51 protein-coding genes and 1 pseudogene (2 of these 52 cut by a window edge) are annotated in these 57671 nt (G+C 63.1%); 19 read left to right on the forward strand and 33 right to left on the reverse strand.

Annotated features, from left to right (window positions below; all coding sequences use genetic code 11):
• Both JEQ47_RS15000 and JEQ47_RS15005 read right to left on the reverse strand, forming a co-directional pair.
• Positions 1–373: pseudogene (locus JEQ47_RS15000) on the reverse strand (replication initiator protein A) (its annotated part extends 443 nt beyond the left edge of the window); the annotation flags it as partial.
• Complete coding sequence (locus tag JEQ47_RS15005) at positions 374–643, reverse strand: helix-turn-helix transcriptional regulator (RefSeq protein WP_018426335.1); 270 nt, start codon at positions 641–643, stop codon at positions 374–376.
• A 462-nt stretch (positions 644–1105) separates the two neighbouring features.
• Between JEQ47_RS15005 and JEQ47_RS15010 the strand changes: the two genes are divergently transcribed.
• Positions 1106–1393 (forward strand): DNA -binding domain-containing protein, encoded by a 288-nt coding sequence (locus tag JEQ47_RS15010; protein WP_198877220.1) that lies wholly within the window; start codon positions 1106–1108, stop codon positions 1391–1393.
• A 16-nt stretch (positions 1394–1409) separates the two neighbouring features.
• Here JEQ47_RS15010 and JEQ47_RS15015 read toward each other — a convergent pair whose 3' ends face one another.
• The 9 genes from JEQ47_RS15015 to JEQ47_RS15055 form a co-directional block, all read right to left on the reverse strand.
• Positions 1410–1931: a DUF2285 domain-containing protein gene (locus JEQ47_RS15015; RefSeq protein WP_198877221.1), complete on the reverse strand. Its 522-nt coding sequence runs from the start codon at positions 1929–1931 to the stop codon at positions 1410–1412.
• 46 nt (positions 1932–1977) lie between these two features.
• A complete protein-coding gene (locus JEQ47_RS15020; protein ID WP_194531981.1) occupies positions 1978–2193 on the reverse strand; it encodes a transcriptional regulator domain-containing protein in 216 nt (71 codons plus the stop codon).
• Between the two features lie 194 nt (positions 2194–2387).
• Entirely contained in the window at positions 2388–2915 is a 528-nt protein-coding gene (locus JEQ47_RS15025) for an antirestriction protein ArdA (RefSeq protein ID WP_194531982.1), read from the reverse strand.
• Between the two features lie 211 nt (positions 2916–3126).
• Positions 3127–5049 carry an ATP-binding protein gene (locus tag JEQ47_RS15030; RefSeq protein WP_198877222.1) on the reverse strand — a complete coding sequence of 641 codons (1923 nt, stop codon included), beginning with the start codon at positions 5047–5049 and terminating at the stop codon, positions 3127–3129.
• Between the two features lie 39 nt (positions 5050–5088).
• Positions 5089–7587, reverse strand: coding sequence for an AAA family ATPase (locus tag JEQ47_RS15035; RefSeq protein ID WP_198877223.1), 2499 nt, complete (start codon positions 7585–7587; stop codon positions 5089–5091).
• Complete coding sequence (locus JEQ47_RS15040; RefSeq protein WP_145396296.1) at positions 7584–7799, reverse strand: hypothetical protein; 216 nt, start codon at positions 7797–7799, stop codon at positions 7584–7586. The genes JEQ47_RS15035 and JEQ47_RS15040 overlap by 4 nt, the downstream gene beginning before the upstream one ends.
• Before the next feature lie 21 nt (positions 7800–7820).
• Entirely contained in the window at positions 7821–10412 is a 2592-nt protein-coding gene (locus JEQ47_RS15045) for a DEAD/DEAH box helicase (protein ID WP_198877224.1), read from the reverse strand.
• A 4-nt stretch (positions 10413–10416) separates the two neighbouring features.
• Positions 10417–12216, reverse strand: coding sequence for a site-specific DNA-methyltransferase (locus tag JEQ47_RS20785; RefSeq protein ID WP_236020888.1), 1800 nt, complete (start codon positions 12214–12216; stop codon positions 10417–10419).
• On the reverse strand, positions 12213–12536 hold the full coding sequence (locus tag JEQ47_RS15055; RefSeq protein WP_198877225.1) for a HigA family addiction module antitoxin: 324 nt from the start codon (positions 12534–12536) through the stop codon (positions 12213–12215). Before JEQ47_RS15055 ends, JEQ47_RS20785 begins: the two co-directional genes overlap by 4 nt.
• Before the next feature lie 283 nt (positions 12537–12819).
• Between JEQ47_RS15055 and JEQ47_RS15060 the strand changes: the two genes are divergently transcribed.
• Positions 12820–14445 (forward strand): hypothetical protein, encoded by a 1626-nt coding sequence (locus tag JEQ47_RS15060; RefSeq protein ID WP_198877226.1) that lies wholly within the window; start codon positions 12820–12822, stop codon positions 14443–14445.
• 345 nt (positions 14446–14790) lie between these two features.
• On the opposite strand, the gene JEQ47_RS15065 is transcribed toward JEQ47_RS15060, so the two are convergent.
• Entirely contained in the window at positions 14791–15993 is a 1203-nt protein-coding gene (locus tag JEQ47_RS15065; RefSeq protein ID WP_198877227.1) for a glycoside hydrolase family 172 protein, read from the reverse strand.
• A 50-nt stretch (positions 15994–16043) separates the two neighbouring features.
• On the reverse strand, positions 16044–17048 hold the full coding sequence (locus JEQ47_RS15070; RefSeq protein WP_198877228.1) for a LacI family DNA-binding transcriptional regulator: 1005 nt from the start codon (positions 17046–17048) through the stop codon (positions 16044–16046).
• A 253-nt stretch (positions 17049–17301) separates the two neighbouring features.
• On the opposite strand from JEQ47_RS15070, the gene JEQ47_RS15075 reads away from it, so the two are divergent.
• From JEQ47_RS15075 to JEQ47_RS15100, 6 genes are all read left to right on the forward strand, one after another.
• Entirely contained in the window at positions 17302–18573 is a 1272-nt protein-coding gene (locus tag JEQ47_RS15075) for an ABC transporter substrate-binding protein (protein WP_236020889.1), read from the forward strand.
• A 61-nt stretch (positions 18574–18634) separates the two neighbouring features.
• Positions 18635–19531: a carbohydrate ABC transporter permease gene (locus JEQ47_RS15080; RefSeq protein WP_198877230.1), complete on the forward strand. Its 897-nt coding sequence runs from the start codon at positions 18635–18637 to the stop codon at positions 19529–19531.
• Positions 19532–19542: 11 nt separating this feature from the next.
• Positions 19543–20382, forward strand: a complete 840-nt coding sequence (locus tag JEQ47_RS15085; RefSeq protein ID WP_198877231.1) for a carbohydrate ABC transporter permease — start codon at positions 19543–19545, stop codon at positions 20380–20382.
• A 3-nt stretch (positions 20383–20385) separates the two neighbouring features.
• Positions 20386–22998, forward strand: coding sequence for a GH116 family glycosyl-hydrolase (locus JEQ47_RS15090; RefSeq protein ID WP_198877232.1), 2613 nt, complete (start codon positions 20386–20388; stop codon positions 22996–22998).
• Positions 22985–24106 (forward strand): ABC transporter ATP-binding protein, encoded by a 1122-nt coding sequence (locus tag JEQ47_RS15095; RefSeq protein ID WP_198877233.1) that lies wholly within the window; start codon positions 22985–22987, stop codon positions 24104–24106. The genes JEQ47_RS15090 and JEQ47_RS15095 overlap by 14 nt, the downstream gene beginning before the upstream one ends.
• A gap of 13 nt (positions 24107–24119) precedes the next feature.
• Entirely contained in the window at positions 24120–25220 is a 1101-nt protein-coding gene (locus JEQ47_RS15100) for a glycoside hydrolase family 183 protein (RefSeq protein ID WP_198877234.1), read from the forward strand.
• A 38-nt stretch (positions 25221–25258) separates the two neighbouring features.
• Here the strand turns inward: JEQ47_RS15100 and JEQ47_RS15105 are convergent, their stop codons facing one another.
• The 10 genes from JEQ47_RS15105 to JEQ47_RS15150 form a co-directional block, all read right to left on the reverse strand.
• A complete protein-coding gene (locus JEQ47_RS15105) occupies positions 25259–26293 on the reverse strand; it encodes a sulfate/molybdate ABC transporter ATP-binding protein (protein ID WP_198877235.1) in 1035 nt (344 codons plus the stop codon).
• Between the two features lie 11 nt (positions 26294–26304).
• Complete coding sequence (gene cysW, locus JEQ47_RS15110; protein WP_198877372.1) at positions 26305–27174, reverse strand: sulfate ABC transporter permease subunit CysW; 870 nt, start codon at positions 27172–27174, stop codon at positions 26305–26307.
• Positions 27164–28009, reverse strand: a complete 846-nt coding sequence (gene cysT / locus JEQ47_RS15115) for a sulfate ABC transporter permease subunit CysT (RefSeq protein WP_198877236.1) — start codon at positions 28007–28009, stop codon at positions 27164–27166. Before cysT ends, cysW begins: the two co-directional genes overlap by 11 nt.
• Positions 28010–28273: 264 nt before the next feature.
• Positions 28274–28696, reverse strand: a complete 423-nt coding sequence (locus JEQ47_RS15120; protein WP_198877237.1) for a GNAT family N-acetyltransferase — start codon at positions 28694–28696, stop codon at positions 28274–28276.
• A gap of 2 nt (positions 28697–28698) precedes the next feature.
• Positions 28699–29817: an anhydro-N-acetylmuramic acid kinase gene (locus JEQ47_RS15125; RefSeq protein WP_198877238.1), complete on the reverse strand. Its 1119-nt coding sequence runs from the start codon at positions 29815–29817 to the stop codon at positions 28699–28701.
• A gap of 10 nt (positions 29818–29827) precedes the next feature.
• Positions 29828–30820, reverse strand: a complete 993-nt coding sequence (locus JEQ47_RS15130) for a serine hydrolase domain-containing protein (protein ID WP_198877239.1) — start codon at positions 30818–30820, stop codon at positions 29828–29830.
• Positions 30817–32547, reverse strand: coding sequence for an ABC transporter ATP-binding protein (locus JEQ47_RS15135; RefSeq protein ID WP_198877240.1), 1731 nt, complete (start codon positions 32545–32547; stop codon positions 30817–30819). Before JEQ47_RS15135 ends, JEQ47_RS15130 begins: the two co-directional genes overlap by 4 nt.
• On the reverse strand, positions 32544–33386 hold the full coding sequence (locus JEQ47_RS15140) for an ABC transporter permease (protein WP_198877241.1): 843 nt from the start codon (positions 33384–33386) through the stop codon (positions 32544–32546). The genes JEQ47_RS15135 and JEQ47_RS15140 overlap by 4 nt, the downstream gene beginning before the upstream one ends.
• A complete protein-coding gene (locus JEQ47_RS15145) occupies positions 33386–34345 on the reverse strand; it encodes an ABC transporter permease (protein ID WP_198877242.1) in 960 nt (319 codons plus the stop codon). Before JEQ47_RS15145 ends, JEQ47_RS15140 begins: the two co-directional genes overlap by 1 nt.
• Positions 34346–34397: 52 nt before the next feature.
• Positions 34398–35912, reverse strand: coding sequence for an ABC transporter substrate-binding protein (locus JEQ47_RS15150; RefSeq protein WP_198877243.1), 1515 nt, complete (start codon positions 35910–35912; stop codon positions 34398–34400).
• 262 nt (positions 35913–36174) lie between these two features.
• Between JEQ47_RS15150 and JEQ47_RS15155 the strand changes: the two genes are divergently transcribed.
• Complete coding sequence (locus tag JEQ47_RS15155) at positions 36175–37026, forward strand: MurR/RpiR family transcriptional regulator (protein WP_198877244.1); 852 nt, start codon at positions 36175–36177, stop codon at positions 37024–37026.
• A gap of 136 nt (positions 37027–37162) precedes the next feature.
• Here the strand turns inward: JEQ47_RS15155 and dgcA are convergent, their stop codons facing one another.
• The 9 genes from dgcA to murQ form a co-directional block, all read right to left on the reverse strand.
• Complete coding sequence (dgcA, locus tag JEQ47_RS15160) at positions 37163–38149, reverse strand: N-acetyl-D-Glu racemase DgcA (protein WP_198877245.1); 987 nt, start codon at positions 38147–38149, stop codon at positions 37163–37165.
• Positions 38150–38152: 3 nt separating this feature from the next.
• On the reverse strand, positions 38153–39058 hold the full coding sequence (locus JEQ47_RS15165) for an ABC transporter ATP-binding protein (protein ID WP_198877246.1): 906 nt from the start codon (positions 39056–39058) through the stop codon (positions 38153–38155).
• A complete protein-coding gene (locus JEQ47_RS15170) occupies positions 39055–39873 on the reverse strand; it encodes an ABC transporter ATP-binding protein (protein ID WP_198877247.1) in 819 nt (272 codons plus the stop codon). Before JEQ47_RS15170 ends, JEQ47_RS15165 begins: the two co-directional genes overlap by 4 nt.
• Positions 39870–40748, reverse strand: a complete 879-nt coding sequence (locus JEQ47_RS15175; protein WP_198877373.1) for an ABC transporter permease — start codon at positions 40746–40748, stop codon at positions 39870–39872. Before JEQ47_RS15175 ends, JEQ47_RS15170 begins: the two co-directional genes overlap by 4 nt.
• A gap of 13 nt (positions 40749–40761) precedes the next feature.
• A complete protein-coding gene (locus JEQ47_RS15180; RefSeq protein ID WP_198877248.1) occupies positions 40762–41739 on the reverse strand; it encodes an ABC transporter permease in 978 nt (325 codons plus the stop codon).
• Between the two features lie 198 nt (positions 41740–41937).
• The gene (locus JEQ47_RS15185; protein ID WP_198877374.1) at positions 41938–43608 is read right to left on the reverse strand and encodes an ABC transporter substrate-binding protein; all 1671 of its coding nucleotides are present in this window, start codon (positions 43606–43608) and stop codon (positions 41938–41940) included.
• Positions 43609–43644: 36 nt separating this feature from the next.
• Complete coding sequence (locus JEQ47_RS15190) at positions 43645–44667, reverse strand: glycoside hydrolase family 3 N-terminal domain-containing protein (RefSeq protein WP_198877249.1); 1023 nt, start codon at positions 44665–44667, stop codon at positions 43645–43647.
• 4 nt (positions 44668–44671) lie between these two features.
• The gene (locus tag JEQ47_RS15195; RefSeq protein ID WP_198877250.1) at positions 44672–45160 is read right to left on the reverse strand and encodes a GNAT family N-acetyltransferase; all 489 of its coding nucleotides are present in this window, start codon (positions 45158–45160) and stop codon (positions 44672–44674) included.
• Positions 45161–45163: 3 nt separating this feature from the next.
• The gene (murQ, locus tag JEQ47_RS15200; RefSeq protein ID WP_198877251.1) at positions 45164–46099 is read right to left on the reverse strand and encodes an N-acetylmuramic acid 6-phosphate etherase; all 936 of its coding nucleotides are present in this window, start codon (positions 46097–46099) and stop codon (positions 45164–45166) included.
• Between the two features lie 214 nt (positions 46100–46313).
• Between murQ and JEQ47_RS15205 the strand changes: the two genes are divergently transcribed.
• The 7 genes from JEQ47_RS15205 to JEQ47_RS15235 all read left to right on the forward strand — a co-directional run bounded on the left by JEQ47_RS15205 (position 46314) and on the right by JEQ47_RS15235 (position 53381).
• The gene (locus JEQ47_RS15205; protein WP_198877252.1) at positions 46314–47165 is read left to right on the forward strand and encodes a MurR/RpiR family transcriptional regulator; all 852 of its coding nucleotides are present in this window, start codon (positions 46314–46316) and stop codon (positions 47163–47165) included.
• Between the two features lie 185 nt (positions 47166–47350).
• Complete coding sequence (locus JEQ47_RS15210) at positions 47351–48415, forward strand: ABC transporter ATP-binding protein (RefSeq protein WP_198877253.1); 1065 nt, start codon at positions 47351–47353, stop codon at positions 48413–48415.
• 50 nt (positions 48416–48465) lie between these two features.
• A complete protein-coding gene (locus tag JEQ47_RS15215; protein WP_198877254.1) occupies positions 48466–49707 on the forward strand; it encodes an extracellular solute-binding protein in 1242 nt (413 codons plus the stop codon).
• 290 nt (positions 49708–49997) lie between these two features.
• Complete coding sequence (locus tag JEQ47_RS15220) at positions 49998–50918, forward strand: carbohydrate ABC transporter permease (RefSeq protein ID WP_198877255.1); 921 nt, start codon at positions 49998–50000, stop codon at positions 50916–50918.
• Complete coding sequence (locus JEQ47_RS15225; RefSeq protein WP_198877256.1) at positions 50915–51778, forward strand: carbohydrate ABC transporter permease; 864 nt, start codon at positions 50915–50917, stop codon at positions 51776–51778. The genes JEQ47_RS15220 and JEQ47_RS15225 overlap by 4 nt, the downstream gene beginning before the upstream one ends.
• Positions 51775–52440 carry an N-acetylmannosamine-6-phosphate 2-epimerase gene (locus JEQ47_RS15230; protein WP_198877257.1) on the forward strand — a complete coding sequence of 222 codons (666 nt, stop codon included), beginning with the start codon at positions 51775–51777 and terminating at the stop codon, positions 52438–52440. Before JEQ47_RS15225 ends, JEQ47_RS15230 begins: the two co-directional genes overlap by 4 nt.
• Positions 52437–53381: an N-acetylglucosamine kinase gene (locus JEQ47_RS15235; protein WP_198877258.1), complete on the forward strand. Its 945-nt coding sequence runs from the start codon at positions 52437–52439 to the stop codon at positions 53379–53381. Before JEQ47_RS15230 ends, JEQ47_RS15235 begins: the two co-directional genes overlap by 4 nt.
• On the opposite strand, the gene JEQ47_RS15240 is transcribed toward JEQ47_RS15235, so the two are convergent.
• Positions 53371–54147 (reverse strand): TetR/AcrR family transcriptional regulator, encoded by a 777-nt coding sequence (locus JEQ47_RS15240; protein WP_198877259.1) that lies wholly within the window; start codon positions 54145–54147, stop codon positions 53371–53373. The two genes, JEQ47_RS15235 and JEQ47_RS15240, sit on opposite strands and share 11 nt — an antisense overlap.
• A 173-nt stretch (positions 54148–54320) precedes the next feature.
• Between JEQ47_RS15240 and JEQ47_RS15245 the strand changes: the two genes are divergently transcribed.
• The 3 genes from JEQ47_RS15245 to JEQ47_RS15255 form a co-directional block, all read left to right on the forward strand.
• A complete protein-coding gene (locus JEQ47_RS15245) occupies positions 54321–55283 on the forward strand; it encodes an ATP-binding cassette domain-containing protein (protein ID WP_198877260.1) in 963 nt (320 codons plus the stop codon).
• Positions 55284–55296: 13 nt separating this feature from the next.
• Positions 55297–56049, forward strand: a complete 753-nt coding sequence (locus tag JEQ47_RS15250; protein WP_198877261.1) for an ABC transporter permease — start codon at positions 55297–55299, stop codon at positions 56047–56049.
• 138 nt (positions 56050–56187) lie between these two features.
• Positions 56188–57671 carry the 5' portion of an ATP-binding cassette domain-containing protein gene (locus JEQ47_RS15255; protein WP_236020890.1) on the forward strand. 796 nt of this gene lie beyond the right edge of the window, so the window shows 1484 of its 2280 coding nt (coding positions 1–1484); the start codon lies at positions 56188–56190; the stop codon falls past the right edge of the window.

The following is a 57671-nucleotide window of genomic DNA, read 5'->3' on the forward strand; positions in this document are numbered from 1 at the left end:
ATTGCTGATTGCCGGTCGGTCGTCCGATGGCGCGCAACAGATGGTAAGGCGTAAACCGGACAAAGCGCGACGTGGTGAGGCCGTTGTTCTCGGCCGCGACGATCTGCGAGGCAGCCCATATCAGCACATCGGCGTCCCAAATGGTCGCCATCCCATGCTCGGGCATCCCGAACACCTGCACCTCTATGTCGGCGGCCTTGTAGAGAATCGGCTTGATGCGCGGGGTCTTCGCCAGCGAGAAGAACGGCCGTTCCATCAAGTCGCGCTGGTCGCGCGGCGGCGCGTCGCCCGTTGCGACCACGAAGGGGTCCAGGCGGCTGCGCTCGCTGTCCTCGGCCGGCTGCGCAGGGGCGTGATCGTCCTCGCGCAGCATCTAGCAGTCGCCCCGTTCTTCGGGCGTGAGCGGACGCGCGGGAAAGACCGTGCCGGCGGTCTTGTCGCGGGTGGATTTGCGCTCGCCGGCCGCGCTCCAGTCTTCCAGATCGCGGACGGTGTAGAGGACGCGCCCGCCGACCTTGCGATAGGTCGGCCCGGTGCCGTAGGTGCGATGTTTCTCAAGGGTTCGGATGGATATGCCGAGGAAGCGTGCAGCTTCCTTGGTGCGCAGCAGGCGCGGCGGCAGGCCCGCAAGCGGGTTGGGCATGGATCACCTCCAGTCGGGATTGGGCTGCCGGGGGCGGCAGCGGACTGTGGCGAACCATGGCGAGAGACCGGCGGCGCGTAGCGTGCCGCATTTGCGCCCATGCGCTGGCGGCACCCCCCTTCGGGGCGGTGCGTTGCTAATAGTTGAGGGATTTCAGCGGCTCGCTGCCTGCTGCGCCGAATAGGCGAAGACATTCACGGCCGGTTCGGATAGAAACGTAGACGGAGCAGACGCGCTGCTCTGGGGCGTAGTAACCCCTGACTAGCGGTTGGTGCCGGCCGTGACGGCGCCACCATCCTCGAACCTTATGGTCGGGGAGCCCATGGCGTATGTCCAGGGCTTCTCGCCTAAAGGTCATGGGGCCGTCTAGTCACGGTTACTAACTCCCCGATCACCAGGTAGAGGGGCCAATTGCGGGGGCGTACCGCAAGCAAGGCTCTCTGGAACCTAGGGGGAATGGCTATGCGGGTTCCCGTCGAACTCGATCCCGATGTGGATGACGAAGCGCCGACTGGCGACACCATAACCGTCTATGACGAACGGCATTACGTCATCTATCTGCGTTTGCTGGATGCGAAGGCCGACGGCGCGGACTGGAAGGAAGTCGCGCGGATCGTGCTGCACCGCGATCCGGCAGCCGAGGAACTTCGGACCTATCGTTGCTGGCAAAGCCACCTCGAACGCGCGCAATGGCTATCGCGTGAGGGCTATCGCAAGATTCTGGAGCAGGCGGCAGCCAACAAGGCGTGAGGGCCACGTCTCCCGGTTAACGCTTGCCGGGCTTGATCGGGTAGTGAAGCAGCAAGCGATAGCCGCCGCGCATCATCTTGATACCGTGCGCGACCAGGCGGCGGGCCTTGTTCTTGCGCGGATCGTTCTCAAAGTCTTCCTTGGTGCCGCGAAAGCCGAGCAGGACTTCGGCGATGGTGCGATAGCTCTCGCCGCGCAGCCGGGCGTCGAGCGCGCGCAGGGACAGGATATGCCACTGCCGGAGCTGCACGGGAACAGCCCGGAAGTCGGGACCGGGCGAGCGGCCATTGAGGGACCGCCAAAGACGGCGGGCGGCGTGAGCGCGTAGCTCTAGAAAAGCATCCATCGGCAGCGTGACGGTATAAAACGCGGCGGCGTCCGGCACCGCCTCGGGCAGCCAGAATTGATGCGCGACGCCATCCACATGCCAGATGCCGTGCCAGCCATCGGCAGCGCGGCGCAGGTCAAGGCGGTCGAGATGCGCCAACGTCAATACCGGTTCGGTATCGTCGTCTTTCTGATTGACTGGCGACAACATAACGGCTTGCGGTTGAAGGCGCGGACTCCAGATCGGCGATTGCCGATCATGCGGCGCGTCGGGATCGCACGGGAAATCGCAAACCCCAGCGATGCGCGAACTCTTCGAGGTCGCGGGCAGCCGTCCCTCCGGTCAATGCGATGGTCTGGCAGTCCCGACGATATTCGTCGTTGCGGCGCAAATATTCCCAAGCGAAACCAGCGGCAGGGATGTGCTTTGTATGCCCGTATGCCGCAGGAGATCGCCAATCGATGCTGAGCATGGCGTCACCTCCCCAAGCCGGGATGCTGGGCAGCGCCCGGCAAAAAGAGGTTCAAGGATCACCGAAAATATAGAACCCGCTCAAAGCAGATACCTTGAGCGGCTAACCCGATCATTCTTTGGTGTTTTTAGCTTGGCAACAGCCGGTGCTTTGGAGCTGCCTGCCCGTATGAGCACGGACAGGCAGTCATGTATTCACCTGTTGGAAAACACATGGACCTCGCCGTGCGCGGTCTCGATAGTAAACAGGTCGCCGCCCGTCTCGGCGTCGCGCGCCATCCCCTCCCAATCGACATAGTAGCGCAGCGCCTCGGGGATCGTGACGTTCTCGGTCGTCAATTCCTCCATGTAGTCGGCGAGGCTGGCGAACTGACCATGATAGCAATCCTCCAACGTGGATTCGGCTTGGTCCATGTCGCCGCTGAACTGCTCCAGCAGGCCCGTGCCAAGTGCGCCATGCTCTGCGATGAAAGCGGCCATCCGCGCCACCCTGTCGATGTCGGCATATTCCGAGATGTCGACGCCCTCGAAGCCCTCATAGTCGTGAATGGCATATTCCTCCGCGTCCTTGACAGGGGAACGGGCAAGCATCGCGGCAATCTCGTCCCTGATCTGGTCGGCGTCCTGATCCGCGTCGATCCAAGCTCCATGCAGAAAGCCGTTATTGTAAGCTGCAAGGCAAGCAACATAAATGCGGGGGCTGCTGTCGGATACGTTAGTCATGTCTCTGATCCTCGGGTCTGAAGGTCAGCGAAGCGGAACGCCGCGCCTGACCTTCTGGCCGTCGCCGAGACCGGGTGTGCAAACGGAGGGAGGCTTCGCGGGGAACCGGCTGCACGGAGCGCGTCACGCGCGGAGGAAGCTGGGCGGAAGCCTTTCGAAGTGCGCCGAGGGCAGAGCCCTAAGTTACCGAACTTTTTTCCTGCCAGATCAACTACACGTCGAAACCACCTTGGCGTGCGATTGGCTCTTTCACGAAGCTGTCGGCATCCAAGCCAGCTTGGCGCAGGAATGGTGCCTCGGAAAGCCGTGCATACAGATTAAGCATCCGAGTTTCGGCACGTCGGATAAATGTTTCATAGGCCATGGGGATAATCTTGGTCCGCCCTTCCTCACGGACGCCTTCACGGGGCGTTAGTCGCGATCCCAGGACAAAACAGGTCACACGCGTAGAATCGTCAATCAATCCGTGAGTCTGCAATTCAACGACATACTTCCATGCTTGGTTCTTCTGATCCATGCCGATAGGAATGCCGGGCCGCTTCAACTCGACAACAATCAAGTGCTCCACGCCAATAACTTCGTGCTGCTCATCGAACGCGGGGCGGGCAAACAGTCCTACACTGCCATCGGGTAGAATAACGAAGTCGGGCCGGTTCAGGCTGCCCTGCGCGGTTCCGCCAAGCAACCGTCTGATAACCTCCGACATGCCGCGATTGGACGTGAACTCGATGCTTTCGAACTCAGGACCGAATACCCATAGACTCCGCTCAATAAGAGGCTGAAGCTCGCGGACTTCATCGGCGCGTTCATCGCGAAGCTTTTCGTGCAGTTCGCCGATCAGCCTCAGTCGATTCTGGATTTCATCTAGCGCCAGCTTAGCGGTCGCGACGCTCCAATCTGCGAGAATGCCGTCCAATTGGTCCAGCTCGCCTGGTTGAAGGCCATGCAGTCGCGCCAGCAAGCTGTATTGGGACGACGACGCCTCCAAATTAGCAAGAATGCCAGCCACTTGATCAATCTGTTCGGGAGAGATGCCGGGACAGGTATCGATGACTTGATCGACAAAGCTGTTCCACCGCTCACGCGCGCTCGGAGCTATCCTGACGACGGTCGAAGCATAGCGTTCGCGAACCGCCTCCTTGGCTTCCGAACGCCGCTCGAAACTGAACGCAGCAATTTCTTCGCGAATTTTGTCCTGCACGGCGATCTGGGTCTTCTTCCAGATTTCATTGTTGGGCTGGAACCCCGACCAGTCTGGCAGCACGGCATCGCTGTCCGCCAAGAAGTCGGCAAAGACGATGAACGTGAAGCGCTTGGCTTCGCTCGTCCGCCCGTCGAGCACGCGTTCATAGTCGGTGCCGCGCCAGCCGCAATCACCGACCAGCCGGTTGTTGACATGCCAAGCGATGCCGTGCTGCCGCGTTGTCCGGTCGGCCCGCTGCGAGTCGATCATGAGGATTGTCGCACGACCGATATCGGGGATATCGACGAAGCTCTCCCGCAAAAAATCCTGGGGAATGTCATCGAAAGTGACGGGCTGGCTGTCCACCGACACCTTGAAGTTCGGGTCTGTCAGAAAGCGTGTTCCAAGCACCTCTCGAACATCAGCGGCGCTAAGCCGTAGCCGCGTCGATTCTACCGCGCGAATTTCCACACCGTGCCCGGTGCTCTGTTCACGCTTAATAACTTCCCAATCGAAGGGGCGCTGCCCGCCCCTGGAAACCCGATAGGCTACTTTTTCGCCGGCGGCCTCTATGATTATTTCATAGGGATTGGAGAAGGCGAAGCCGCCGTGCCGCCCTCTACCATTGCGTCCGTATACTCGGCGCGGCGCCAGTTCGGGGAGTTCTGTGGGTGGTGAGACATACTCGCCCTCGGCCTTTACCCGATTATAATCAAAGACGCCCCAGCGCTGCTCGAACTGCGCGGCGGTCATGCCGCGACCGTTATCCTTAATCGAGAATTTCCGGGCACCGTCATTTGTCGGCCAAGTTATATCCACCTCTGTCGCGTAGGCATCCCAAGCATTCGCGACAAGTTCGACCACGGCGACCGAAAGATCAGAAATGATCGGTCCAGCATGGCGGTCCAAGAAACGCTGATCAAATGCCAACAACTGCTGTTCGGATGCCATCGCCCACTCCCCCTTCGCCTTCTTTAGCAGTTTCGGCGATTACTGCCGATCAAGTCGTCGATAATATTTCCGCTGATTGTTGGCAGGATCGGTCCAGCAGAAACAATCGGCAAGCGCGTCCACACTTTGCAGAACGCCGAGCAAGGCATAGGCGTTGAACGGATTGCCTGCGCCTGTCTCATAGTGGCTGACATAGTTCGCCATGATGGAAGGCATGTGGTGGTTCTGAAGGTCGGCGACCTGTTGAGCGGAGAGGACGCAGCGCCCCGCCGCCTGATAGAGCACGACCGCCGCCGTGATCGCGTCCACATAGGTGGACAAGGTACGCTTGTCGCCCCGCGTCGCGTAATCGGGCGGCACCGGAACCTCTAAACGGGTGATGATCTGGCCGAGCTTGTATTCAAGATACTGGCGGACAAACGGTTCACCGATATCTATCTGCCCCGCATTCAGATATTGCTCCGCCTGCGCCTTCAGGCGATCCGCCTGTTGCGTGGCGATCATTAGCCGCCCACGGGGCGGCATGCCTTGTAGCTTTTGGTGATTCCACTCTGTCGTGCCGTTGAGCCGGTCAAAATACTTCTCAAGGCTCGTATCATGGCTGAGGATGATGAATTGAAGTCCGCCGGGCAGACCGTTCGCCGCGCCAAAGCGCAATTTCGTCCGGATCGTATCCATCAGGCTGAACTGATGTCCGGCATCGAAACTTGACGTCACATCATCCAACACCATGAAGCGCGGCACGCCCTGTTGCCGGGTAGCCGCCGCCATGAAGATGGAGGCGGCGACGGCATTGCGGTAGCTCTCCGACAGGAGCGCCCGCGCGCTTTGGTTTGGAAGGCCGAAGAAATCGGCGAGCTTCAAATCTACCTGTTCGGTATTCTGCGCCCGGTTCAGCGTCGGCCGCACGTCCGGACCGCCGCGCACCAGATGCCCGAAAAGCTCCTGACAACTAGCCTGAATATCCGTGATGCGCGCGTTGGCGAGCGCGCTTTCCGCCGTTGCGAACTGCCCGGCTACGTTCGTGATGAACGTCTTCCAGCGATTGAGCTTTGCGAGCTTGGCCCGTTTGGCCGCGAGCGCCGGAAGGGTCCGCTCGTATTCGTTCATGGCGTCGCGGAATTGCTTGGCCTGCCCAAGGGTGCGGGTGACGGCGACCAGCGACGGCGGCAAGCTGGCTTGCAGCGTCGCGATCTCGGCATTGATTGCCGCGAGCACGTCAATCCGCTTCGCTTCGAGCGCGCCAAGCGCATCTTTTGCGCGTTCCATGTCCGCCGTCGAAACCGACGACTGGCGCGCGGCCAGCGTCAGGACCGGCGCGATGCGATCAGCGTCCACAACGCCAAGACGCGCCTGCTCTTCAAGCTGCCGGAGCTTGCCAACGCATCCCGCACTCTGCACCTGCCGTTTCAGCTCCGCGTCGAGCTGATCGGCCTCGTCGTAAAGCGCGATCTTCGCGTCCAGTTGATCTTGAAGCGGCCCATCGCCAGCCTTTTCGCAGACAGGGCAGACCTTCGGATCGTGCCAGTCCGCACTGTTCACAACCGACAGCGCGCTTTTCAGCAAGGCGTGCAGGCTGGCGGCACCGACTTTGCGCATCGCATCATCGCGCGCCTTGGCCGCCGTCACCAGCGCGTCGATCTCGGCAAGTTCCGCCGCCGAGACCTGCAAGCCGCCGAGCGTCGTGACGGCGGTGTTGAGGCCGTCGAGAGTTTTCCGCGCCGCGCCGCCTTCTTCCTCATCGACGATCTTTTCAGCGGCGTCAAAATCGAAGTCCATCACCGAGGCGTTGGCGAGCAACGGCGCGAAAAGCGCGATGCCCGCCAGTCCGGCGGTCACCTGCGCTTTCAGCGCGGCTGTATCCGCCATCTGGCCGCCGGCCGCGCCGGTTACTTCCTGATGTGCGGCGAGGATGCGCTGTTCAACGGCCCCCAAGGCGCGGTTTTCGGCGGTCACTTCGGTGTCAAGCGTGGACAGCCCAAGATCGCCATTGATGTTGCGGGTGTTCTTGGCCCCGTCGAGCGCCTGCCGGAGCTGGGAATACCGGCTCATGCCGACCAGCGAGGCGAAGGAGCGCCCGCGCTCCAAGGCCGAGCAGTCCACGAGGGAGGCAAAGCGCGGGTAATCGACCAGCACGAAATCCTCGCAAAGATCGGCGAGGAAGCTGTCCGGATCGGCGTGGCCGGAAGGAGACGTGACGACCCGTCCGCCCGCCGCCGTCCGGGTGACGGTGATCGACACATCGGGCGTGCCGTCATCGCTCTTGAAAACAAGGGCGACCGTCGCCTGTTGCGCCGGATGGAACTTGTTGACGATGTAGCTGGCACCCTGTTCGGCGTCCTGCATCCCTTCCAGGCGCGGCACCGTGCCGTGCAGGGCGAAGTGCAGCGCTTCGAAGATCGAGCTTTTTCCGACCCCATTGGGCGCATGGACGGAATTGACGGCATCGTGCTTGAACTTCAGCACGAGGGGATCGCCGTCATTATTGATGCCGCGAAATCCCTCAATGGCGGCAGAGGCGAGAAAATACCGGCTCATGCCGCAGGCCCTTCCGGCAGGCCGTCGAGCGCGGCGAGGACCGCCCGGTTGAACTCCTGAACGGCCTGACGGGTGCGCGTCGCATCACCGTCGCGCGCCAGCAGGGCCAGATTGTCGAAAAGAATGCGGGCGCAATCGGCATCGATGCGCTCCGCTTCCGCCCGGAAACGGGCAAGGTTGTCCGAGAATGACAATGCCGGATCAAATTCCATACGCCCCCCAATACCGCGCCGTCAGAGATACGCGGGCAGTTTCGCCTTCCATTCGCTCATCAGGATCAAGGTGCCTTCCACGGTCTCGCCGTTGTTGACCAGTTCCAGCTCGCCGACCGGCGTTGCGTCGTCCCATTCGAAATGGTCCGAGAGGAACGCCAGCGCCTCGCGCTTGTACGCCGTGTCGAGGTTGTCGAGTTGGTCGCCCTTGGTTTCCAGCACCGTGATCCGCTTCGCTTCGCCGTCGCGCTGCACGGCGAAGATGAAATCCGGATAGATTTTGGCCTTCTTCCATCCCTGAATGCCGTATTGCGTCCGCGCGACATTGCGGTGCCACCAGGCCAGCGTCTTTTCGCCGTCGAGATAGACCGCCACATCCCGCTCGTCGCTGTTCAGCTCGTTCTCATAGACCGGAGCGAACAGGCTCTTCTCGAGCGGGCCACCAGCGCGGTTAAGGAGTTGGCGGGCGTTCTCCGGTTCCGTCGTTTCGATGCTGAACGGCATTCGCCAGTTGCGGCCATCGAGCCGCAAGCGGAACTGGATGCGTCCCGCCGCTACCTCGGCCTTGAACAGGGCTTCGGCGCGCGCGTTCCGCGCCGCTTCGAGGCCCTTGCGCAGCTCTTCCACGATCAGGCTAGCGAGCAGGCCGAGCTTCGCATCATCGAAGCCCCGCGCCCGCAGGGCCGCAACCGTCGCGCCGACAATCTCGCGGCAGACGAAGGGATTCGGCACGATGTCGGAAATCATCCGGACAGCATGCGCCGGATCGAAGGCGAGGATTTCCGCGTTGGCGGCGACAGTCTCGCCGACGAACAATTCGTCGCCGTCCTCGGCAAGCCTGATCCGTTGGAGCTGGCTTTCCGCCGCCTGTGCGTTTTCGGGCACCCGATCCGCGATGTCCTGCGGATCGAAGCCCCGCCAGTCGAGCGCGGAGAGCACATCCGTCTCGTAGTCCAGCTCGCGCGCTTCGCCGCTTTCCACCAGCATGACCTTGGGCAGGTAAATTTCCGTCGAGGCAAACGCCGCGCGGCGCTGGATCGCGCGGGCAGTTTTGCCCATCACGCTCTTGTCGTCCTGTGTCACGCGCAAGACGAGATCGCCAAGGCCGTCCTGTTCGAGGCCGTCTTTAATGGCATCGACGACCGTAGCAGTACCCGCGTGATGCGTGATGACGTGGCACTCATCGAGCGCTTCAACGCCTGTTTTGAGCGCGCCGGGCTGCCGAAGAATACGGCCGACAAGCTGAGTCATGGCTTTAAGGTTGGCGCTGGCCGCAAGGCTGCACAGCACGTAGGCAAATGGGCAATCCCAGCCCTCTTGCAGCGCCTGTTTCGTGATGATCGCCCGCACCCGGTTGGTGGGCGACAAAAGGTCCTGATTTTCAGGATCGTTGAGATCGTTCTGCTGCGCAGTTTTGATCGCGATTTCCGCCTGGTCGAAGCCCGCCGTCAGGAGCCAGTCTCTCACGTCCTCGGCGTGGATATGGCCGCTTTCGCGCTGATCCGCACCTGTGCGCTCGACCTGGACCAGCATGATTGGGCGAATATAGCGGCCCGTATCGGCTCGCAGTTTTCGGGCTTCAACATCCAGCGCGCTAAGCTTTGCAAGCGCCGCGTTCAGTGTCGCTTTCCAGTCATTGCCCTGCCGGGGATCGAGGTTGAGCGGCATCTTTATCATACCCTCGCGGTCCAGCTCGCGCCCTGTCACTTCCACCAGCACATTGGCATAGCGGCCTTCGCGCGGATTACGGCCGCCGCGCGGCTGCACATCCTGCGGCGTGGCCGTCAACTCCAGCACGAAACACGGGTTGAACCCGTAGAGCGTACCGAAGGCGAGATCGGAAATGGCGCGGTGGCCTTCATCCATCACGACCACGGGCCGGATGATCCGAAGGGCGTTCCCGAGGGAATCCTTCACCATCGGGAACATGCCCGTATAGGCGGAGAGGTTCGGGGTGCGGTCGATGGCGGCCTGATGAGCCTGTTGTTCGCCTTCGGGCGGGAAGAAGCCGTGCACGTCGCCCCGGTCCTGAAACATTTTCAGGGAATCCTGCGTCTCGCGGTTCGCGGATTGCAGCATCAGCAGCATGACGCAGAGATTGGTTTCCACGTCCCGCGCATCGAGCCGGTCGGTTTTCTCCATGATCTTCACGCGCCCCGCCGCTGCGCGGTCGAGCGCTTGACGATAGGGGTGCTGTCGATCCTTCAGGTGCTTGAGGGTCTGCGTATAGATCGCCTCGTTCGGCACAATCCACAGGACGAAGCCGGTGTTGCGGTCGAGATAGCGGCCCATCACCCGCGACACGGCGGAGACGGCAAGCCATGTCTTGCCGCCGCCCGTCGGCACTTTCAGCACCGCATTGGGCACGGGCCGCTCGCAGCCGTCCATGCGCGGCGAGAACGGAATGGCTGCGCGGGAAGCGGGCAGTTTGCCCGCCGCCTTCATCGCTTCCCAAGCGTCTTTCGCGAAGTCCGGAATGGCGAGGCCAAGGTCCGGGTCCTGCGCGGCGAGCGCCGCCACCTTGTCGGCGCGCGTTTTCTTTTCCTTCAGGAGGTCCAGATAGGCGTCGAGCGTCGAGAGTACGCGGTCCTGATAATCGAGCTGGCGAAACACGGCGTCAGCTCCGATCTATCCGGTAGAGCGCGAAGGGTAGCGGCACGAACTCCACGGGGATGTTCTGTTCCGCCAGCATCTTCTGGCTCACGAAGCGTGCCGGGGCGAAAACAAGGTGCCGCTTGCCAGGATCGGAGGCGGCGAATGCCTTGGCGCGCGCTAGCGTCAACGCCGCTTCCGGCGACTTCAGCCAGTCGAGATCGGGCTTGTAGATCAGCCAGACGTGCTGGCCTTCCATAGCACCGAGATAGAAATCATCCTCGCGCACGGCGGCGGGATCGAGCGCGTGATTGGTCGCCATGTGGAACAGCGCCGCGCCGAGACCGGCATAGGACGGCAAGGTTTCGCCGCTGAGTACCTTGTCAAGCTGGACGGGATCGCCAAGCGTGCAATAGGTGAAGGTGCCGCCGAGGCCTTCGGCACGTTCCGCCACCATCTTTTCGCCAGTGACGATCAACTGACCGTCTTTCACCTCTTTCTTGATCTGGTCGTATTCATGGCCGTGCAGGTTTTCTATGGCTTCCACAGCATCGGTCAGCTTCTCAGCTTTCTTGAGCTTGGTCCAAGTGATCCCCTCGCGATGAAGTTCCGTCTTCTGAGTGCCTGTGAAATTGTAGCCGTTGATCACGCGCCGCATCCGCTCGGCCGTAAGATTGTCGGCATAGTCTTCCATCTCTACTAGGACGAAACGCCGCTCGCCGCCATCACGCCGGTTGGAGTTCAATACGGCATGGGCAGTCGTTCCCGACCCGGCGAAGGAGTCCAACACGATGGAGTCCTTTTGGGTTGCTATCTCGATGACACGCTCGATTAACTCGACTGTCTTTGGTGCGTGAATTGTAAGGTCGGCTTCTTCGTATTCCGAGAAAATCTCGAGAAGATGTTTCTTGGAGTCCTCTGTAGTGCCGACTTCGGACGCAGGCCATAAAGTCATCGGCACGAGGCCCTTAGCTTTATCCGGGAACTGCTTTATTCTCGGCTTCCCATTCCCGTTCTTCGGCCAATACACCATATTCTGTGCTTTAAGGCTCTCGAACTCTGGTTCCGTGGCCCCCCAGCAACGCCCCTTAGGCGGCTTGTGCTTGACCCCGGTGGGCGTGGTGATCTCGTAGACTTGGTTTTCGCGGTAGCCCTGCGCCGAGAACGGAATAGATGCCCATTCGCCACGTGGGTCGTTATCAGGATTGGCATATCCGCTGTCCTTAGGAGTGAGAAGATTACGACGGAGCTTCCATGTGTCTTTCAGAGCCTTCGAATACAAAAGGATATGATCGAAGCTGGGGGAGAGGACAGCCCGATTTTCACGCGAGGTTCGCTTTTGCCATGCAAGCTGTCCGACGAAGCAATTCTCGCCGAATATGTGGTCCAGCATATTCCGGGCGTGGTGAACCTCGTTATCGTCCAGCGTGATCCATATGCTGCCATTTTCGCTTAACATCTCATGCAGAAGCCGAAGCCTCGGCCACATCATCGCACACCATTTGTCATGGCGCAGACCGTCCTCGATGCCGATGGGATTGGATTCCAGCCACTCCCGGATCATCGGCGCATTGACGTTATCGTTGTAGCACCAGCCCTCGTTACCGGTGTTGTACGGCGGGTCGATAAAGATGCAGTCCACTTTGCCCGCGTAGAGTGGCAAGAGCGCCTTCAGGGCGTGGAGGTTGTCACCGTGAATGACGAGATTGCCGTCGAGCGCAACGGGGCCGATGCCTTTGGTTTCGTCGGGCACGAGCGGGCGGAAGGGCACCGCCAGATGATGGTTGTAGACAAACTCTTTGCCCTTGAAACTCAGCTCCGTCATGCCCGCCCCTTCGTCGTCATTCCAGTGTATCGCTCGACCTTGATCTCCGCTTCCCGCTTGCGGGCCTGGGCGATGTCGTAGCTGTTCTGCATGCGCATCAGCGTCTCCATCGAGACGCCGAAGGCTTTTTCAATTCGGATCGCCATGTCCGGCGACAGGTGCGCGCGCTCGTTCAGGAGCGCCGACAGTGCCGGTCGCGTGACGCCTAGCGCATCCGCCGCCTCTGTCACCGACAGGCCGAGCGGTTTCAAGACCTCTTGCTTCACGAAGCCACCCGGATGGGCGGGCGTCTTCAGCCGAAGGTCATCCTCATCGGTCATCGCGCGCTGCCCGTTGAATGTTCATCGATTCGGATGCAGCGTATCGGACGTAACGTTTCCTGTAAAGCGACGCTTTACGGAACATGGCGGTGCCAACCACCTATTTTCGGGCGCGAAAGCAGGCCAGAAGCCCGCCTCCAAAAAACCATTGTGACAGAGACCAAAAAAACGGACCCGGAAAGATCCCTCTAAACCATTGATTTAAAACAATTCTGAACACATCGTTGAAAAACGAGGCCGTGTAAGTAGTTGAATTAATAAATTAAGTAGTGTGACATGCCCTATGACCAGCGTTGCGCAGTACCTTTCCGAGCATGGTCCCTCACGTTCCTCACGGATCGTTGAGGCATTTGTCGCATCTGGTTTATCCGCAGAGGCAGCGCGTCAACGCGTATCGCGAGCCAAGCCGCCGGTCCGCAGCTTTCCTGTTCCGCTCCTGCCTAAACGCGAGGCGTTCCTCTATCTGGAGAAGGACCGTAACGGCGAACGGTTCTGGCAAAATTTCCTGCGCGATCTCCGCGAAACCAATTCGATTACGGCGGCGGCTATCGACGGCGTGATCGCTCGGGGCGGCATAATTCCTGTCGAGCAATTCGCGGTTGTAAGCGGTGCGACGGTCAGGCCTAAGACCGGGCAAGTCCCGGCTGATACGGTCGCCAGCCGTCTCATAAAGTCCGACTTCCTCAAGGAATTCCACGACCCGGAATATGGCCGCTGTTTCCACACGGCTCCGAGCTTGGCCATGGGCACACCCGCTGCCATGCGGGCGCGGGACATTACGGAACGTGTCTTGCTGGATGGCCTGCGCGAATGGTGCCGAAAAATTGGCCTCGCGAGCTACAACGCTATCCGCATCCGGGGCGACGAAGACTTGAAGCCGATCGGGCCTTTCGCATTCGATCTTGCCGGGCCGAGCTATCTCCTACCGTTGCAGGGATCGGCAAGCAAACCGGGTTTCGTTGTGGCGGACGTTTTCGCCGAAGGCATTTTGACCGTCCATGAGATTCAGTTCTTCATCCGCAAAGCTCGCGTTCTCAAAGCCAGCTTCAAGGATATCGGCATTCTGTCGATCATCGTCGCGGAAGGCTTCACGGGCGAAGCAATGACCGCAGGACATGCGGCGGGTGTTATGCTGGCAACCCCCAAAGACCTGTTCGGGAGGCGTGTCGGGGAGGCAATCGCCTCGCTGTGCGAAGTGCTCAAGAATGCCGCGAAATATGCGTCATCGAGCCCCCAACGCCTCACCATGCTGTTGAACAACCTGTTTGATATCGAAGGACGCAACAAGAACCTTCGGGGCATCCTGTTTGAGATGGTGGCGGGCTATCTTGCAAGGCGCACAGCCATGACGATGGATATGGGCGTCACCGCCAAAGACCCGAGCACCGGGAAGACAGCGGATATCGACGTTCAGACGATCACCAACCAGAACGCAGTCGTCACGGCCATTGAATGCAAAGGTAAGGAGCCGAGCGGTGTGTTGAGTCTGGCAGAGGTGGAGGAATGGCTCGCGAAGATTCCCACATTCCGCGCTCATTACGCTCAGCACGGGTATTTACGCGAGGCAGAGCAGCGCTTCGAAATCTGGACGAGTGGCAGCATCGCACCTGATGCGCTGGCGAAACTGAAAGAGGAACAGGTCCGCCGCGTAAAGGCGAAGATCGACTGGAAGGACGGCGATGCGGTTCTGGCGCTGGCGAGGGCGGGCAAAGAGAAGGCCCTTGCCGACGCTCTCAACCAGCATTTCTTCCGTCACCCGCTTGCCGAAGTCTCCAAGCAATTCGAAGCCGACGAGGCCGCAGGAAAAGTGCAGTCATGGATGGCTCCTACGAAATCTAAACCGCCTGAGTTCAAAGGTCCGGCGATTGAAGTCGTCTCGTTGGATGACGAGTTGGACGCCGCCGAGTGACCTAGCGCCCGACATCCGAATTGCCGCCGATAGCCACATAAATTCCGCTGAAAACCGCTGGCTGACGCAAAATCATGGATGCCTGAACAAACTGCCGGCCCGAAGCGAACGCGCTATTCGTTGCGCTGTAGAGAGCGGCCAGTGACATTGTCCCGGCGCTGTAGCGCCGGGTCCGTAGAAACACATGGTGAAAACGAGTAGACCGGAACCCATTGTAATACCAATGGTTTCCGGTCAATTCCCGAACCCTGATTTATAGGGCTACGGAGTAAACGTAGTTGTCATCTTCACCTGGCGCGGTGCGCCACTTGCGGGTCGCCGTTTTCCCTCATCACAATCAAGGGCTTAGCGCAGTTCGCGTTCCTTTTCCGCGCCCGCCATGTTGCGGAAGGGGTTGCGGAAGAAGGGCAGGCGTTCCGATACCGGGGGCAGGGCCGGGAAGGGCTGGTGGGGCTCGCTCTGGTACCAGAAGGCCACCGACGACACATCGTCCGAACGCCGGTTGGCATGGCCATGCTCAATGGTGACGCGGATTTGCTTGTGGAAGATCACCGGGTCCTCGATATGCCAGCGATACAGCGTCACCGGCTCGGTCCAGTTCGGTCCGCCGCCCGCGATGATGCCGTGATAGGGCGCCGAATAATCCTGGGTGGGGCACCAGGCGGTGTTGAAATAGTCTTCCGTGCCGGTGCCGTGCAGGGTGGGCGGCCAGGCATCGTTGCTGCCCGGCGCGCTCTCGTCGCGCTCGGCGATCATCTCCGCCTGCGGTCCGATGCGGAGATCGGGGAAGCGTTTCGTGTCGGGCACCGAAATGCCCTTTTCCCCGTCCACGAAGATCATGTCGTCGCCTTCGCCATACCAGTTCCAGCTCTGCGTCGCCCGGCGCGAATAGACCGAGAACAGCACGCCCACATAGTGGCCGTGGCCGCTGGCCTCGAGCATGGTGTAATTGTCCGCGCCATCGACATTCTCGCCGCCGAACAGGAACTCCTCGTTGACGAGGCCTGCCTCCGACATGCCCGCCGGCCGATCCTGCCGGTACTGCGCGTGAAACCGCCCCATATCGTCCTCGAGCGCGTCATGCAGTTCGAGGTCGACGTAGTAGTAGAACAGCAGATTGTGCTCGGCCTCGTTGGTGATGGTGATCTTCATGCCCGACGCGAAGGGCATGGGGAAGTAGCAGTTGAAGGCCTTGCCGTCCTGGGGGCTCGCCTGCATGGGCAGCGAGGCGTAATTGGCGGTCCGGCCATGGCCCATGCCGAAGAAATCCCCGATCGGGGTTTCCACCGAGGGCGTGTCTTCGCCGTCCCACCAGGCGCGGATGACGATCTTGCGCAGGAAACTGTCGCTGTCGCAGGCCAGCGTCGCCCAGATATGGGTGATGATGCCGGCGCCATCGTGCTGGGCGATGGTGACGGTCTCTCCCGGCTGGATATGGAGGCGATCGTCGTTGCCGCCGGTGCGATCATAGCTCGAGAATCGCCGCGTACGCGCCTGACGCAGTTTGGCAAGGCCGCGGAGCGGCGAAAGGCCGGCATTGGTGGTCATGATGGTCTCCTCGCGGCCTGTTCCGGCCGATTGTTCGTTCCGCATCCGCCTCAGGCGGTTTCGTATTCCTGCAGGTTGCATCGCAGCACTTCGGTGCGCACCGGACCCGTTTCCTTGCCGGTCAGCCGCCCGAGCAGCATCTGGCTGGCGCGCGTCGCCAGCGCGGCGGGGCTGATGCCCACGCGCGTCAGGCGCGGCCGCACATATTCGAGCTGCTGCTGGTCGCCGAACACCGAGACGGCGATATCGCCGGGTATGCCGATGCCGCGATCGTAGAAGCTCGCCATGGCCCCCATGGCCATGAGGTAATTGCCGTAGAAAACCGCGGTCGGGCGCTGCGGCGCCGGCATGTCCAGGAGCCACTGCACCGAATTGACGCCGGAAGGCGCGAGATAAGTGCCTTCGAACCGCAATGCGGGCGCGGCCTCCACGCCATGGTCGCGCAGGCCCTGCTCGAAGCCGGCAGCGCGCGCCATGGCTTCGGCGAAATCGGCCGGCCCGGTCACCTGGGCGACGCGCTTGTGGCCCTTGCGGGCAAGGAAGGCGCCCATCTGGTAGCCGCCGCCAAAATCGTCGAGCTTGACGCTGTCCACCGCCTGGTTGGGCAGGTGGCCGATGAACACGGTCGGCAGGTCGAGATTGACGATGTCGTTGTGCAGTCCATGCAGCGCAAAGTCGCTGATGATGAGGCCATCGACGCGCTTGCGGTAGATCTGGCGCAGATATTCGCGCGCATGGTCCTGCGAGTGGCCCCCCGGCACGTCGGTATTGAAGATCAGCATGTCGAGGCCCTCGGCCTCGAGCTGCGACTGCGCCGTCTTGACCAGTTCGGGATAGAAGGGGTTGCGGATATCGGGAATGAGCATGGCCACGATATTGGTGCGGCCGGTGCGCAGGCTCTGGGCTTGCGGATTGGGCACATAGCCCAGTTCCTCGATCGCCTGCATCACCCGGTCCCGCAGGGGCTGGGACACCCGGTCGGCATGATTCAGCACATGCGAAACGGTGGTTCGAGAAACGCCGGCCCGAGCGGCAACTTTGGAAATCGTGCTCATACAGTACCGGCTAGCACCGGTTCCGGACTTTTGCAAATTGATTTGTGAATGCATTTGCAAAACGATTTTTTGTGGGTATGGTCAGGGCGTCTCGGAGGAGGCAAGCGACTATTGGTTGCCGTCAAGGCATTGGGCTCACGCGGAAATTTTGCCGCGTTGAGCACCGGCGAAGCCATGCCCGAGGTCGCACATCGCTCCCCGAGTACCAAAGGCCGGTCCATCAACGGGTCCCGGCCGCCCGAGGAGGATGGAAATGCTCAGAAGAACCCTTTTGACCCTGCTGGCCGGGGCCAGCATCGCCGCCGTCGTCACCGCACCCGCTCTGGCCCAGTCGGATGAAACCGGCTCGCTGCGCCTGATGACCTTCGGCGGCGATGCCCAGCTCAAGGCGACGCAGGATGCCGTCGCCCGCTTCAACGAGAAATATCCCAACGTCACCGTCGAAGTCGGCATCGACTCCGTGTCGGGCGGCTGGGGCGATTTCGTCAGTCGCGTGCTCCAGCAATACAATGCCGGCCAGCAATATGACGTCTATCACACCGCCGTCGAGACGCTGCAGTCCTTCGCCGCGCGCGACATGTTCCTGCCGCTCGACGACTTCATCGCCGCCAACGACACCTTTGCCGACTTTGACCAGCGCCTGTTCGAGCTGACCGAATACAAGGGGAGCACCTATTTCATCCCCTCGACCTGGAACAACATCATGGTCAACTACAACCGGGCATTGTTCGAGGAGGCGGGCATTGAATTCCCCAGCCGCGAATGGACCTGGGAAGAGTTTGCCGACATCGCCCAGCAGCTCACCGTGCGCGACGCCGGCGGCAACGTTACCCAATTCGGCTACGAAGTGCCCTCCTTCTTCTTCGGCCTCATGCCCTGGTTCTTCTCCAACGGCACCTCGCCGATCACCGAGGACTGGACCGCCTCCAACATGACCGATCCCAAGGTCAAGGAGACGCTGGAATACCTCTATGACCTGATCCACGAATACAAGGTCTCCCCGGTGCCGGGGCAGGAGGGCATCGAAAACCAGTTCTTCGCCGGTCAGATCGCCATGATCTCGCGCGGCCACTGGATCGTGCAGAACGCCATCTCCTCCGAACTCGACATGGACGTCGCGGTGCAGCCGGCGCGCGAAAGCCACAATACGGTGATCGGCTTTGGCGCCTATGGCATCTCCTCCAAGACGGCCAGCCCGGAACTGGCGGAAGCCCTGGTGCTCGAACTGCTCTCGCCCGAAACGCAGCAGGCCGAGGGTGAACTGGGCGGCGCTGTTCCCGGCCGTCGCTCTGCCGCCGAGACCGAAGGTTTCCTCGCCTTCCCGCCCTCGGCCGCGCTCTACTACGAGACCCTGCCCGATACGCAGGCCGTCCCCTCGCCTGCCAATTTCCAGGAAGTGGACCAGATCGTCATGCGCTACTTCACGGCCATGATGACCGGCGAAATCAGCATCGATGACGGCATTGCCCAAGCCGACCAGGAACTGACCCGCTCGTTCCAGCGCATCGCCCGCATCACCCAGTAACCTCCCTGGTGGCCGCGCCCATTGGGCGCGGCTGCTTCCCGCGGCACAGGCGAGGACCGTCATGGCCAGACACTACCGTTCCGATCTCTACAAGGCGCAGGCCCGGGCCGGGTACCTGTTCGTCCTGCCGTCCTTCCTGCTCTACGCGGTTTTCGTGCTGGCGCCGGTCGTGGTCACCATCATCCTCAGCTTCGCCTATTACGACATCAGCTTCGGCTTTTTCTGGGTGGGCCTGGAAAACTACCAGCGCTTCTTCAGCGAGCCGCGGGCGCTGACCATTTTCGGCAACACGCTGCGCTTCGCCTTTCTTGCCGTCACCTTCAACGTCGCGGTCGGGCTCATCCTGGCCCTGGCGCTCAACCGGGCCATGCCGGCGCCGCTGCTCTACTTCTTCCGCCTTGCCTTTTTCCTGCCTGTGATCATCGCCGCCGCCTTCGTCTCGGTGGTGTGGAGCTATTTCTACAGTTTCGATTTCGGCGTCATAAACTACTACCTCTCGACGCTCGGCCTGCCGCGTATTCCGTGGCTCAGTTCGAGCCAGTTCGCCATGACCTCGATCATCATCATGGACGTCTGGAAGAATACCGGCTTCTTCATGATCATCCTGATCGCTGCCCTCCAGGGCGTGCCCAGGCCCATCCTCGATGCCGCCAGGATGGATGGGGCATCGCCCTGGCGCACCTTCAGCCGCATCACCCTGCCTTACATTTCGCCGGTGCTGTTCTTCTGTGTCGTCTTCGCCTCGATCGGCGCCCTGCAGGTGTTCGAATCCATTGTCATCCTCACTGGCGGCGGACCGGGCGACGCCACCCGCTCGCTTTCCATCTACCTCGTGGACGAAGCGTTCAGCGGCTTCGAGCTTGGATATGCGGCCTCGGTATCGGTCATCATGATGGTGCTGATCCTCATCATCACCATCATCCAGCTGGTCGGCTCGCGCCGCCTGGTCACGCATTAGGAGTGTCGGCGATGGAGAAGAAATCGAGCCTGGTCTGGATCGACCGCGGCATCGTCGCGGTGCTGGTGCTGATGGGCATCATGATGCTGCTGCCCTTCATGTGGCTGTTTTCCATGTCCTTTCGCCCGGCCGCCGAAGCCTATCGGATGCCGCCCAGTTTCCTGCCTCCTACGCTCGACCTGGCCAATTACCAGGCCGTGCTGGACTCCAGCGTGCCCTTCCTGCGCATCTACTGGAACTCACTGGTGGTAGCGGTGCTCTCCACCATTGGGCAGTTGATCACCTGCACGCTGGCGGCCTTTGCCTATGCGCGACTGCGCTTCCCCGGGCGAGACGGCTTGTTCTTCGTCATGCTGTTCGGGCTGATGTTCCCGGCCCAGGTCACTATCCTTCCCATTTATCTCGGCTATGCGCAGGTAGGCCTGCTCAACAATCCTCTGGGCCTCGTGCTGATGGGCCTCACCTCGAGCTTCGGCATCTTCATGCTGCGCCAGTTCATGCGCTCCCAGCCCAAGGAGCTCGAGGAGGCGGCGCTGATGGATGGCGCCGGCTACTGGAAGATCTTCTGGCGCATCTCGCTGCCGCAATTGAAGCCGGCTCTGTCCGCGCTCGCAATCATCACCTTCACCGGCGCCTGGAATGCCTATTTCCAGCCGCGCGCGCTGATCGAATCCCAGGACGCCATGACCCTGCCTCTGGCGATGGACCTGCTGCGCGGCTATCTCGGCCAGGGCAACATTTCCATCGTCATGGCGGCCATGAGCATGGCCATCCTCCCCGTCGTCCTGCTGTTCCTCGTCGCCCAGAAAATGGTCATTCAGGGCGTGACGTTCAGCGGCATCAGAGGCTAAGGCATGACCGTTCTTTCCAAACTCGACAACGAGCGCTTCGTCTATCAGGGCGAACGCAGTCGCTACCTGACCTTTCCGCTCGGCGGGATCGGCGCAGGGGGCTTTGCCATCACCGGGGCGGGCCGTCTGGTCGATTGGTCCATCCGCAACCGCCCGGGCCTGCAGACGTCCAACGGCTACAGCCACTTCGCCATCAAGGCGGAACGGGACGGCAAGGTGCTCGACGCACGCGTCCTCAACGGCCCCTATGAGGGCGACCCGACCGGCTCGCCCGGCATGCGCCGCTTTTTCGACGGCTATGGCTGGGGTGCGAACCGCAATGCCCTGGCTGGCGTGCCGCATTTCGAAAGCAGCGTCATGACCGGGCGCTTCCCGGTCGCCGACATTGCCTTCAGCGACGCCCGGTTTCCCGGCACGGTGGGGCTGACGGCCTTCAGTCCGTTTATCCCGACCAACGACCGCGACAGTTCCTTGCCGGTCGCCATGTTCGAAATCACCGTCACCAATGATGGCGATGCACCGACCGACTACACCTTGGGCGCGACGCTCGGCAACCATGGCTGCCAGAACGGGCGCCACGCCTTTACCGATCAAGCGGGCGTCCGCTCACTGCGGTTGACCTCGGCCGAGCCCGACCTGGCCGAGCCGGAGCGGGGTGATCTCACGATTGCCACCGACGCCGATGATGTCGATCACATGGACTATCATTTCCGCGGCCAGTGGTTCGATGACCTCAACCTCTTCTGGCGCGAATTTTCGCAGCCCGGCCGCCTGCCCGCGCGTCACTACGACCGACCGCGCAGCAACCGGAACATGTTCGACCAGCCCGAGCACGGTACCATCGCGGCGCGCCTGACGCTGGCGCCGGGGGAGAGCCGCACCGTCCGCTTTGCCATCGGATGGCACTTTCCCCAAGGCGCGGTCTACTGGCACCAGCAGGCCACCGAAGGCGCGACGGCCGGCTGGCGCAACTATTATGCGAGCCAGTGGGCGGATTCCGCTGCCGCCGTCGTCGATGCCTTCGGCCGCTGGGACGAGTTGCGCGACGCCACCTTCGCCTTCCGCGACGCCCTGTTCAGCTCCGACCTGCCGGTCGACATTGTCGATGCTGCCGCCGGCACCATGGCGATCCTCAGGACCGCGACGGTCTTGCGCCTCGACAATGGCGAGCTCTGGGGCTGGGAGGGCCAGTTCAAGGATGGCGGCTCCTGCGAAGGCTCCTGCACCCATGTCTGGAACTACCAGCAGACCGTGCCCTATCTCTTCCCCGCGCTGGAGCGCAGCCTGCGCGATACCGAATTCGCCTATAACCAGCTTCCCAATGGCGGGCTGACCTTCCGCCAGATGCTGCCGCTCGGCTCCGGCTTCTTCCCGCTCAATCCCTGCGCCGACGGTCATTTCGGCGCTGTCATCAAGACCTATCGCGATTGGAAGATTTCAGGCGACACCGATTGGCTGCGCGGCCATTGGCCCAATATCCGCGCCGCCATGGAATATGCCTGGTCGCCCGACAATCCCGATCAATGGGACCCCGAGCAGACCGGCATCCTTTGGGGCCGTCAGCACCACACGCTCGACATGGAGCTGTTCGGGCCCAATTCCTGGCTGTCCAGCATGTATGTGGCTGCCCTCAGGGCCGCCGCCGCCATGGGCGAAGCGCTGGGGGATGCAGACTTCGCCGCCCTCTGCGAGCGGCTCGGCAAGGCAGGAGCCGCCTGGATCAACGACGAGCTCTTCGCCAATGGCTATTTCGTGCAGAAGCTCGACCTCGGCGACAGGTCCCAGGTCGAGCGCTTTGCCGGCGCCAGCGGCAAGGTCGGGGTCATCGCCGACGACTTCATGCAGACCTACTGGTCCGACGAGCATGGAGAGATCAAGTACCAGTTCGGCCTGGGCTGCGCGAGCGACCAGATCCTGGGGCAATGGCATGCCGACCTCGCCGGTCTCGATCCCTTCCTCGACCCCGAAAAGGTGGCCTCGGCGCTCAAGGCCATCCATACCCACAATTTCCGCCCCAGCCTTGTCGACCACTTCAATCCCTGCCGCGTTTACGCGCTGGAAGAGGATGCCGGCCTGCTGATTGCGGACTGGCCCGAGGGCACCGAAAAGCCCGCCGTGCCCGCGCCCTATTCTGAAGAAGTCTGGACCGGCATCGAATATGCGGTGGCCTCCCATCTCATTCATCATTCGTTCATCGAGGAAGGCCTGGACATAGTCCGGGGCGCCCGGGCCCGCCACGACGGGTCGCGCCGCAACCCCTGGAACGAGTTCGAATGCGGCTCCTACTACGCCCGCTCCATGTCCGCCTATGCGCTGGTCAACGCCTGGTCCGGCCTGCACTATGATCTGACCGGGGGCGAAATCGGCTTTGCTCCCAAGGCCTTGGGCCGTTTCTTCTGGTCGATCGGCGAGGCCTGGGGCGATGTCAGCGTGGCGGCCGGCGCTGTCGAATTGCGGGTACTCTACGGCCGGCTCGACCTTGCCCGTTTCACCCTGGGCAAGGCGCATCACAGCTTCGATCAGCCGCAGCAACTGACCGCCGGCTCCATCATCGCCTTCACCCTCGACAATGAAAATATCCAGCCAATACAGGAGGTTGGTCATGGCCCGGCTTGAACTCAGGCAGGTTCGCAAGAGCTACCAGTCGCTCGAAGTGATCCACGGCATCGACCTCGTCGTGGACGACGGCTCCTTCACCGTCTTCGTCGGCCCCTCCGGCTGCGGCAAGTCCACGCTGCTGCGCATGATGGCGGGGCTCGAGGAATTGAGCGGCGGCGAAATCATGATCGACGGGCAGCGCTGCGACCACCTCGTGCCCTCGGCGCGCGGCATGGCCATGGTGTTCCAGTCCTACGCGCTCTATCCGCATATGAGCGTCCACGAGAATATGCGCTTCGGGCTGGTCAATGCCAAATTGCCCAAGGCCGAAATCGAACCGCGCATCCAGCGTGCCGCGGAAATCCTGCGCATCGAGCCACTGCTCGAGCGTCGGCCATATCAGCTCTCGGGCGGCCAGAGCCAGCGTGTCGCCATTGGCCGCGCCATCGTCAAGGAACCCAAGGCCTTCCTTTTCGACGAGCCGCTCAGCAATCTCGACGCCGAATTGCGCGTCAAGATGCGCAGCGAAATCGTCGCCCTGCACCGGCGCCTCGGCACCACCATGATCTATGTGACGCATGACCAGGTGGAGGCCATGACCATGGCCGACAAGATCGTGGTGCTGCGCGAAGGGCTGATCGAGCAGGCCGGCACGCCGATCGAACTCTATGCCCGCCCGGTCAACCGCTTTGTCGCGGGCTTCATCGGCGCGCCGCAGATGAATTTCTTCGACGCAGCCGTCACGGCCCGCGACGGCGATCGCTGCAGCGTCTCGATCGACGAGGGGCGGTTGACCCTGGCTCTCGATGGACGCAGTGGCGCCCTCAAACCCGGCGATGCCTGTTCCATCGGCATCCGCCCCGAGCACCTGCAATTGACCCAGGACGGTGGCTTGCGGGTTACTGTCGAGGCAACCGAGGTTCTGGGCTCCGAAACCGTAGTCCATGCCCGCAGCGCCGCCGGTACGCCTGTGACCGCCACCATGCGCGGCATCCTCAACCTGGCCGTCGGGACCCAGCTCGGTTTCACCGCGCCGGAAGCCTTCGTGCACCTGTTCGGCGCCGATGGCGTCACCCTGCCGGCGCACCGGCCCTGGCAGGACGACTATGTCCGCGCCATTGCGTGAGGAGCCATCAACGATGCGCGCACCAGTCCTTGCTCTGCCGTTGACCGCGGCGCTGCTGCTCCCCGCAGCGGCGGCCGACTACACGGTCGCCGTCGAAAAGATCGCGGCCCTGACCGGCCCCGAGGCCACGGCCGATATGCGCGGTCCCGACATCTGCGGCACTGATATCGGCACCATCGCCGAACTGGACGGCAGGATGCTCTTCGCCTTCGGCGATACCTTTGGGTTCAACGGCGCGGATTGCCCGCGCTTTGGTCCGAACTGGCGCTCGAACGTCTTGGCCAATTCCACCGATTTCGACGCTTCCGACGGCATCGACCTGACCGATTGGCTGACCGGCATGACCGGCCGCGCCGTCGCCGTCAGCGAAGGGGATCACCTGCCGGCCTTTTCCGGCGCGGATGGCGAACAGACCCGCATTCCCACAGCCATGGTCGCGGTCGGCGACCGCTTGTATCTGCACTACATGTCCGTGCACGGCTTTGCGGCGCGCGGCGGCGAATGGGAGTGCAACTGGTCGCGCTTCGTCTGGTCCGACGATGGCGGAAAGAACTGGACGGAGAACGAGACCGTTTTCGGCGAAAGCGACAGCCGCTTCAACATGCTTGCGCTGTCCAACGCGGCCGGCCCGGGCAATGAGGATGCGGCCCATGTCTATGCCGTGGGCACGGCATGCGGGCGGTTCGGCGCCGGCTATGCCGCTCGAGTCCCGGCCGGCGATCTGCTCGACCTTCCGGCCTGGCAATATTGGGACGGTGCAGAATGGTCAGGCGACCCTGACACTGCCGCCGAGGTCATCCCGCCCATTGCCGGGGAAGGCTCGCTTGTGTTCAACACCGGCCTTGGCAAGTGGATGTATACGACCCTCGACCAGGATGCCGAGGCCATCGAACTCTACCTGGCCGACAAGCCCTGGGGCCCATGGGACACCGTTATCCCCCTGGTCAGCGGGCTGGAGTTCGAGCAGATCTACGGGGCCTATATGACTCCCTCGCTGGTCAGCGAAGACGGCTGCAGCTTTTATTTCATTATGTCCCAGTTCGGGCCCTACAACACCTATGTGATGCGGGCCGAGCTGAAAGCGGCGGACGCGGACGGGGAACACTGCGCCTAACAGGCACCGGCATGGCTGGCCGATGCGGCTCGGCAGTGTCAGGTCGCGGGGAACAGGGCCCAGCGCTTGGGGCGGAAGGCGATCTGCGATCGTTCTGCCGCGGGATGATCGAAGGGCAAGTCGATTTCGACGCGATGGGCGGCACCGCCAATGTCGAGCTCGACCCGGCGCGTACCACCCACTCGGCGGCTCGAGGCAACGACACCGGCCAATGCCGCGCCGCCTTCCACCAGCTCGATATCGTGCGGGCGGAAGAACAGCCGCTGCTGGCCCTGGGCCTGCGCGCCGGCAATACCGATCGGCCGGTCGCCCAGCCAGATATCACCCTTGTCCACGCTCACCGGGAGTTCCGAGGATTCCCCGATAAAGCCGAAGACGAAGGGCGAGGTGGGCTTGTCGTAGACGCTGTCGGGCGAGCCGACCTGCTCGATCTTGCCCTGGCTCATGACGCAGAGCCGGTCGGCCAGTTCGAGCGCCTCTTCCTGGTCGTGGGTCACAAAGACGGTGGTATGGCCGGTACGGTCGTGGATCTCGCGCAGCCACTTCCGGAGCTCGCGCCGCACCTGTGCGTCGAGTGCGCCAAAGGGTTCGTCGAGCAGCAGGACGCCCGGCTCGATGGCCAGTGCCCGCGCCAGGGCCACGCGCTGCCGCTGGCCGCCCGAGAGCTGGTTGGGATAGCGCTTTTCAAGCCCGGACAATTGCACGAGGTCGAGCAGTTCCATGGCGCGACGGCGGATTTCACCGGCGGGGGGCCTCGTGGAGCGCGGCCGCACCTTAAGGCCGAAGGAGACGTTCTCCAGGATCGTCATGTGTCGGAACAGGGCGTAGTGCTGGAACACGAAGCCGATATTGCGCTCCTGCACGCTCTTTTCCGAAGCATCGGTGTCGCCGAAGAAGATGCGGCCGGCAGTGGGGCGTTCGAGACCGGCAATGAGGCGCAGCAGCGTGGTCTTGCCCGAACCCGAGGGCCCGAGCAGCGCAATCAGCTCGCCCGAGCGAATGTCGAGCGACACATCATGCAGCGCCGGAAACCGGTCGAATTCCTTGCGCACATTCTCAACGCGTACTTCCATTTTCTATCCTGCTAGTGGCCGCGTCCGGTAGCGGCCAGCTCATCACTGAAGCGCCATTCGAGCACGGTCTTGAGAACCAGAGTGACCAGGGCCAGGAGGGCCAGCAGTGATGCCAGCGCAAAGGCCGCGGTGCCCTGATACTCGTTATAGAACATTTCCACCTGCAAGGGCATGGTGGTGGTCTGGCCGCGGATCTTGCCCGAGACCACGGCAACGGCGCCGAACTCTCCCATGGCGCGCGCATTGCACAGCAACACGCCATAGAGCAGGCCCCATTTGATATTGGGCAGGGTGACGCGCCAGAAGGTTTGCCAGCCCGACGCACCCAGCGACAGGGCCGCTTCTTCGTCGCCCGTACCCTGATCCTGCATCAGCGGGATCAGTTCGCGCGCCACGAATGGGAAGGTGACGAAGATAGTCGCCAGGACGATGCCGGGCACGGCGAAGAGGATTTCGATGCCGTAGGACTTGAGCCAGGGGCCGAGCAGGCTGCCGCTGCCGAACAGCAGCACGTAGACGAGGCCCGAAATCACCGGCGATACGGAAAACGGCAGATCGATCAGCGTGGTGAGGAAGGCCTTGCCCTTGAATTCGTATTTGGCGATGGCCCAGGACGCGGCGATGCCGAAAACGACGTTGAGCGGCACGGCAATGGCGGCGACCAGCAGCGTCAGCCGGATGGCCGACAGCGCGTCGGGCTGGCGCAGCGCGTCGAAATAGGCGCCGATGCCCTGCCGGAAGGCCTCCGAGAACACCGCAACCAGCGGCAGGACCAGGAACAGCGCCATGAACAATACGCCGACAAGGATCAGCGTCCAGCGCACCCAGGTGGGCTCATTGGTAGGCGAGACGAGACGGTGGGCGGAGGAATTAATTGCCATAGCCATACCGCTTCCGGCTCCAGGCCTGGATCAGGTTGATGATGAACAGCATGACGAAGGAGATGGCCAGCATGACCATCGCGATCACCGCCGCCCCGGTATAATTGTACTCTTCGAGGCGGATAACGATCAGCAGGGGTGCGATTTCCGAGACGAAAGGGATGTTGCCGGCAATGAAGATCACCGAGCCGTATTCGCCCACCGCCCGGGCAAAGGCCAGCGCGAAGCCGGTGAGGATGGCGGGCGTGAGGCTGGGCAGGATCACCCGCGAAATCGTCTGGAAGCGGTTGGCGCCGAGCGTGGCCGAAGCCTCCTCCACTTCCTTGCTGACTTCCTCGAGGATCGGCTGGATGGTCCGCACCACGAAAGGCAGGCCGATGAAGATCATGGCGATGGTGATGCCGACGGGTGTGTAAGCGATACGCCAGCCCAGCGGCGCCACCAACTGGCCGATGACGCCATTGGGCGCATAGATGGCGGTGAGCGCAATGCCGGCCACGGCGGTGGGCAGCGCAAAGGGCAGGTCGACCATGGCGTCGAAGATGCGGCGGCCGGGAAAGCGGTAGCGCACCAGTACCCAGGCGATCAGCGTGCCGAAAACCACGTTGATACCGGCGGCGATCAGGGCCGTGACGAAGCTGGTGCGCAACGATGCAAGCACGCGCGGGTCGAGCGCCGCTGCCCAGAACCCTCCCCACCCCAGGCCCGCCGAGCGAAACACCAGGGCGATCAGTGGGATCAGGATGATGAGCGAGAAATAGGCAATGGTGAAGCCGAAGGTCAGCCCGAAGCCGGGAATGACGCTGGGCTGTCGGAAGCGGCCAAATCTGCTCATGCTGGCCCTTTCCTGGTCCGCCGCAAGGTCGATGGAGGTGTAAGGAGGGACATCTGCTACGGCCTTGCTCAACGGGCCGCAACTCTACCCGGATAGTAGGGTATCTCAAGAACCCGATCGGACAAGATTTTGCGGGAATCTAGAAAATCGTTCTTCCGCGTCACAGATTGGCGTGGCCTGATTTGCGCCGGGCCCGCCCTATGACGCCGGACGCGCAACGATGATGCGGCGTGGTGGAACCACCATGTCAGGCGGCGCTGGGCGTCAGAGCCGCTTGGCCAGGAAGCTGCGTGTCCGCCCAAGAGGAAAATCCGGCAACTGGCCGAAGACCACATAGCCCGCCCGCTCGTAGGTCCCGAGAGCGTGCGGGTTGAAGGTGTCGATATGGGCGCTATGGCAGCCGCGCGCCTTTGCTTCGGCCTCGGCCGCGCGGAGCATGTGACCGGCGAGTCCCTTTCCGCGCTGGGCCTCGGAAACGAAGAGCCATTGCACGTAGAGCCAGCCCCAGGCCGTATAGCCCGAAAGGCCGGCGACGATGGCGCCGGCCTCGTCGCGCAGGAACACCGCGATGATCCGGCGCGCTGCCGGACCGACATCGACGTCGTTGAACGCCGCCAGCGCCTTGCCAATGACGTCGACATCGCCCGGCTCGGGCGTCTCGGTAACCTCAAGGGCAAGGTCGCTCATGATCAGGCCGCCAGGACGCCGCCGGTCAGCGGGTGAGGCGCGCCGGTCGTCGTCGGAAAACTGATCGGCAGGCCGCGCAGCACGCGCACGGCAAGAAGCGCGAAGCATTCCGCCTCGACCGCATCGCCGCGCCAGCCCACGGCCTCTGCCGGAACCGCTTCCACCCTGGAGCGGGTTTGCAGCATGGCCATGATCGCCGGATTATGCCGGCCGCCGCCACAGACCACGAGCCGCTCTGGCCGCTGCGGCAGGAGGTCCAGCGCCTTGCCCACGGCGCCGGTGGTGAAGGCGGTGAGGGTCGCCGCGCCATCCTCGGCACCAAGCCCATCGGCCATGGTAGCGAGGAAATCGAAGCGGTCGAGCGACTTGGGGTAGGGGGCCGAAAGGTAGGGATGGGTAAGAAGTCGCGCGAGGCGTTCTTCGTCCACCTTGCCGCGCAGGGCCATCTCGCCATTGCGATCCATGTCCCCGAGCCCGAGGCCCCTGATGAAGTCATTGATCGGGGCGTTGGCCGGGCCGGTATCGAAGGCGATCAGCGTATCGGCACCGTCCCAATAGGTCACGTTGGCGACGCCGCCCAGATTGAGCACTGCCGTCTTGCCATCGGTGGCGCCGGCCTTTTTGAGCAAGGCCTTGTGGTAGAGCGCGGCGAGCGGCGCGCCCTGGCCACCGGCCCGCACGTCGGCGGAGCGGAAGTCGTAGGCCACTCTGATGCCGGTGAGCTCGCGCATCAGGGCGCCATTGCCAAGCTGACGGGTCGCACCGATGCGGCCCGGCTGCGGTGCGCGATGCAGCACCGACTGGCCGTGGAACCCGATGATACCGATATCTTCGGGCTTGAGCCCGGCCTGCTTGACGAGGTCAAGCACGGCGGCCGACTGGGCGCGGGTCAGGGCATCTTCGGCCTCGGCAAAGATCGCCGGGTCGGCCCCCTCGAAATTCCACCTGCGCGCCTGGCTGAGGGTTTCCTCCAAGGTGTCGCGGATCGACTGCGGATAGGGGGCCAGCGTATAGGCGCCGAATTCCGCGATGGTTTCGCCATCAGTGCGTAGGAGCGCCACGTCGATATTTCCATCGAGCACGGTGCCCGTCATCAGCCCTATGGCCCAGATCGGCTCCATAGTCGTCTCCTTATTCGGCATTGACGGCGTCTCCGACGGCGCGACGCAGGGGCAGGATGCCGCTGTCGAAATGGCGCGTGGGGTGGACGCGGTTGGTGAGCAGCGTCCAGGCATGGCCGCGCTCGAAATCGATCCAGAGGCCGGTGCCGGTAAAGCCGGTATGGCCGATGGTCCCGGGCGAGCACTTTTCACCACCCGACCAGCCTTCGTAAGGACGCTCCCAGCCATGGGTGCGGCGGCCGCTGAGCGGCTTGCGGATCAGGGCGCCCGGGCCGGCGCTGCCGAGCTTGGCTGCGGCGAAGTCGAGCACGCTCGCCACGGTGCCGAAAAGACCGGCGTGACCGGCGCCTTCGAGGGCCGAGCAGTTGTCGTCATGCACTTCGCCCACCACTACGCGATGGCGCCAGTAGCAGTCCTCGGTGGCGGCGGAGGCATTCGGATCGGCCGACCAGGAAAAGCCCTTGCCGGGGTCCTGCTCGCGGATCCACTTGCCCTCGATGCGTTCCAGCGCAATGCCCAGCAGGATGAAGTTGATGTCCGAATAGACCGCCGGACCTGCCGGAAATTCGTGCTGCAGCAGAAAGGTGCGCAGGAGGTCCGGATCGCGCCCATAGGTGTAGAGCGGAAAGACGGCCGGATAGGGCGTCTGATGGCCAAGGCACTGGCGGAAGGTGACCTTGCGCTCCCAATTGTCGAGATTGTAGTGGCGATAATCAGGGATCACCGAGACCAGCGGCGCGTCGAGATCGATGTGGCCCGCTTCAGCCAGTCCGAGGATACGCTCCGTGGTGAACAGCACCTTGGTGAGCGAGGCCAGGTCGAACCAGGTGTTCTCGGTCATCGGGCGGCTCGTGGGCACGGTCTGCGCCTGGCCGATAACGCGGGTGGCGCGGTTGCCGTCGCGATCGACGACGCCCAGCACGCCGCCCGGAATGCGGCCGGCCTCTATGGCTGCGGCAAGCGGGGCAAAGGCCCGATCGAGCTGGGCGTGAACGCTGGTCATGCTTGTTCCTCAAGGCGGACGCGGTGATCCTCGCCGGCCTCGCGCCATTGCGCGGCCGGCGGTTCGTAACCGGCCGGGCGGACCAGCGAGGGCACCTGCGTCATGTCGACGGCGAAGCGCTGGCGGCGGCGCTCTACTGCCGGCACTGCGGCGATCAGGCGCTTTGTATAGCTGTGCTGCGGTTCATGGAGCACGGCGCGCGCATTGCCGATCTCCACCACCTGGCCGGCGAACATCACGGCGATGCGGTGCGCGATGCGCTCGACCACCGCCATGTCATGCGAGATGAAGAGATAGGCGAGACCAAACTCGTGCTGCAGGTCGATGAGGAGATCCAGCACCCGCGCCTGCACCGAAACGTCGAGTGCCGAAACCGCCTCGTCCAGCACCACGACATCGGGATTGAGCATCAGCGCGCGGGCAATGCAGAGCCGTTGCCGCTGACCGCCCGAAAACTGGTGCGGATAGCGGCTGAGCGCATCCTGGGGCAGGCCGACGCGGTCGAGCAGGAAGGCCATGCGCTTGCGCAGGTCCGCGTCGAGCCGCTGGCCATTGGCGATGGCTGGTTCGGCCAGCAGGGCTTCGACATTGAGCCGCGGATTGAGCGAGGCGAACGGGTCCTGGAACACCATCTGCACCGGTCGGCCGGACCGGCCTGAAGTCACCTGGATATCGCCACGTGTCACCGTGTTGAGGCCGAGCAGCGCCCGCGCCGTGGTGGACTTGCCGCAGCCGCTCTCGCCCACGATGGCAAGGGTTTCGCCCGCCATCAGGTCGAAGCTCACGCCATCGACGGCATGGATCGCGCCCTTGGGCTTGAACCAGGCGCGTCCCACCGGAAAGCGCACGACGAGGTCATCCACCTTGACGATGGGCTCGCTTGCCGTGGGGCGAGCACTGTCGCCGCGCACGGCGGCGCCCGAGGTGAAATGCGGCACGGCGCGCAGCAGGTGCCTGGTATAGTCGTGCTGCGGCGCGTCGAGCACGCGGTCGGCCTCGTCCTGCTCCACGGCGACGCCGTTCTGCATGACCATGATGCGGTCGGCTATGCCGGCGACGAGGCCGATGTCATGGGTGATGAAGATCATCGCCATGCCGGTCTCCTCGCGCAGCTCGGCGAGCAGGGCCATGATCTGGGCCTGCACCGTGACGTCGAGGGCGGTGGTCGGTTCGTCGGCGATCAGGAGCCGCGGACTGGCGGCAAGGGCCATCGCAATCATGATGCGCTGCCGCATGCCCCCAGAAAGCTGGTGCGGATAGTAGCCGAGGCGCGACTGGGCATCGGGAATGCGCACCCGCCCGAGCACATCGAGGCTGGCCCGATGCGCCTGCTCGCCGGTCAGGCCCTTGGAAAGGCGAAACGCCTCCTCGATCTGCGCGCCCACCGTATGCACGGGGTTGAGCGAGGTCATCGGCTCCTGGAAGATCATCCCGACGTCATGGCCGCGAATGCCCAGCAGCGTGCGTTCGTCCGCCTTGGTGACATCCAGCACCGAGCCATCGGCACGCGTGAGTTCGATTGAGCCGCCGGTGATGCGGCCACCGCCGAAATCAACAAGCCGATTGATCGAGAGCGCCGAGACCGACTTGCCCGAACCCGATTCCCCGACAATGGCGAGGGTCTGGCCGGCATCAAGATCGAAGCTGACTCCCTTGACCACTTCATTGGCCTTGGGGTCCTGGCCGAAGCCGACGCGGAGGTCGCGGACCGAGAGCAATCTGGTCATGCCTCTCTCCTCTGGGTGCGCGGGTCGAGAATGTCCCTCAGGGCATCGCCGGTCAGGTTGAAGCCGAGAATGCCGAGCATGATGGTGACGGCCGGGAAAATCATCAGCCAGGGCGCCTGTTGCATGAGGTTGCGGCTCTCCGACAGCATCAGCCCCAGCGATGGGGTCGGTGGCTGGGTACCGAGGCCAAGGAAGCTGAGGCCGGCCTCGGTGAGCAGCGCCCAGGCCAGCGCCAGCGTCACCTGTACGGCCAGCGGCGCGACGAGGTTCAGCAGCAGGTGCCGGGTGAGGATATAGGGTTGCGAGCTGCCGAAGGTGCGGGCGGCATCGACGAAGTCGCGTTGCTTGAGCGACAGCGCCGGGCCGCGCACCACGCGGGCAAAGATGGGCGTATAGACGATGGCGATGGCGGCGATGCTGGTCGTGGTGCCGGGGCCGACAATGGCGATGATCAGCAGCGCCAGGAGGATGGCCGGGAAGGCCAGCAGCACATCCATGACGCGCATGAAAATGCCGTCCCAGACGCCGCCCCACCAGGCCGAGAGCAGCCCGATAATGGTGCCGGCGAGGGTGGCGATGGCCACCGAGGCAAAGGCAATGACCATGGACTGGCGGATGCCCACCATCAGCCGGCTGAAGGTGTCGCGGCCGAGCAGGTCAGTGCCGAACCAATAGGTGGCGCTGGGTGGTTTCAGCCGGTCGATGGCGAAGAGCTTGAGCGGATCATGCGGCGTCAGCCCCAGCATGCCAAGTACGGCGATGATGAGATAAAGCCCGATGATGACGAGGCCGATGCGGCCGGAGGGATGCCGGAAGAGGGCGGAGAAGAGCTTTCCCATCAGCGTCTCCCGATCCGGATGCGCGGATCGAGCGCGACATAGGCAAGGTCGACGAGCAGATTGACCACCAGAAAGTTGAAGGCGATGAAGAGGATCGTGCCCTGCACCAGCGCATAGTCGCGCTGGGTGATGGCGTCGAGCACGAGGCGCCCGAGACCGGGCAGCGCAAAGATCTGTTCGACGATGACGGCGCCACCGAGGAGATAACCGAACTCGACGCCGCACAGCGTCACCACGGGGATGAGCGCATTGGGTAGCGCATGGCGCCAGATGACGCTCATCGGCGAAGCGCCCTTGGAGCGGGCGGTGCGCACATAGTCGTCGCTGAGCACATCGAGCATGGCCGAGCGCGAAATGCGGGTGACGGATGCGGCGAAGGCAAAGCCGAGGGTGATGGCCGGGAAGATCAGTTGCGCGATGCTGGCCAGCGGATCGACAAAGAGCGGCGTGAAGGTGCCCATGGCCGGCACGAAGCCGAAAAACACCGAAAGCACATAGATGATGAGAATGCCGATGACGAAGCTCGGCGTCGACTGGCCGAGCATGGCCAGGACGCGCACAACGAGATCGCTCGGCCGTTCATTGCGCGTGGCGGCCAGGACGCCGAGCGGAATGCCGACGCAAAGCGAAATGGTCATCGACATCAGCGCCAGTTGCAGCGTCAGCGGGAAGCGCTCGAGGATGACCGTGAGGACAGGCTTGCCGTAGATCGAGGAAATGCCCAGGTCGCCCTGGAACAGGCCACCGAGCCAGCGCAGGTACTGGCTCCAGACCGGCTGGTCGATGCCGAAATAGGCGGCCAGTGACTCCCGTTGCGCGGGAGTGAGCAGCCCCGCTTCGGTGCCGAGCATGGCGGTGATCGCATCGCCCGGCACCAGCCGGATCGAGACGAAGACCAGGATGGAGACCCCCAGAAGGATCAGGGGAAAGGTCAGCAGACGCTGAACCACATAGCTCATGAAATTCGATCCGTTGGGGCAGGCCGGCCCCGAAGGGCCGGCCCGGAGGCGATTACTCTACAGTGACGTCGACGAGACCGAAAAGCGTGCCCGTCGGCGACGGCTCGAAACCGGTGACGGTGTTGAGCTGAGCGGTGTAGCCATAGCTGGTGGAGAGCCAGAGCCAGGGGGCCTGCTCGGCCAGGTGGCGTTCGAACTCCTGGAAGATTTCCACGCGTTTGGCCGGATCGGTCTCGGCCTGGCCCTGCTTCATCAGGCTGTCGAGCGTGTCGTCGACGAAGTTTGAAACCTTCAAGAGGTTCCCGTCCTTGGTGAAGTAGCGGTTGTACATCGGATAGGGGTCGGGACGGCCGCCATTGAGCGCCACGGCCATGTCGAAATTGCCGGCGAGCCAGGTATCGACATAGACGTTGAGTTCCATCATCTCGATTTCGAGATTGACGCCAATCTCGGCCAATTGGGCCTGCAGCACCTGCGCTTCCGATGCGGCGACGGGCGGCTCGCCGGTCGCGGCGATCACCTTGGCAGTGAAGCCATCGACACCCGCTTCGGCCATCAGTGCCTTGGCCTTTTCGAGGTCCTGCGTGTAGCAGAAGAGGCTGTTCGGATCCTGGGCAAAGGCCGGCATGGTGAGGGGGCCGGTCACCACGCCTTCACCGGCCAGCGCCGCATCGATGATGGCCTGGCGGTCGATGGCGCAGCTCATGGCCTGGCGGACCTTGAGATTGTCCATCGGCGGGCGCGACGGGTTGAGCTGCAGCACGTTATAGGCGAGCTGGCCGACGCGGTTGAGCTGCAGGTTTGCTTCGTTCGGCACGAGCGTGGCGACCAGCGGATCGTTGAGCAGCGCGAAATCGGTCTGCCCGGTGCGGAGCGAAGCCAGGATCGCCATTTCGTCGGGCAGGACGGAGATGGTGATGCCATCGAGCGCGACGTCGCCGCCGGCCCAGTCGGGGTTGGCCGACAGCACTTCGCGCGAATTGGGCTCCCAACTGTCGAGAATGAAGGGGCCCGAGCCGATGGCCTCGGTGCCGATAGTGCCCGCTTCGATTTCCGACGCCGGGACGATGGCGGCGTTGATTGTCGCCATGGCAACGAGGATCGGCACGTCGGCGGTCGAGAGGTTGAACACGACGGTGGTGTCATCAGGGGTGTCGATGCTCTCGATCGACAGGAAATTCGATCGTGCGGCGGCGGCGGTCTCTTCGTCGAGCAGGCGCTCGAACGAGGCCTTGACGTCGGCCGAGGTCACCTGTGCGCCATTGGTGAATTTGGCATTGGGGTCGAGCGTGAAAGTCAGGGTCTTGGCGTCCTCGGCGAATTCCCATTCCGTGGCGATCGCCGGCACCACATTGAGCTCGGGGTCGAGGCGGACGAGCGGTTCATAGATCAGCTCGAGCAGGCGCAGCGAGGAAAAGGCGGTCTGCTTGTGCGGATCGAGACCGGTAGCGTCCTGCGACCAGGCCATGCGCAATTCGGCCGCCTGCGCCGGCAGCGCGACGCTGACCGAGGTCAAGGCGGTGGCCAGGGCCAGGCCAGCCAGAAGGTTCTTGGAAAGATGCATCATCGAATTCCCTCACTGTTGAGCCGGCCCCACTCCGAGAGGCCGTGCAAAGGTCGTGTGGCGCAGGCCTTCGGCACGGTTCCCTCGCCCGGCTGCGCCAACCTCCGTGACAAACCTATGAAGTCCCCGCTGCCCCTGTCAATTATTTTCACGATTGAAATTTGCGCTGAACTTTTGTTTCAATAGGCGGCCGGGCGAAGCACGGATAGGGTCGCGCCGATTCAGCGCCGGAGGGCAGGCGCCGGGGCCGGAGAGAGGGGTTGTCTTGGGCATACAATCGAGCATCGAGGCGTCCGCCGATAAGTTCACGCCCGCCATGCAGCGCGTCGCCTCGGTGATCCGCGAACGGCCGCGCATCGTGCTTGACCAGACCATTTCCGAACTGGCCGAAAGCTGCGGCACCTCGGTCGCGTCGGTTGTCCGCTTCTGCCGCGCCCTGGGCCTGTCCGGTTATGCGCAATTGCGCATGCGCCTCGCGACCGAGCTGGGCAAGGAAGCCGCACAATTCGGCTCCGACCTGATGCTGGGCGCGGAAATTGCTCAGTCCGATACCTTGCAGGAAATGGCGTCCAAGGTCGCGTCGCTCGAAATCCTCGCCATCGACGAAACCGTTTCCGGCCTCGACTATGGCGCCCTCGAACGCGTCGTCGCGGCGCTCGATGGGGCCGAGCGCATCCTGATGTTCGGCATCGGCGCCAGCCAGTTCGTGGCGCAGGACCTGCATCACAAGCTGTTCCGCATTGGCCGCAACGCCTTCCTCCTGGCCGATCCGCACGAGGCCTGGACGGCGGCGCTGCTGTCGCCGCCCCGCACCGTGGCCCTGGGATTTTCCCATTCCGGCAGCACTGCCGATACGGTGCGGTTTCTGGAAATCGCCCGTCAGGCCGGCGCGCTGACGGTGGCGCTAACCGGGGCGCCGGATTCTCCATTGGCCAAAGCCGCCGACGAGCGTCTTGTCAGCCGCGCCCGGGAAAGCCGCCTCCGCGCCGGCGCCATGGTCAGCCGTATCGCGCAACTGGCCATTGTCGATTGCCTTTTCCTCGGCGTGGCCAGCCAGCGCTACGAGCAGACGGTCGATGCGCTGAAACGCACACGGGACGTGACGCATCCGAAGTAGACGGGCTTGTCTCTGGTCAGGCACGAAATCACACCCATCGTCACCACCCGGCTTGACCGGGTGGTCCATGCCGCGGCGAGATGAATTGCCCGGTCGAGCCGGGCAATGACGAAGGAGGTGTAAGCGCCCGGCTGGTCTATCCACCCCAAAGCGGCGATGCACCCGTTTCGATCAGCCCGCCGCGATAGACCAGTCCACCATCCCTATCCGCAGCCAGCAGCAAGGGACCGTCGAGATCGACCCAGCGCGCCCGTGATGCCAGCAGCCGTGCCGGAAACATGGAGAGCGAGGTCGAAACCATGCAGCCCACCATGATCGACAGGCCCAGCTCGTCAGCGCGCTTCGCCACGGCCAGGGCCTCGGTGAGGCCACCTGTCTTGTCGAGCTTGATATTGACCGCGTCATAGCGCCCGACCAGCCTTTCGAGCCCGTCCAGCGCATGCACGCTTTCGTCGGCGCAGATCGGCACCAGATGCTTGATGTCAGCCAAGGCGGCGTCATTGCCCGAGGGCAGGGGCTGCTCCACCAGTTCGACGCCGCAGTGCCGGCAGACATCGAGCAGCACGCCGAGGTCATCGACATGCCAGCCCTCATTGGCATCGACCACGAGGCGCGTATCTGGCGCTGCGGCGCGCACCGCACCCAGCCGTTCCGCATCGCCCGGCGCACCGAGCTTGATCTTGAGGAGCGGCAGATGCGCTGCTTTGGCAGCCGCCTCGGCCATGGCGTCGGGCGAGCCGAGGCTGATGGTGAAGGCGGTTTCGATTTTTTCGGCCAGGGTGACGCCCGCCAGGTCTGCGACCGTCCGGCCCGCCAGTTTCGCTTCGAGGTCCCAGAAGGCGCAGTCGAGCGCGTTGCGCGCCGCGCCGGGCGGCAGCGCCTGTTGCAGCTCGAGGCGTGTCATGCCTCTGGCTATGGCTGGTCCGAGCGCCTCAATGGCGGCCAAGGTCGTTTCCGGCGTCTCGCCATAGCGGCCATAAGGCGTGCATTCGCCCCGTCCGACGGCACCGTCCCGCTCTAGGGCCACCGAGACCACCACGGCTTCGGTCTTGCTGCCCCGGGCAATGGTGAAATGCCCGGCGATCGGGAAGGCCTCGATGGCCGCGGAGAGTCTGGTGGTCATGTCTCAGGCCGGCATGGGGCGGAAGAAGTGGTTTTCGCCCACCTGGCTGACTTCAGGTTGCGCCAGCGCCGCCTGCTGGCGGATTTCCTCGATCCGGCCAAGTTCGTCGGCAAATCGGATGTCGTCAAAGCGCCGGTCCGGATCCGGCACGGCCGAGAGCAAGAGGCGCGTATACGGGTGGCGCGGGTCGTCCAGCACCTTGTCGACAGCGCCCCATTCCACGATCTGCCCGGCATACATGACCATGATGTCGTCGGCGACATAGCGGGCCGTGGCGATGTCATGGGTGATGTAGAGCAAGGCCAGCTTCAGCTCGGCCTTCATGTCGTTGAGCAGGTTCAGGATGCCCTGCCGCACCGAGACGTCGAGCATCGAGGTTGGCTCGTCGGCCACGATCACCTGCGGGTTCACCGCCAATGCCCTGGCGATAGAGATGCGCTGCCGCTGCCCGCCCGACAGTTCATGCGGAAATTTGGGCATGATCAGCTTGGGGTCGAGTTTGACCCGTTCGAGCAGTTCGACAATGGCTGCCTGTCGCTGGGCGGCCGTGAGCCCCCTTTGGTGCAGCTTCAGGGGGCGCTCGAGATGGTAGCGGATGGTATGCGTCGGGTTGAGCGACGAAAACGGATCCTGGAACACCATCTGCAGGGAAGAGCGATAGTCCCGCAGCGCCTTGCTGTCAGCTTTGCCCAAAGGCGCGCCGCGGAACATCAGCCGGCCTTCGTCAGGGGTATATTCGCGCATGATGAGGCGGGCTGCCGTGGTCTTGCCCGAACCGGATTCGCCCACCAGTGCCAGTGTGCGGCCCGGATAAAGGGCGAAGCTCACCGCGCGGGCGGCATAGACCGGCTTGTCGGCGCGGCCGAAAACCTTCGAGACATTGTCGAGGGCGAGAATGGGATCGCTCATGACGAGGCCTCCACGCGAGTCTGTTCGCCACGGAGCTTGGGCATCGAGGCCCAGAGCTTCTTGGTATAGGCGTGCTGGGGCCGGCGGTAGATCGTCTGGGCGTCGTTGACCTCGACCAGTTCACCTTCGAGCATGATGCCGATGCGGTCGCTGACCTGCACCATCAGCCCCAGGTCATGGGTGATGAACAGCACCGCAAAACCGAGCTTCTTGCGCAGCACGTCGATGCGCTGCAGGATTTCGCGCTGCACCACCACGTCCAGCGCCGTGGTCGGCTCATCCATGATCAGCAGTTTCGGATTGAGCGCAAGGCAGATGGCGATGACGATGCGCTGCCGCATGCCGCCCGAGCATTGATGCGGGTAGGAATCGAGCCGCTCCGGCGCAATGTCCACGAGCTTCAGAAGTTCGGTGGCGCGAGCCCGGGCATCGGCGCGGCTGATCGGGCCATGGGCCCGCAGCACGTCGTAGAACTGCGTCTCGATGGTCAGCACCGGGTTGAGCGAATTCATGGCGCTCTGGAACACCATGGCGACCTCGCGCCAGCGGAATTTCCGCAATTCCTCGTCCGAGAGATCGAGCACATTGCGCCCGCCCACCAGGATTTCGCTGCCCGTGCGGATCAGCGCCGGCGGACGGTGCAGGCGGCTGACGGCAAAGGCGATGGTCGACTTGCCGCAACCTGATTCACCGGCAAGGCCGAAGAACTCGCCGGGGGCAATGTCGAAGCTGACATTCTTGACCGCGTGGAAATCGGCTTCCGAGCCGACATAGTCGATGTTGAGATTGCGAACGGAAAGGACGGGCGTGGTCACAGCTTGCCCTCCCCGATGCGCACCATGCGGGTCCAGCGATTGAGCATGCCGCCGGTCCGGAGACGCGGATTGGCGATCTCGTCGATGGCGAAGTTGATGAGCGCGAGGCCAAGGCCGAGGAAAGCCAGGGCAAAACACGGCGAGAGCAGGTCCCACCAGGCGCCGACCGAGAGAGCCGCCGCGTTCTGCGCATTATAAAGCATGATCCCCCACGAGACGGTGTTGGGATCACCGAGGCCCAGGAATTCCAGCGTCGCCTCGGTGATGACGGCAAAGATCACCGATCCGATGAAGTTGATACCGACGATGGAAATGAGGTTCGGAAAAATCTCGAACAGCATGATGCGCCAGCTCGGTTCGCCCAGCATTTCTGCCGATTTGACGAAGTCGCGCTGACGGATCGAGAGCGTTTCCGAGCGGGTGACGCGCACGCCCCAGGCCCAGGACGTCAAGCCAAGGATGATGGCGATGACGAGCGGGCTGGCCTGGCCGATGAACGCGGCCAGCACCAGGAGCAGCGGCAGGTTGGGGACGACCAGCACCATATTGGTGAAGAAGTTGATGACCTCGTCGACCACGCCACCTTTGTAGCCGGCAATGATGCCCAGCACCGTGCCGATGATGGTGATCATCAGCCCCGCGCCAAAGCCCACGGCCAGCGACACGCGGGCACCATAGACGAGACGCGCGAAGACGTCGTGCCCGAGCCGTGTCGTGCCCAGCCAGTGGTCCCAGCTCGGCGGCTGGTGCGGGCGGCCGACGCGCTTGACCGGGCTGTATTCGGTCAGGAGCGGCGCAAAGATCGCCACAAGGAGGATGATGGTCAGGATGACAAGGCCGGTCATGGCCTTCTTGTTCTGCAGGAGCTGGCTGATGAGCTTCATCGCGTCAGGCCTTCTTGAGACGCGGATCGAGCAGCACATAGCTCAGATCGACGACGAAATTGGAAACGAGCATGGCGGCAGTCATGATCAGCAACTGGCCCTGGATCACAGGATAGTCGCGGGCGATGATCGCCTGGTAGAGCGTGTTGCCGAGGCCCGGATAGTTGAACACCACTTCGGTGACCAGCGACCCACCGAGAATGGTGCCGATGGCGATGGCTAGGCTCGATACGGTGGGCAAGAGCGCGTTGCGCGCCGCATACCAGAGCATGACATTGTTGTCCGAGAGGCCCTTGGCCCGGGCCATGACGATATAGTCTTCGCCCAGGAGGTTGATCATGTTGTTGCGCATGGTCACGGCGAAGCCGCCCGTCAGCACAAAGACCAGCGTCAGCATGGGCAGGGTGCCGTGGTAGAGGACACTGGAAATATACTGCCAGTTCCAGGCGGGATCGATCAGCGGATTGGCGGCATAGCCGTTGGGGAACCAGCGCAGCGTATAGCCGAAGATGAAGAGCATGATCAGCGACACGACCACGGCCGGCACCGAGCTCGAGAAGATCGCGCCCAGCGAAATCACCGAGTCCACCGCGCGACCCCGGCGCCAGGCGGCGAAGATGCCGAGGAAGCTGCCGAGGGTAAAGCTGATGACGGTGGCAATGCCCATCAGGCCCACGGTCCAGATCAGTGCGCGTCCGAGCAGCTCCGTGACCGGCAGCGGGAAATACTTGATCGAGCGGCCGAGGTCGCCGGTAAACACGCTCTTGAGATAGGCGAAATACTGTTCGTGCAGCGGCGCATCGATAAAGCCGAAAGTCAGCTTGAGCGCATTGAGGTTCTCGAGGCTGAGCTCGGACCCGGCACTGGCGAACATGATCTGGATCGGATCGCCCGGCATCAGCCTGGGCAGGAAGAAATTGATGGTCGCGGCGACAAGAAAGGCCGCGAGATAGAACGCCAGTCGCCGCAGCAAAAAGGCCATGGTGAAATTCTCCCGGGGCAAGTGAGAACAGCTAAGGCGTTCAATCCCCAATTGTCACCCCGGCGAAGGCCGGGGCCCATCTTGAGATCTCAGGATGGATCCCGGCCTTCGCCGGGATGACAGTCTGCGTTGGTGGATGCCCTGTGCTCGAGCAGCCAGAATGGAGGAGCGCAGCTCGCGCTCCTCCGGGTTGAGTATTTACTCAGCCGCGACCGGATCGAGATCCAGCAACTGCAGCAGGCGGGCCGGGTTGGCGTTGGAGACAACGGGCGAGTACTTGGGGTTCTCGGCGTCGGCCCAGCCGGTGAAGCGGCTGGTATTGTACTGGTAGAAGGCCGGGCTGTTGTAGATCGGCACGATCGGCAGGTTCTCGGCCACGATCAGCTGGGCCTGGTCCATCAGCGCCTTGGCTTCGTCCGCATCCTTGGTCTGGGTATACTGGGCCAGCAGGTCGCTGAGCTCGGCATTTTCCCAATGCGGCGCGGTGAAGCGCGACTTGCCGAAATCGTTCGGGTTGAACGAACGGATATACGGGAAGTACGGGTTGGCAGCCGATGCGAGGGCATTGAGTGTCATGGAATAGGTGCCGTCGATCAGGTTCTGCGTCCAGACCGCGGCTTCCGGCGTCGACATCTTCACGTTGAGGCCCGCTTCGCTGAGGCTCTCGATGGAAATCTGCACCGCGTCGATCCAGTCGGTCCAGCCATTGGGCACCATGAAGTCGATGGTGATCGGTGTGCCATCGGGATTGTCGCGGAAACCGTCGCCATCGGCATCGACATAGCCGGCAGCGTCGAGCGCGGCGATGCCGGCTTCGAGGTCGAACTGGCCATACTGGCCGAACTGGGCATCGACTTCGGGATTGGCGAAGGACGCATAGAGTTCGCCCAGGGCCGCCGGGTCGTCATTGACAAGCGGATAGCCATAGCCGGCAATGTCGACAATCGTCTGGCGGTCGATGAGCTGCGACAGGGCGCGGCGGAAGTTGACGTCGGTGAACGCCTTGCGGTTGTTCTCGTCCGGCGTGGTCATGCTCATCTGGAGCGAAACCAGGCTCGACGGGGTGAACCAGTAGTGGTGGTGCTCCGGATCCTTGGCGACAAAGGTATTGTCGATGTCGGGGATGAAGCTCGTGGCCCAATCGAGGGTGCCTTCGGCCAGCGCCGAGAGAACCTGCGGGTTGTCGGCGAGCTGCGGCATGCGCAGGCAATCGACCTTGAGGTTTTCCGCGTCCCAGTAATGCGGGTTGCGGCACTGCTCGTAGACCTGCGGGGTGAAGCGGGTGATTTCGGTCATCGGACCCGAACCCACCGGATTCTCGTTGGCAAAGGTCACCGGATCGGCGACATCGGCCCACACATGCTCGGGAACGATGGGCATGCCGACGATCGTGTTGGCGATCAGGGAATTGGGTTCCTTGAGGTGGAAGGTGACGGTGCGATCGTCGACCTTCTCAACCGATTCCAAAAGCGCCGAAACCGAGATGAAGTCGAGCGCCGGGAACTTGGTGATGTAGTCATAGGTGAAGATGACGTCGTCGGCATCAAGCGACTCGCCGTCCGACCACATCAGGCCTTCACGCAGCACGAAGGTGATCGACTTGAGGTCGTCGGCCAGCTCGTAGCTCTCGGCGAGGCGGAAGTTCGGTTCATTGGCCTTGAGGCGGTTGAACACCACCAGCGGCTCATACATGAAATCGAGCGTGGTATAGCGCGCCGAGGTCTGGCCGAACGGGTTGAAGTTGCGCACGAAAGTGGTGGTCTGCTCGGACACCAGGGTCAGCACATTGCCGCTGGCGTCCTGGGCCTGGGCCGGCGCCGCCGCCATGAGGGCGAGCACGGATGCGGCTGCAATCCATGACGTTCTGATCATTTCAATATCTCTCCTTGTTATGCGGCTCGTCTGTCAGGCGAAGCCGTTCTCCCTGAAAATGTCCTCGACTTCGCCATGCAGGGCCTGGACGTCGAAGCGAGCTGACCCGAGCCGGGCTTCGGCGCGGGAAATACGGGCGAGGCTTTCGGCGCTCAGCGGGTTGGCCGCCTTCGCCGCCGCCTCGCTGGCGGCCAGATTGCCCTGACTATGGAGGGCGATGTCATAGCCGGCATCAAGGCAAGCGCGTACGCGTTCCGGCCAGGTCCCCTTGAGCGCCTCCATGGTGAGGCAGTCGCTGATCAGGACGCCGTCAAAGCCGAGGTCGCGGCGGATCATGTCGCAGACGACGGGCGAAACCGAGGCAGGGCGCTCGGCGTCGATCTGCGAGAAGATGAGATGGGCGACCATGGCCCAGGGCGCGTCACGCAAGGCCACGAAGGGCTTGAAGTCGGTGCCGGCCATGTCCTCGACCGTGGCGTCGACCACCGGGCAGGTGAAATGCGGATCGACATTGACGCGACCATAGCCGGGGATGTGCTTGAAGATCGGCATGGACCCCACTTCCAGCATGGCTTCGACGACGACGCGTCCGAGCGTCGTCACCAGTTCCGGATCGTCGCCGAAGGAGCGGTTGCCGATGACATTGTGGGTGCCGGGACGGGCGAGGTCGACGACCGGCGTGGTACCGCTGCCGAGCCCGAGTTCGGAAAGCATCGTGCCCATGGCGAGGGACGAGAGGCGCAGGGCCCGCTTGCCGGTCTCGAGGTCCTTGCGGGCGAGGGCACCGAAATCCCCGAGCGAGCGGTAGAGCGGCCAATTGCCGTTGTCGAGCCGCTGCACGCGGCCGCCTTCCTGGTCGATATAGACAGGGGCATCGTCGCGGCCGACGGCCTCCTTGAATTGCCCGACCAGGTGGCGGATCTGGTCGGGATTGTCGAGATTGCGCTTGAAGAGGAAGAGGCCGAACGGATTGGCTTCGCGAAAGAAGGCGATTTCCGACGGCGACAGCTCATGGCCCGGCATACCGACGAAAAGGGCGAGAGGCGTCGACGGCATAGAACTAGTTTCCTTGTGGCTGCGGCTTGATGCGCAGGAGGCCCTGGTAGATGTCCTCCTTGTCGGAGGGGATGGGCATGGCGCCCGCAGCATTGACGTAGAAGTCCACCGGGCCAGCCGAGCCAACCACCGCATAGGCATAGCCATGCGCCTTCATGGCCACGAGCGTGTGATAGAAGAGCGCGATGCCGATGCGCTTGCCGCGCTGGTCCTCAGAGACACCGGTGGGGCCGAAAAAACCGCGCGCCGTTGCGTCGTAGCAGGCAAAGCCGACGAGCTGGCCATCCACCGTGGCGATGAGGCATCCCGGCGGCTGATGCGCCATGGCGGCGCTGACTTCGCTCACCCAGTATTCGGAAAAGTGCTTGCGCACCCAGTCCTTGATGATGTGCTGCTCGGGCGGCAAGGCGACCCGAATGGTCGCCTCGACCTTATCGGCACGGGCCTTCAGGTCATCCAGTTTGCGGCTATAGAGATTGACGAGCAGGTCCATGGCTCAGCTCGCCGCGCGCGGCTGGTGCTGGGCAGCGGCCCGGCGCAAGAAGCCGTCGGCATTGCCAAGGGCCGTCTCGGCGGCTCCGGCATCCATGCCGGTCAGCGCCATCATGATGGCGAGCTTGACGTTGTTGTTGCTGGCCACAAGGAATTTTTCGGCATCCTCGGGCGAGCAGCCGGTGGCGTCGACGAGGATGCGCGTGGCGCGGGCCGCCAGCTTTTCATTGCTGACCGAGAGGTCGACCATGAGGTTTTCATAGGACTTGCCGATGCGGATCATGCTGGCCGTGGTCAGCATGTTGAGCACCAGCTTCTGCGCCGTCCCCGATTTCAGTCGCGTGGAACCGGTCAACGCCTCGGGGCCGACCAGCGGCGAAATGGCAATGTCGGCCATCCTGGCAATGGCGGAATCCGGATTGCAGGAAAGGGCGGCCGTCACCGCGCCGACCTGCTTGGCATAATCGAGCCCGCCGATGACATAAGGGGTGCGGCCGGAAACGGCGATGCCGACGACCACGTCTTTCGCCGTAAGATTGATCTTTTCGAGGTCCTTGCGGCCCTCTTCGCGGGAATCCTCGGCGCCTTCGATGGGGTGGCGCAAAGCCCGGTCGCCGCCGGCTATGAGGCCGACGACCATGCCCTCAGGCACGCCGAAGGTCGGGGGGCATTCGGACGCGTCGAGCACCCCCAGGCGCCCGCTGGTGCCGGCGCCCATGTAAACGAGGCGCCCGCCGGCCTTGAAGGCTTCGACGATGCAATCCACCGTGGCGGCGACCTGCGGCAGGACCTTGTCCACGGCCTCTGCGACGCGCGCATCCTCGCGGTTCATCGCCGCGACGATTTCGCTCGAGCTCATGAGGTCGATCTGCATGGTCTCGGGATTGCGGGCTTCGGAAACGAGCTGTTCCAGCTCGGCCATGAGGGTGGTTTTTGCCATTGTGCCTATGCTCAAGTTCCGGCCTGATGCTAGAAATGAATATTCCGTCTGTCAACGATACATGGAATATTGTATTCCAGATTTTGCGCTGAACCGCTTGGCCATGGGGCGGGTGGGGATGTGCGGGAGAAGCCAGTTGCAATTTTGATGGCGTCCGCTTTAGTCCTCGGGAAAGACGGGGGCCGGAATGGGCACCGGTGTCACGGAAGCCGCAATGTCTGTCCTCAAGATCCTCAGCGCCAAGCTCGAAACCATGACCCAGGCCGATCGGCAGATCGCCCAGTTCATCATCGACCATCCCGAGCAGATGCTGACCCTGTCCTCGGCGGCGCTCGCAGAAGCCACCGGCCGCAGCCAGTCGAGCGTGGTCAAGTTTAGCCAGAAGCTCGGCTATGCCGGCTACCAGCAACTGAAGCTCGCGGTAAACAAGGCCAAGGCGCTGGAATGGCATGCGCCGGGCGGGGTGATCCATGGCACCATCGACGCGGCCGACAGCTATGTCACGATCCTGCAAAAACTGATCGGCTCGAAGCTCCTGTCGATGCGCGAAACGCTGGCCGCCAACAATGAGCAAACCATTGATCTGGCTCTGACTTCCCTCGTCAATGCGCGCAAGATCCAGCTTGCCGGGGTGGGCGCCTCGTCCCTCGTGGCAAAGGATTTTTCCTACAAGCTCCTGAAGCTCGGCCGCATGGCGCTGCTCGACAGCGACAGCCACATTCAGATTTCCAATGCTTCGGCGCTCAACGAGGCCGACGTCCTCCTGGCGCTCTCTCATTCCGGGCGCAGCGTCGAAACCCTGCGGATCGCCGAAGTCGCCAAGCAGCGCGGCGCGACGGTCATTTCGATGACCGGCCTGCAGCCCAATCCGCTGCTCGACCTGGCCGATATTCATCTCTTCACCGTGGCCGATGAAGAGCGGGTGCGGTCCTCGGCCATTACTTCGCGCGATGCGCAGCTCATGCTGATGGACATGCTGTTCATCCTGATGATCCGGCAGCAGGCCGATGCGCATGACTTCATTCATAATTCCGAAAGCGCCGTGACCGTGCTCAAGGCGCGCTGAACCGGCCCCCCTCCTGGACCCCTCGGATGAACGGCCGGTCGCGACGCTTTTGCGCGACCCGCTCACGAGGGTTGTGTAATCGGATATTCTTGACACATTCAATTTGCGGAATTTAGTATTCCAATTGGCGCGCTGGTTGCAGCGGGCCGAGGACCTGCGTGGGCGGGTCGGGACGGGAGAGCAACGTGGCTCAACTATCGCTTCGCGGCATCAAGAAGCGCTTTCGCGAAACTGCCGTCCTGCATGGCATCGACCTCGAGATCGGTGACCGCGAATTTGTCGTCTTCGTCGGCCCATCGGGTTGTGGCAAGTCGACCCTGCTGCGCCTCATTGCCGGGCTCGACCCGATCACCGAGGGCGAGTTTGTTCTCAACGGCACGAGGATGAACGACGTGGCGCCCTCGCGCCGCGGCATCGCCATGGTGTTCCAGTCCTATGCGCTTTATCCGCATATGGACGTCTATGAAAACATGGCCTTTGGCGCCCGGCTCATGGGCCTCACCAAGGCCGAGGTCGAAGCGCGCATTGCCGAGGCGGCGCGCATGCTGCGGCTCGAAGCGCTCCTCAAGCGCAAGCCGCGCGAACTTTCCGGCGGCCAGCGCCAGCGCGTCGCCATCGGCCGTGCCCTGGTGCGCAAGCCCGACGTCTTCCTGCTCGACGAACCGCTCAGCAACCTCGACGCCGCTTTGCGCTCCGAGGTTCGCCTCGAGATCGCCCGCCTCCATCGCGAGATCGGCGGCACCATGATCTATGTGACCCACGATCAGGTCGAGGCCATGACCCTGGCCGACAAGATCGTGGTCATGAACAATGGCCGCATCGAACAGGTGGGGTCGCCGCGCGATCTCTATGAAACGCCGGCCAATACCTTTGTCGCCACCTTCATCGGCTCGCCGCGAATGGCGCTGGTCGACGTGACGCGGGATGGCGATCGGCTCGCCGTCGCCAATGGTGGCGCGGTGGTGACCGGCGCGCTGCCGGACGCGACATCACTGAAATTGGGCCTCCGGCCCGATGCGGTGCAGCTCCATCGCGGTGCTGGGAGCGAGGGGCTCTCGGCCAAGGTCGAGTACACCGAATATCTGGGTGACAACGCCTATGTCTATGCACGGCTGGCCGACGGCACGCTGCTCTCGGCCCGCACCACCCCAAACGATCTCTTTGCTCCCGACGAGGCGGTGACCGTGACGGTCACGCCAGGCGCGGCGCATTATTTTTCCGCCGAGGATGGCCGGCGGCTGAACCCCTGACGGGGTTTGGAAGGGACCATTCCAAGACGTTTTCAAGGGAAGGGAAATCCATGAAGAAAACTGTACTTCGCGCGGGAGCCTTGCTGGGCGCCGTGCTCGTCGCCGCCCCGGTTATGGCCCAGGATCTCACGTTCTGGAGCTGGCGCCAGGAAGACCGCGCTGCCTATGAGCAGTTCATCGAAACCTTCGAGGCGGCCAATCCCGGCATCACCGTCACCTTCGAGACCTTTGAGGCCACCAATTACAACACCATCCTCTCGACCGCCCTTGCCGGTGGCACCGGTCCTGACGTGATGATGGTGCGCGCCTATGGCGGGCTCGAAAACGTCGCCGTCGCCGGCTATCTCGAAGAGCTGACCACCGACAGCGTGCCGGCTCTGGCCGACTTCGCCGCCCCGGCCCTCGCCGCCGAAAGCGTGCGCGCCGACAACAAGCTCTATGCCGTGCCCTTTGCCAGCCAGACGCAGTTGGTGATCTACAATACCGCGCTCTTCGAAGCGAACGGGCTCGACGAACCCCAGACCTGGGACGAACTGGTCGCCGCCGCCCAGACCCTCAAGGATGCCGGCGTCATCCCCTTCGCCAATGGCACGGCGACCGCCTGGCAGAACGAGACCGTGACCTTCGGCCTCGGCTCCTCGCTGATGGGCAAGGCCTTCTATGACGAGCTGATGGCCGGCACTGCCGACTTCACCGACGAGCGTTTCACCTCGGCCCTGGCCTCCGTCAACGAGCTGGCCCAGGAATACTTCCCCGATGGCTTCATTGGCCTCGACTACCCCAGCGCCCAGCAGCTCTTCTCCTCGGGCATGGCCGGCATGTTTGTCGGCGGCTCCTATGAGCTGGCGACCTTCAAGGCGCAGAATCCGGATATCGAACTGGGCGTCTTCCCCGCTCCGGGCCGTGCCGCCGAGGACGACAAGCTGGTCGGCCTCTATTTCGACGGCGGTTATGCGGTCAATGCCGCCTCGCCCAACAAGGAAGCGGCCATCACCTTCGTGAACTACCTGGCCAGCCAGGAATTCGGCCAGGCTTTCGCCAATACGCTCAACAACATCTCGACCATTCCGGGCGTCACTTTCGACAACCCGCTTCTGGCCGAAGTCAATGAGCTGAACCAGTCCTCGATCCCCTACCTGATGCTCGCCCATTTCCGTTACGGCGAACCCTCGGGCTCGGTGCTGATCCAGGCCGAAATGCAGAAGCTGTTCGCCGGCGAAACCACGCCGGAAGCCATCGGCGAAGCCCTGACCACGGGTCTTGCCGCCTGGTACGAACCCTTCAAGGACTAAGGCGGCCACTCCCTCCGCCAAAGGGGGAGTGACGGGCAATTGACCCCGTCACTCCCACACCCGAATTAGCGCCTTCGCCTCCCTCCCCCTTGAGGGGAGGGAATGAGGGTGGGGGTCCACCGGTGAAACGCCGGGCTACCCCCTCCCCAGCTCTGCTACGGCCCACTGGGCCGAGCGGCGCTACCCTCCCCTCAAGGGGGAGGGTGGGCTGGTGCCGAGACTATAAAGTGCGTTGAGCCTTCCATGCGAAGGGCGCGACGGCCCAAGAACTTGATGCGCGAGAGCCCCAAATGCCTCAGTTTCGGATGACCGGCCGCGGCCTCTGGATCACGGTGCTGATCGTGCCGCCGCTCGCCTTCGTGGCGCTGTTCATCGTTTATCCGATCATTTCGGCCTTCGCCTATGCCTTCTTCGACTGGCAGGGCTTGAAGCGACTCGATTTCGTGGGGCTGGAAAACTTCCACACCGTGCTGTTCGTCGAGCCCTATCGAAGCTGGACGATCAACGCCTTCAAGAACAACATCATCGTCTTCTTTGCGCTGATGGTGCTGCAGAACGGGCTGGGATTCATTCTCGCCTATGCGCTCTGGCGCGAACTGCCCGGCGCGCGCTTCCACCGCATCGCGGTGTTCCTGCCGGTGGTGCTCTCGACCATCATCGTCGCCTATCTCTTCAAGCTCTTCTACCACCCGCTCTTCGGCGTGGTGAATGTGACGCTCAAGAATATAGGGCTCGACTGGCTGGCCCAGCCATGGCTCGGGCAATCGAGCACGGCGCTCGGGAGCATCATCGTGGCCCAGGCCTGGCATATGGTGGGTTTCCCGACCCTGGTTTTCCTTGCCGGCATGCAGCGCATCCCGAGCGAAATTCTCGACGCCGTGCGCATGGAAACCGAAAGCGAGTGGGTCAAGATCACCAAGGTGGTGTGGCCGCTGGTGGCCCCCAGCGCTACCATCGTCTTCACCCTGCTCTTCGTGGGCGCCTTCAACTGGTTCGAGCTGCCCTACATCATGGGCGGGCTTGATGGCTCGCCCTTCGGTTCGACCGACGTGCTGGGGCTTTATTTCTACCGCACCGCCTTTGGCAACGTGTCCTCCGGCCAGCAGGATTTCGGCCTCGGTTCGGCCCTTGCCGTCCTGATCTTCATCTTCATCGCCGTCATCGCGGCGGTCATCACCACGCGTCTGCGCGCCCGGGAGATCCAGCTATGAGCGCCGACGCGACCAACTACTACGACCGCAAGGGCATCCTCGGCGCCCTCGGGCGCGATGGGCTTCTGCAGGTCATCCTCATCGCCAACACCATCCTCATGCTGGCGCCGATCGTCATCATGGTGTTCTCGGCCTTCAAGACCACGCCGCAGATCTTCCAGTCGCCCTTCGGGATTCCGGACTTCACCCAGGTCCAGAACTTCGTGAAGATCTGGAACGAGACCAACTTCCTGCGCTACCTGCTCAATTCCTTCGTCGTCACCGCGGCCTCCATGGTGCTGATCCTGACGCTGGGCACCATGGCTGCCTATGCCCTGGGGCGCTACGCCTTTTCCGGCGCCAGCTTCATCCTGATGTTCTTCATCGCCGGGCTGACCCTGCCACTCAAGCTCGCCATCATCCCGCTCTTCATGCTGATGCGCGACCTCTCCATCCTCAACAACCAGCTTTCGCTGATCTTCGTCTATACGGCCATGGGCCTGCCCTCGACGATCTTCATCATGACCGGCTTCATCCGCACCCTGCCCAATGAGCTGGAAGATGCGGCGCGCATGGATGGCGCTTCGGAAGCGCGCATCATGTGGTCGATCATGCTGCCTTTGGTGCGCCCGGCCATGGTCATTGCCGGCATCCAGAATGTCGTGCCCATCTGGAACGACTTCTTCTTCCCGCTGGTCTTTATCCAGAACGACAATCTGAAGACCCTGCCGCAGGGCCTGACCACCTTCATGGGCGAATATACGACCGATTGGGGCGTGCTGTTCTCCGGCCTCACGCTCTCGGCCGCGCCAATCATCATCATCTACATCGTGCTGTCGCGGCAGTTCATCGCCGGCATGACCTCGGGCGCGATCAAATGATCCTGCCCAGGGGCCTCGTCGTCTCCTGCCAGGCGCGGGCCGACAATCCCTTGCATGGGCCGCACTTCATGGGAGCCATGGCCCTCGCGGCGCGCGACGGCGGCGCTGTCGCCATCCGCGCCAATGGCCCGGCCGACATCGCCGCCGCCAAGGCAGCGGGCCTGCCGGTCATCGGCATAAACAAGGTCTTCTCCGACACCTGGCCAGTCTATATCACCCCCGACTTCGCCGCTGCCTCGGCCATCGTCGAAGCGGGCGCCGAGATCGTGGCGCTGGACTGCACCGAGCGGCGGCGCGCCGGCGAGCATCCGAGCGTGCTGATCCGGCGCATCCGCGAGGATCTCGGCGCCGAGGTGTTCGCCGATATTTCCACGCTCGACGAGGGCATGAAGGCCGCCGCCTGGGGCGCCGATTATGTGGCGACGACGCTCTCGGGCTATACCGAGGAGACCATGCCCAAGCCCGATGCACCCGACCTCGCACTGATTGAAGCCTTGGCGACGCGTCTGACGATTCCCGTGGTGGCCGAAGGGCGCTACAATACGCCCGAGCTGGTGCGCGACGCCTTTTCGGCGGGCGCTCATGCCGTTGTGGTGGGAACCATGATTACCAATCCGCGCGAAATCACCCGCGCTTTCGTCAGGCAAGGCGTGCCCGCGTGAGCCAGGTTCATCTCGGTATTGATGTCGGCGGCACCGCCAGCCGTTGGGTGGCCTGCGACACAACGGGGGCGCTCGTGGCGCGCGGCAGTGCCAGTGGCGCCACGGCGCACGTGTTCAACCCGGCCGAACACGCTCGTCTTGCGGGGGTCTTCGCGTCGGTCGCCGCCGAATTGAGTGCCGCCGGATTTGAGGCCGCGAGCCTCTGCGCCGGCATGACCGGCTTTGGCCAGCCCGCTACAGCGGAAATTCGGGCCATGGCCAGTGCGGCTTTGGGCCTGGCCCCCGACGCCGTCCTCGTCATGGACGATATCGCCATGGCCTATGCCGCTCATTTCCGCCCCGGCGAGGGGCATCTCATTTCCGCCGGCACCGGCTCCATCGGCATCCACATCACAAGCAAAGGCGAAGTGGTGCGCGTGGGCGGCCGGGGAATCCTCATCGACGATGCGGGCTCGGGAAGCTGGATCGCGCTCGAGGCGCTCGATCAGATGTATCGGGCGCTCGACCATACCGGTTCGTTCGACGAACTGTCGGAACTGGCCGCGGAAATGTTCCTGGCCGTGGGGGGCAATAGCTGGAGCGATGTGCGCCAGTTCATCTATGCCGGTGATCGCGGCCGCATCGGCACGCTGGCAGTCGGCGTCGCCAGGGCCGCCGAAGCGGGCGACCAGACCGCGCTCGATATCCTGCGGCGCGCCGGAGCGGAACTGGCGGGCCTCGGCGAAGCGCTCAGCAAGCGCGCTGGAGCGGGGCCGCTCGCGCTGATCGGCGGGGTGCTCAACCTCCATCCGGTCATTTCCGAGGAGATCGCCTGGCGCTTTCCGGGCGTCGAGGTCACTCGCCCCGTCATCGACAGCGCTTTCTCCGCCGCGCGGCTCGGGGTGAGCGAAGCCGGCCAGGCCTGGCTCCCGCTACTGGCGCGGGGATTGTCTACGCCCTGAGCGCTGCCTTCCGCGCGATCATCGCCTCGATGCCGTCGAGCATGCGCTCGAGCCCGAAAGTGAAGGCCCGATCCGGGTCACCCAGGCCATAGAGTTCGCCCACGACCGGGCCGACGCGGCTGGCGACGGGATAGGGCGCCCAGTCGATGGTCTCGAGAAACGGCGCAATGGCATACCACCATTCGTCGTCGCTCATGCCGGTCTGCTGCTTGACCGAAGCGGCCCGCGCCACGTCGCGTACGGCGCCAAAGACGTAATTGGTGATCAGCGTCACCGTCATGTCCATCTCGACCTCGTCGAGCCCCAGCCCGTCGACGACGCTGAGGATCGCCTCATAAGCGCGCAGCGTGTTGGGACCGAGCACCGGGCGATGCGTGCCCACCTGCAGCGCCCAGGGGTGGTCGAGATAGAACTGGCGATAGGCGGTGGCCACCATGGTGATGTTGTCGCGCCAGTTCGCCGGATCGAACCGGGGGAGGGCGGCGCCCTCGGGTCCCCCGGCAATGGCATCGATCATCAGGTCGATCAGCGCCGACTTGTCGGGGATGTGGGTGTAAAAGCTCATCGCCGAAATGCCGACCGCCTCGGCCACGCGCCGGGTCGAGACGGCGTCGATCCCCTCAGCATCGGCAATGGCGATGGCAGCCTGCACCAGATCGGCGAGCTGCACCTTGGACTTGGGCCCGCGCTTGCCGGCGCTTGCCCGGCCCCACAGCAAGTGCAGCGATTTGAGCGGATCGCCCCTGCCGGAAATCTCCTCGGCCATGCCTACCTCAAAATTACCCTTTACACCGTACAATGTTATGCTAAACCTTGTGCGGCGTACAAAGTTTAGTATCGCTCATCGCAAAAGTCGAGCGCCTGTCGAAATCGCCGCTGCTGACACGTCATGTCGGCAGGCGGGTCGATGCTGCTTCGGCGCTCAAAGGGGAGTTGAGAATGATCCATGCACGTGACCTGGCGCGCAGTTTCAAGACCAAGGCGGGGCCGGTCGAGGCGGTCAAGGGACTGAGCCTCGACGTCGCCGAGGGAGAACTGGTGGCCTTCCTGGGCCCCAATGGCGCCGGCAAATCCACCTCGGTGCGCATGCTTACCACCCTGCTGCCGCCCTCCTCGGGCAGCGCCATGGTCGCCGGCTGCGACATCGCCCGCGATCCGGCCGGGGTGCGCAAGCGCATCGGCTATGTCGGGCAGGGGAGCGGCGCCGGGCAATATTACAAGCTGCGCGACGAGTTGCTCACCCAGGGCGCCGCCATGCGCATGCATCCGGCCGACGCGAAAAGGCGCGCCGATGCGCTGATCGATATGCTGGAGCTGACCGGCATGGAGGATCGCATCGGCACGACGCTCTCTGGCGGGCAGAAGCGGCGGCTCGACGTGGCGCTGGGGCTGATGCATTCGCCGACGCTGCTGTTCCTCGACGAACCTTCCACCGGGCTCGATCCGCATAGCCGCGCCAATCTCTGGGAGCATGTCTTAAAACTCCGGCGCGAGACGGGCATGACCATTTTCCTCACCACCCATTATCTCGAAGAGGCCGACACCATGGCCGAGCGGGTGATGGTCATGGACAATGGCCAGCTCATTGCCGACGACACGCCGGCGCGTTTGAAGGCCAATCTCGCGGGTGACCGCATCACCATTGGCCTTGCCAATTCCGATGCCGCGAAGGCCGCCGAACTGGCGCAGAACCTGCCCCAGGCCCGTGAGGTCGCGGTCGGCGACAGCCGCGTCGAGGTAACGGTAGGCGAGGGCGAAGCCCTGCTGCCCGAATTCATCCGGCGCCTGCATGAGGTCGGGGTCGACATTGCCAGTGCCAATGTGCGCCGCCCCACCCTCGACGACGTTTTCCTTGGTTTGACCGGCCGTACGCTGCGCGAAGCGCAGGGCAGCGTGGCCTGAAGGAGCGACAGCAATGGATTTCCTCTACGACGTGAAGACCAGCTTCGTCCGCGAGATGAAGCCGCTGATCTCGGGCTGGGTGTGGCTCGCCTTCGGCCTCGTGCAGCCGCTGCTCTATATCGGCCTCTTCGTGCCGCTCCTGGGCGATGTCGGCGGCGCCGGCGTTTCGCCGCTGCAATGGTTCATCCCCGGCATGATGGTGATGCTGACCCTCTTCGGCACCGCCATGGTTGGCTGGAGCCTCACCGAGGAACTGCTGTCCGGCGTGCTCGAACGGTTCCTCGCCACGCCGATGTCGCGGCCGGCGCTGCTGATGGGCCGGGCGCTGAAAGAGATGTTCCCGCTGTTCTTCCAGGCCGTGGTGATGATCGTCATCGCCATCCCCTTTGGCCTCAGGATTTATGCCGTTGAAATGCTCTATGGCCTCGTGCTGCTCGGCCTCTTCGGCGTCGGGGTCGCGGCCCTGTCCTATGCGCTGGCCATTGCCGCCAAGAACAATACCTCGCTCTTTTACATGGTCAGCCAGTCCGTGGCCCTGCCGCTGATGCTGCTGGGCGGGGTGCTGTTGCCGCTCGAAAGCGGCCCGGCCTGGCTCTATGTCGCGTCCCGGTTCAATCCGCTGACCTATCTCATCGAGGCGGAGCGGGCGCTGTTCATGGGCGAGCTGTTCAGCACGACCGTGCTTTATGGCACGCTGGTCGTGGCAGCCACCCTCGTCATCGGCCTTGCAATCGGCGGCAGCGCCATCCGCAAGGCGAGTATCTAGGGCCGCTGATAAAATTGGACCTCCCCAAAGGCGTCACCACCCGGCTCGGCCGGGTGGTCCATGCCGCGGGGAGGTGGATTGCCCGGTCAAGCCGGGCAATGACGAAGGAAATGAAGACCCGTCGAGTTGGACGGGGACATGACGAGGTCGGGAGACGACATGCAGGACGATCTTTATGGCGCCATTGTCATCAGAGGGGCGCGCGAGAACAATTTGAAGAATGTCTCGCTCGATATTCCCAAGCGGCGCATCACTGTGTTTACCGGCGTCTCCGGCTCGGGAAAGTCGTCGCTGGTCTTCGGCACCATCGCGGCTGAATCGCAGCGGCTGATCAACGAGACCTATCCGGCCTTCGTGCAGCAATTCATGCCCAGCTATGGCCAGCCCGATGCCGACCAGCTCGAAAATATCTCGGCGGCCATCATCGTCGACCAGCAGAGGCTCGGCGGCAATTCGCGCTCGACCGTGGCGACGGTGACAGATGCGGCGCAGATGCTGCGCGTGCTGTTTTCGCGTCTGGCGGAACCCAAGCTCGGTCCGCCGGGGCTTTATTCCTACAACGATCCACGCGGCAAGTGCCCCGACTGCGAAGGCATTGGCCAGGTCGCGGCCATGGACATGTCGGCTGTGGTGGATGAGAGCAAGTCGCTCAACGAGGGCGCGCTGCTGCCCAAGGATTTCGCCCGCGAAAGCTGGTGGTGGGAAATCTTCGCCAATTCCGGCCTCTTCGACATGGACAAGCCGGTCAAGGATTATACCGAGGAAGAGCGGCACAACCTCTTCCACCTCAATGACGGGCGCAAGATCAAGGTCGGCAAGATCGGCCTCACCTATGAGGGCGTGGTCTCGCGGTTGAAATCCGGGCTCGGCTCGAAGGATCCCGAAAGCCTGCAGCCCCATGTGCTGCGCGAATACGAGAAGATCTTTACCCGGGCCGTCTGTCCCGCCTGCCACGGCACCCGCCTCAATGCGGCAGCGCGCGGCAGCCTCGTCAACGGCAAATCCATTGCCGAGCTTTCGGCCATGCAGGTATCCGATCTCGCCGTCTTCATCCGCGCGCTTCAGGCGCCGCAGGTCGGCCCGATGCTCGAGGCGCTGGCGCTGCGGCTCGAAAACCTCGTCACCATCGGGCTTGGTTATTTGAGCCTCGATCGCGAAAGCTCGACCCTTTCGGGCGGTGAATCGCAGCGCGTGAAGATGGTGCGGCATCTTGGGTCGTCGCTCACCGACATCACTTACGTCTTCGACGAGCCTTCGGTCGGCCTTCATCCGCATGATGTGGGGAGCCTCGCCACGCTGATGACGCAGCTCCGCGACAAGGGCAATACGGTACTGATCGTCGAGCACAAGCCCGACATGATTGCCATTGCCGACCATGTGGTCGACATGGGCCCGCTGGCCGGATCGCGCGGCGGCGAAGTCGTCTATGAGGGTGATTTTCAGGGACTGCTGTCCTCGGGCACGCTGACCGGCAAGCACATGATGAAGCACCAGGCGATCAAGACACACGTGCGCCAGCCCGCAGGCGAGCCGCTGCGGATCGAGCACGGCACGATCAACAATCTGCAGGATGTGAGCGTCGACATTCCGCGTGGCGTGCTGACGGTGGTGAGCGGTGTCGC

The organism is Devosia sediminis, from assembly GCF_016411825.1.
Classification (GTDB): domain Bacteria; phylum Pseudomonadota; class Alphaproteobacteria; order Rhizobiales; family Devosiaceae; genus Devosia; species Devosia sediminis.

Bases quoted from the DNA above. Each gene is read 5' to 3' on its own strand.
- JEQ47_RS15005 (WP_018426335.1), bottom strand. From the start codon at position 643: ATGCCCAACCCGCTTGCGGGCCTGCCGCCGCGCCTGCTGCGCACCAAG.
- JEQ47_RS15010 (WP_198877220.1), top strand. From the start codon at position 1,106: ATGCGGGTTCCCGTCGAACTCGATCCCGATGTGGATGACGAAGCGCCG.
- JEQ47_RS15015 (WP_198877221.1), bottom strand. From the start codon at position 1,931: ATGTTGTCGCCAGTCAATCAGAAAGACGACGATACCGAACCGGTATTG.
- JEQ47_RS15020 (WP_194531981.1), bottom strand. From the start codon at position 2,193: ATGCTCAGCATCGATTGGCGATCTCCTGCGGCATACGGGCATACAAAG.
- JEQ47_RS15025 (WP_194531982.1), bottom strand. From the start codon at position 2,915: ATGACTAACGTATCCGACAGCAGCCCCCGCATTTATGTTGCTTGCCTT.
- JEQ47_RS15030 (WP_198877222.1), bottom strand. From the start codon at position 5,049: ATGGCATCCGAACAGCAGTTGTTGGCATTTGATCAGCGTTTCTTGGAC.
- JEQ47_RS15035 (WP_198877223.1), bottom strand. From the start codon at position 7,587: ATGAGCCGGTATTTTCTCGCCTCTGCCGCCATTGAGGGATTTCGCGGC.
- JEQ47_RS15040 (WP_145396296.1), bottom strand. From the start codon at position 7,799: ATGGAATTTGATCCGGCATTGTCATTCTCGGACAACCTTGCCCGTTTC.
- JEQ47_RS20785 (WP_236020888.1), bottom strand. From the start codon at position 12,216: ATGACGGAGCTGAGTTTCAAGGGCAAAGAGTTTGTCTACAACCATCAT.
- JEQ47_RS15055 (WP_198877225.1), bottom strand. From the start codon at position 12,536: ATGACCGATGAGGATGACCTTCGGCTGAAGACGCCCGCCCATCCGGGT.
- JEQ47_RS15060 (WP_198877226.1), top strand. From the start codon at position 12,820: ATGACCAGCGTTGCGCAGTACCTTTCCGAGCATGGTCCCTCACGTTCC.
- JEQ47_RS15065 (WP_198877227.1), bottom strand. From the start codon at position 15,993: ATGACCACCAATGCCGGCCTTTCGCCGCTCCGCGGCCTTGCCAAACTG.
- JEQ47_RS15070 (WP_198877228.1), bottom strand. From the start codon at position 17,048: ATGAGCACGATTTCCAAAGTTGCCGCTCGGGCCGGCGTTTCTCGAACC.
- JEQ47_RS15075 (WP_236020889.1), top strand. From the start codon at position 17,302: ATGCTCAGAAGAACCCTTTTGACCCTGCTGGCCGGGGCCAGCATCGCC.
- JEQ47_RS15080 (WP_198877230.1), top strand. From the start codon at position 18,635: ATGGCCAGACACTACCGTTCCGATCTCTACAAGGCGCAGGCCCGGGCC.
- JEQ47_RS15085 (WP_198877231.1), top strand. From the start codon at position 19,543: ATGGAGAAGAAATCGAGCCTGGTCTGGATCGACCGCGGCATCGTCGCG.
- JEQ47_RS15090 (WP_198877232.1), top strand. From the start codon at position 20,386: ATGACCGTTCTTTCCAAACTCGACAACGAGCGCTTCGTCTATCAGGGC.
- JEQ47_RS15095 (WP_198877233.1), top strand. From the start codon at position 22,985: ATGGCCCGGCTTGAACTCAGGCAGGTTCGCAAGAGCTACCAGTCGCTC.
- JEQ47_RS15100 (WP_198877234.1), top strand. From the start codon at position 24,120: ATGCGCGCACCAGTCCTTGCTCTGCCGTTGACCGCGGCGCTGCTGCTC.
- JEQ47_RS15105 (WP_198877235.1), bottom strand. From the start codon at position 26,293: ATGGAAGTACGCGTTGAGAATGTGCGCAAGGAATTCGACCGGTTTCCG.
- cysW (WP_198877372.1), bottom strand. From the start codon at position 27,174: ATGGCAATTAATTCCTCCGCCCACCGTCTCGTCTCGCCTACCAATGAG.
- cysT (WP_198877236.1), bottom strand. From the start codon at position 28,009: ATGAGCAGATTTGGCCGCTTCCGACAGCCCAGCGTCATTCCCGGCTTC.
- JEQ47_RS15120 (WP_198877237.1), bottom strand. From the start codon at position 28,696: ATGAGCGACCTTGCCCTTGAGGTTACCGAGACGCCCGAGCCGGGCGAT.
- JEQ47_RS15125 (WP_198877238.1), bottom strand. From the start codon at position 29,817: ATGGAGCCGATCTGGGCCATAGGGCTGATGACGGGCACCGTGCTCGAT.
- JEQ47_RS15130 (WP_198877239.1), bottom strand. From the start codon at position 30,820: ATGACCAGCGTTCACGCCCAGCTCGATCGGGCCTTTGCCCCGCTTGCC.
- JEQ47_RS15135 (WP_198877240.1), bottom strand. From the start codon at position 32,547: ATGACCAGATTGCTCTCGGTCCGCGACCTCCGCGTCGGCTTCGGCCAG.
- JEQ47_RS15140 (WP_198877241.1), bottom strand. From the start codon at position 33,386: ATGGGAAAGCTCTTCTCCGCCCTCTTCCGGCATCCCTCCGGCCGCATC.
- JEQ47_RS15145 (WP_198877242.1), bottom strand. From the start codon at position 34,345: ATGAGCTATGTGGTTCAGCGTCTGCTGACCTTTCCCCTGATCCTTCTG.
- JEQ47_RS15150 (WP_198877243.1), bottom strand. From the start codon at position 35,912: ATGATGCATCTTTCCAAGAACCTTCTGGCTGGCCTGGCCCTGGCCACC.
- dgcA (WP_198877245.1), bottom strand. From the start codon at position 38,149: ATGACCACCAGACTCTCCGCGGCCATCGAGGCCTTCCCGATCGCCGGG.
- JEQ47_RS15165 (WP_198877246.1), bottom strand. From the start codon at position 39,058: ATGAGCGATCCCATTCTCGCCCTCGACAATGTCTCGAAGGTTTTCGGC.
- JEQ47_RS15180 (WP_198877248.1), bottom strand. From the start codon at position 41,739: ATGGCCTTTTTGCTGCGGCGACTGGCGTTCTATCTCGCGGCCTTTCTT.
- JEQ47_RS15190 (WP_198877249.1), bottom strand. From the start codon at position 44,667: ATGCCGTCGACGCCTCTCGCCCTTTTCGTCGGTATGCCGGGCCATGAG.
- JEQ47_RS15195 (WP_198877250.1), bottom strand. From the start codon at position 45,160: ATGGACCTGCTCGTCAATCTCTATAGCCGCAAACTGGATGACCTGAAG.
- murQ (WP_198877251.1), bottom strand. From the start codon at position 46,099: ATGGCAAAAACCACCCTCATGGCCGAGCTGGAACAGCTCGTTTCCGAA.
- JEQ47_RS15205 (WP_198877252.1), top strand. From the start codon at position 46,314: ATGTCTGTCCTCAAGATCCTCAGCGCCAAGCTCGAAACCATGACCCAG.
- JEQ47_RS15215 (WP_198877254.1), top strand. From the start codon at position 48,466: ATGAAGAAAACTGTACTTCGCGCGGGAGCCTTGCTGGGCGCCGTGCTC.
- JEQ47_RS15220 (WP_198877255.1), top strand. From the start codon at position 49,998: ATGCCTCAGTTTCGGATGACCGGCCGCGGCCTCTGGATCACGGTGCTG.
- JEQ47_RS15225 (WP_198877256.1), top strand. From the start codon at position 50,915: ATGAGCGCCGACGCGACCAACTACTACGACCGCAAGGGCATCCTCGGC.
- JEQ47_RS15230 (WP_198877257.1), top strand. From the start codon at position 51,775: ATGATCCTGCCCAGGGGCCTCGTCGTCTCCTGCCAGGCGCGGGCCGAC.
- JEQ47_RS15240 (WP_198877259.1), bottom strand. From the start codon at position 54,147: ATGGCCGAGGAGATTTCCGGCAGGGGCGATCCGCTCAAATCGCTGCAC.
- JEQ47_RS15245 (WP_198877260.1), top strand. From the start codon at position 54,321: ATGATCCATGCACGTGACCTGGCGCGCAGTTTCAAGACCAAGGCGGGG.
- JEQ47_RS15250 (WP_198877261.1), top strand. From the start codon at position 55,297: ATGGATTTCCTCTACGACGTGAAGACCAGCTTCGTCCGCGAGATGAAG.